The following is a 57,083-nucleotide window of genomic DNA, read 5'->3' on the forward strand; positions in this document are numbered from 1 at the left end:
AGCACGCCCTGCGCCGACCAGGGCATTACGACTGAACAGCAATGGCTAGCGCATTTTAATGCGCTGGCCAGCAAATTTACGTCCTGCAGCTTCACAGGCGAAACACTGCCCTTTGCTGTGAGCCTCAAGGCCAGGGCATTACTGGATATTGCGGTGCAAAGGGGGCAACACAATGAACTCATCATTGCCAATTGGCCCCAGAACATTGGTGAACAACTGCCGCTTGAAGCCTTCTTTTACGTCGCTGAAGTGGCCAAGCCCAACGCAGTGTTCTTTCAGCGCGATTACTTCCAGCAGACCGGGCGCTACCTGCCGATCATGCAGGTGGATCTTGCCGCAACGGATGGCAAGGTCTTCACCTTCGATCCGCAGGATCTGGTGCTTCCCAAGCCGAAAATCCTGAAAGCCGCCCACAATGGCGAAGGACCTGAGTTGGACCTGAATCAGGTAACAGGTGGCGCCAGGCTGAACATCGACGGCTGGCCGCACATGGCGATAGATCAGTATGTATGGCTGCGCCTGAAGGGGGAAAAGACAGACGGTTCGCAACATGACTATCAAGTATGGGTAGCCCCGTCGCGGGTCACGCCGGTGGAGTACGATCGCGGCTATCTGTATACCGATATCCCCTACAGTTACCTGCAGGCGCTACGCGACGGCAGTACGCTCACGGTAGAGTTCAAGGTTGCGTTCACTTCGAGCACCGACGAGAACCTGGCTTTTCCTTTCCCGCTGCGCACCTATACCGTCAACGGGCAGGTCGTACCGCTGGCCCCTTCGGTGAAAGAAGCCGATGGCACGACCCTGAACCCGATCAATGCCACGGACTCGCTGAACATCGTGGTACCCGCCGACATCGCGCTGCTTCCCGATGACAAACTGAAGGTCACCTGGACCGGTGCGCCGGGAACACCTGCGGGTGGCTCCTATACCTCGGGCGAATCGTTGGTCAGCGCCGGGTTGGAGATTCCGATCCCTAACCGGGTGGTGGCCTTTAACCTGGGCAAATCGGTGAAGGTGTCCTATGAGGTCATTCGGGGCAACGAAGATCCCATCCCTTCGCCCGAACTCTCCCTGGCGGTGCAGCCCATCGCCCAGGCCGATCTGCAGGTGGCCAAGCCAAAGATATTGCAGGCGGCCAACGGTGGCGAGGGATCGGAGCTGGACATGAACACGTTGACCGGCAATGCCACCGTGCGTATCGACAGCTGGCCGCACATCGCGACAGGCCAGTACGTGTGGCTGCGCCTGACGGGCACGAAAACCGATGGTTCGGCCTATGAACGCACGCTCTGGGGGCAAGCCAATGGGAGCCGGGTTTCCGAGCAATGGGTCTTGGCTGGCTTCGCAACCAACACCGCATTGATTGGTGAACTGCGGGAGTTGCGCGACGGCAGTACCCTGACAGTGGAGTTCAAAGTCACCTTTGACCAAAGCACCGCCGAAGCCGAGGCGGTGACGTTCCCGTCGCGATCGTACACGGTCCGTGGGCAGCGGCTGCAGGATCACTACACCTCTTTTGAAGGTGGCAATACCCATGGTTGGTACGCGGGACAACTGTTTGAGGTCGTGCACGAGGCCGGCAACGACTTCGGGCGACTGGGATCGGGTCCGGGGGGCAGCGGAGCCGCTGGGATTGCACGCCTGCAACTGCCGTTGCAACCCGGAGTGCGCTATGAGATCAGCTTCGTTGGCCGTACGCCGTCGGGTGCCAATCCCTTGGTTTTCGCATCGAATTATTCAGCGGGGGAGACCATGCTCTATTTCAATCTTTCCAGTGATTGGGCGCCCTATTCAAAAGACTTCACCTTCAGTCAATTACCCGACTACGTGTTGTTTAGTTCGGGCTACAGCCAAGGAGGCATAGTAGACCTGGACAACATTCGTATACGCCAACCATAAGGTCCCGGGCGCCATGTGGTTCGTTGTCTGCCCTGACCATTCATCAACTATCTGCCCGTACCTGTAAGTTTTGACAGTAGACGGCCTCCCTAAAGCACGCGTTAATTCCCTTTCCATCGCGCCACCCGTTGTATCGGCACGCCCCTCGAACGCTGAGCCCAGGTGTCCCATGAACAAGCGATTTCCAGCACGTTATTCGCCTGAAAACCGTCCACTGGAAGGTCTTGATCCTCCATGGTTTCCCGGTTGGACCCAGCCTGTCGAGGACTACGATGGCGGTGTCCCGGCTCGGCTGGCGGAGGGTGGATTGCTCTGTGTCGTCGATCCCTGGACACAGATGGAAGTGGGCGACTCTTTCAAGTTCTACTGGAATGACACGACCACCCCCGTCTGGAGCACCGAAATCGACCTTGCTCAAAAAAATCAGCAACTGGTGTTCCGCATTGAGGAGGGGCATATCGTTCGAGGCGACGCTTTTCCGGTGTTCTACAGTGTGCTGCGAGTAGGCGCCGCGCAGCCCGTGGAATCCCAGCCGCAGTGGAAACTGCTGGTCAAACTGGACCCGCCTGGTGGTTTCGATGAAGAGCAGGGCACCCCGGGACATTCGGGGCTGCGCTATTCGATTCCCCAGGACATCATCGATGACGGTGTTGGGCCGGGTGACACCGGCGGTGTACCGATTACCATCAAGCCTTACCGGTTCATGCGTCGTAACGACCGGATCAACGTGGCTTGGGGTTCAAAGAACGTCTATCACACGGTGGCCGATGGTGAGGTGGAGCAGGAGATTACGATTACCGTGCCCCTGGATGTCATCGAGCAGAACGGTGACAGCGACGCTGTTGCTGTTGCCTACCAGGTGGTGGATGAGTGCGGCAACTACCCTGGCGGGTACTGGCGTTGGTCGGCGGCGACCCAGATTCTGGTCGATTTGAACAACAACCGGCTCGATCCGCCGATGGTGCTGGTCAACGATATGCCTGTCGAGGAAGTTGACCTTGAAGTGTTGGCTGGAAATCCCGTCATCGTTCGTGTGAATACCAACCGCTATGAACATGCCGTTGGCGATATTTTGCGCTTGACCTGGCGCGGCACTTCCGCCGACGGTTTCCCGGTGGACGTTGGGCCTCTCGAGGAAACGGTCGAGGCCATTCCCTATTCCTACAACTTCACCATTCCTTATGAAGATGTGGCCGCCATCGCTCGAGGCCGGGCTTCGGTGGAGTATGTGCGGATCAGAAGCGGTGAAGACGATCGTCCTTCGAAGAGCAAGGCCGTGACCGTGGTCGGCGATTATCGTCGTTATGGCCCACCCGGTATTGTCGAGGCCACTGGTAATACACTTGATCCGGACCTGAACTTCTATACCTTGTCCGTCCCTGACTATGCGGGGCGCAGCCCCGGCGATCGGATCATCATCGTGTGCGAAGGCCTCACTGCCTCCGATCATCCGACTTACTACGACGTTCCTGTCATCGTGGCCGGGGAGGTGGCAGGCGAACCGGTGCTGGGAAACTTGCCCAAGGCACAGGTCAAGCGCCTGGATGGCGGTTCGCTCAAGGTTTATTACAGCGTGAACGGTCAACCCGATTCGGATGTCTTGGAACTGACCGTGGGTGTCGCGGCGCCTTCGCTGCCCATCCCGACCGTCGTTGAAGCCCCGGACGATATGCTGGACCCGGACGAGGTCAACCCGGCCATCGGGGCCAATGTTATCGTGCCTTATACCGTCACCGTGCGCGATGATGTAGTCGTGCTGCGTTGGCGGGGCTCGTCCAGCAATGCCCCGGACGCTTCAAGAACCTTGAACGCGAACACGGCAGGCAAGCCAGTGCCTTTTACCGTGCCGTTCACCTATGTGAGCGGCAACCTGAACGGGACGGTGGATGTCAGCTATTCCATTACCCGGGGCACCTCCTTGCTGGGCAATTCTATCGTCCGACACCTGAGGGTCGGCTCGGCTCAACTGATCGATCCAACCATCGACTCGGCCAAGGACCCGCATCAAGCCTCAATCGCCAATGGCGGGTATACCGTCGAGACCAGCGTCACCCTCAGTGGCAAGGCGGCGAAGGCCCAGAGGGTGGAGATTTACGAAGGCGACAACTTGAAGGGCACCGCCGAGGCCAATGGCGATGAGGACTGGAGCTTGACTGTCAGCGGCTTGAGCGTGGCCCCCCATATCTTTGTCGCCAAGGCACTCTACGGCGACAATCCAATATCCGGTGCTTGGGGAATCAATGTGGTTGCCGTCACACCGCCGACGATCACGTCGATCAGGGATCCGCATCAGGCCCCAATCGCCAACGGCGGCTATACCCTCGCCACCAGTATCACCCTGAGCGGTAGGGCCTCCATGGGCATGCAGGTACAGATTTTCGACAACGCCGACCTGAAAGGCACTGCCGATGTCGATGGCTACGGTGATTGGAGTCTGTCACTGAGCGGGCTCGCCGAGGGTGCCCATATCCTCAACGCCAAGGCGCTGTATAGCGATCATCCAGAGTCCAATTATTGGGGAATCAATGTAGCGCAGGCACTGGTGATCGATACCAGCCCCGTGTACCTCAACGGGTTCTTCCTGTACATCGGACAACCACGAACCGCCACGCCCATGCCTGCTGGAACGACAGTGACTCGTACCCCCATAACGGGGAACCCCGGATACACGTACTACACGTCAAACGCTGATGTCGCCCGCGTGGATGGCTACGGTACGGTCGAGGGATGGGCTAACGGACAGGCGACGATTACGGTCGCCGATGCTTCTGGGCAAACAGCCGCCTATACGGTGATCCGATCGAACGCCTGGACGATGGCCATGATCGGAACCATTACAGGGGGTGAAGCGGCCAACTGGGCGAACTCCCAAGGGGCGGCGAATTCATTCGCCCAGCCGCCACGTCCGGACGGCGGCACCATGGAAGCCATTCGAACGTACTACGTCGTACCCACGGGTTTTAACTACAGGCATTGGACCGGCGCCTTCGAGAACGGTAATCCCCTATGGCCACTTTGGGCGAACCCCTACACGGGAGAGATCGGAACGCAGGCGATACAGGATTATCTGGGCGCCTACTGTCGGATACCCTATGGCTCGGGCCAGATAATGGCGAGTGCTCCGGAGTCATGACAGGCGCCTGCCTTTTGACCTACGCCAGTCGATACGGACCTCAATCTATGGTGTGGAAGTCAATGCAACCTCGGATGATCATAGCAACCGGCACTGCATCGAAAACCCCAGCGCCACCGATTGCCCTTGCTCCAGCAGGCGCAACCCTGGCCGCCCAGGCAGGTGGTGGGCGTTGACCGGGTGACTGACCGGTTCAATGCAAAAGAAATCCAGGCCCACGGGGCAGTACAGCAGGAAGTAATCGCAGCCGCTGGCCTGGCACGCCAGCTCGTAACCCAGGTCCGGCTGTTGGATCAGGCAATGCCCGTTCCAGCCACCGAAGCCGTTGTCCACGAGGGTGTCCGGCAGTAAGCGGGCCTCCTGGAAGTTCCAGTGTTCGGGCAGGTCGATCCGTTCCGTCGGCAGTTTCGTGGCGTCGCACAGCCAGGCTTCGCTCGCCCGGGTTTGCAGGCGCGTGCCGGCGGTGCGCGGGAAGTATGGGTGCAGGCCGAGGCCATGCCACGCCGGCTGTTTCGCCGTGTGGGTGACGAGCATCGCGATTTGCAACTGGCCGCCGCGCAAGCGGACACGCAAACTGGCGCAATAACCGAACGGGTGCTGACTGTCGAGTTGCAGCAGCGCTTCCTGGGCATTCTGTTCGGTCACTTGCCACGGTTGCTGCCAGGCGCTGCCATGGATGGGGAACGGGTCGTTGGGGCTGTTGGCCTCCAGGGCCAGCCAGCCGCCAGGGCAATCGAAACCGCCGTGGGCGATCCGGTTCGACCAGGGGATCAATGGGAAGCCACCGAGCTTGCCGGGCAGGCCGTTTTCCAGGGCTTGCGGCGCGGGCGGGCGTAGCAGCGGAGCGCCGCTGCTGCGCAAGGTCCAGTCCACCAGGCTGGCACCCAGATGCGGGGCCAGCGTGAGGCGGGTCAGTTCGTCTTCGAGATGCAGAAGAGGTGGGGTCATGGTGGTTGTCTGCTGGATTGAAAAGCAGTGAGGAAATGCAGATTTTGTGTGGACGCTGTTGTGGCGAGGGAGCTTGCTCCCGCTGGGTGGCGAAGCCGCCCCAAAAATTTGTGCTGAAACAAATAACTTGGGCCTGCTTCGCAGTCCAGCGGGAGCAAGCTCCCTCGCCACAAGGGTGCTTGCTTGCTGATGGAATGGTTACAACACCAGGTGCGGCAACCACAGCGACAGGGCTGGCACGTAGGTCACGAGCATCAGCACCAGGAACAATACGGCGTAGAACGGCAGCAGTGCCTTGACCGTGCTTTCGATACTGACCTTGCCGATGGCGGAGCCGACGAACAGCACCGCCCCCACGGGTGGCGTTATCAGCCCGATGCCCAGGTTCACCAGCATGATCATGCCGAACTGCACCGGGTCCACGCCGATGCCGACGATAACCGGCATCAGGATCGGCGTGAGGATCAGGATCAGCGGCGCCATATCCATCACGGTGCCCAACAGCAGCAACATCACGTTGATGCACATCAGGATCACGTAGCGGTTGTCCGACAGGGTCAGGAACATCGTGGTGATCTTCGCCGGGATCTGCATCAGCGTCATGATGTAGCCGAAGCTGGCGGCGAAGCCGATCAGGATCATCACGATGGAGATGGTGCGCACGGTGCGGTGCATCAGCTTCGGCAGTTCACGCCACTTGTAGTCGCGGTAGATGAACATGGTCACGAAGAACGACCACAGCACCGCGATGGCCGCCGATTCGGTGGCGGTGAAGATGCCCGACAGGATGCCGCCGAGGATGATCACCATCGCCATCAGGCCCCACAGGGCTTCGCCGACGATTTTCAACGCCTGGCGCATCGGGATCACTTCGCCCTTGGGGTAGTTGCGCTTTTTCGCGAAGATCAGGCACAACACCATCAGGCACGCGCTCATCAGCAAGCCTGGCACGATGCCCGCCATGAACAGCGAGGCAATCGAGACCGTACCGCCGGCAGCCAGGGAGTAGAGCACCGAGTTATGGCTTGGCGGGGTGAGCAGGGCTTGCACCGAACCGCTGACGGTCACGGCGGTGGAAAAGTCCCGTGGATAGCCCTTGCGTTCCATTTCCGGGATCAGCACCGAGCCCACCGACGCGGTGTCGGCCACTGACGAACCGGAGATCGCGCCGAAGAAGGTCGAGGCGACGATGTTGACCAGTGACAGGCCACCACGCACAAAACCCACCAGCACCCCGGCACACGCCACCAAGCGGCGGGACATGCCGCCCTCGGCCATGATCGCACCGGCCAGCACGAAGAACGGAATGGCCAACAGGGAGAACTTGTTCACCCCGCCCGCCACCTGGATCATCACGGCCTGGAACGGGATGTCGATCCACCACGCCCCGATCAGGGCGGCAGCGCCCAAGGCGTAGGCGACCGGCATGCCGATCAGGATCAACACGATAAAACTGCCCAGCAGTATCAGAGCGTCCATTAAGCGGCACCTTCACTTTCTTCAACCAGGTCGAACTGCACGACCCGCCGTTTGCTCTGGTCACCGAGCAAGAGTTTTTCCAGGACGAAAACCAGCGTCAGCAAGCCGCCCAGGGGAATCGGCAAATAGGTCACGCCAACTCGCAGGCCGGGCAGGGAAGCCATGAACTGGTTCCAGGTGGACATGCACAGCTTGAAGCCCCAGACCGTCATGAAGATGCAGATCAGGGCCATGAGCAATTGGGAAAAGATCGACGCCGCGGATTTCAGGTGCGGTGGCATGCGGTCGGTGAGCATGGCCACGGCCATGTGCGCACCGGCACGGTAACTGGCGGCGGCACCAATGAAGGTGAACACCATCATCAGCAGGATCGCCGTGGGCTCGGGCCAGCTCGAGCCGGAGCCCAGCACGTAGCGGGCGAACACGCCCCAGGGAATCATCAGGGAAATCGCCAGGACGGAAAGGCCGGCAACCCAGATGCACGTCATGTAGATCTTATCGTTGATACGCAGCAGCAAATTCTTCATCGGGTTCCACCGTAACCGGGCACGCCTTGGGCATCAGGCGTGCCGGGCCTTTTCATGAGTACAGAACGGGAGGCGTTACTGAACGGCTTCGATACGCTTGATCAGGTCGGCATAGGGCGCGCCGTACTTGGCCCGTACCGGTGCGGTGGCGTCGTAGAAGGGTTTTTTGTCGACCGTGATGAACTCGACACCCGCAGCCTTGAGTTTTTCTTCGCTGGCGGTGGACTTCTGGTCCCACAGCGCACGCTCTTCGGCCTGGGCAGCCTTGGCGGCTTTCCTGACCATCGTCTGTTGATCCGGGGTCAGTTTTTCCCAAGTGATTTTCGACATCACGATCGGCTCTGGCAGGATCAGGTGTCCGGTGAGGCTGTAGTACTTGGCGTTTTGGTAGTGGTTGTGTTCGAGCAGGGTCGGCGGGTTGTTTTCCGCGCCGTCGATCACGCCGGTCTGCAGGGCGCTGAAGATTTCACCGGTGTCCATCGCGATACCGTTGGCGCCCATGGCGTTCATCATCTCGATGAACATCGGGTTGCCTTGCACGCGGATCTTCATGCCCTTGAGGTCTTCGAGCTTGCGCACCGGCTTCTTGGTGTAGATGTTGCGCGTGCCGCCGTCCATCCAGGCCAGGGCCACCAGGCCGAACTCGGAATTGGTGATCCGGTCGAGGATCGCATCGCCCACATCACCGTCGATGACGGCGCGCATGTGGGCCTGGTCGCGGAAGATGAACGGCATGTTGAACACGTTCACATCCGGCACCACAGGACCGACGATACCCAGGCTGACCCGGGACATCTGTATCGCGCCGACTTGCATCTGCTCGATGACTTCCTTTTCGGAACCCAATACACCGCCTGGGAAGTATTTGAAGGTCAGCTCGCCGTTGGTCTCTTTGGTCAGGGTCTTGCCCATGCTTTCTTCGGCCATCACGGTGGGGTAGCCCTTGGGATGGATGTCGGCGATCTTGAGTTCAAGGGCATGGGCCGCCTGGGCCAGGAAAGCCAGGGGGAGGGCTGCGATCAGAAGCGTGCGTTTGAAATTCATGGTCAATCTCCAGTTTGTTGTTTTTTTTATGGCTCATTCAGCAAAGCGGTGAAGCAGATCATTTCGCGGCGTGTTTCAGCCCTCCGAAAACCGGTTCAGCCAGGCCCTTGACGCCGGGCTTGAGGGCGAACACACCACCGGCCAGGGACTGTGGGTCGTTGTCGTCGCCGGGGCGGATCGAGGTGACGAAGAGGGTGTCCAGGCGGCTGCCGCCAAAGGCGCACATGGTGGGTTTTTTCACCGGCACTTCCAGCGAGCGGTCGAGACGTCCATCGGGGGTGAAACGGTGAATCAGCCCAGCGTCGTTGGCGCAGATCCAGTAGCAACCGTCGGCGTCGACTGCCGCGCCGTCCGGGCGACCGGCCAGGGGCAGCATGTCGACGAACAGCCGCCGGTTGGATGGGGTGCCGCTGTCGATGTCGTAATCGAAAGCCCAGATCTGCTGGCTCAACGGGTGTGAATCGGAGAGGTACATCGTCCGCCCGTCCGGGCTGAAGCCCAGGCCATTGGGCACGATGAAACCGCTCAGTTGCGCCTCGACCGGGCTGCGTTGCCCGGCTTCATACCGGTACATCCGGCCCTCGTCGACGTTGGCGGCCATGTTCAGCACCATGCTGCCGGCCCAGAAGCGGCCCTGGCGGTCGCAACGGCCATCGTTGAGGCGCATGTCGACGCGGCTGTGCTCGACGCTCCCACAGAGTTCGCTGTCGAGGCTGCCGTCGTCATGGGGGTGCAGGCGGAAGAAACCGCTTTCCATGCCCGCGACCCAGCCGCCGTCCTGGTGACGGGCAATGCAGGCAAGCATTTCGGGGGCTTCCCAGCCCTGGATTTTTCCGCTGCTGGCATTCCAGCGTTGCAGGCCACCGCTGGGGATGTTCACCCAATACAGGGCGTTTTCCTCGGGGACCCACACCGGGCTCTCCCCGACGGCGTTGCGTGCATCGACAATCAATTCGGCTTGCATGGTGATTCCTTTGTACGTTCGTATCCCATGGAAACAGGCCAATCAGTCGTCGAACGGGCCGGCTGCGACGAAGGCACCGCCCTGGTAGATCCTGGCCGGGTCGTCGGCGGCTGGCATTGGCTGGGCTTCGATCTTGTCGCGGAAAATCTCGGAAGTGTCCTTGGGTTGGTAACCCAGGTGCGCGGCGTGGCTGTTGTCCCACCAGACGTCGCGGTTGGCGGACACGCCATAGACCACGGTGTGGCCGACCTTGGGCGTGTAGAGCGAGCATTCGAGCAGTTGGGTGAGGTCGTCGAAGCTCAGCCAGGTGCTCATCATCCGGCGGTTCTGTGGCTCGGCGAACGACGAGCCGATGCGGATGCTCACGGTCTCGATGCCGTAGCGATCGAAGTAGAAACTGGCGACGTCTTCACCGTAGGACTTGGACAGGCCGTAGTAACCATCCGGGCGGCGCGGGGAGAGGGCATCGAGGGCCTCGTCCTGCTTGTAGAAGCCGATGACGTGGTTGGAACTGGCGAAGATCACGCGCTTGACGCCGTGCTTGCGGGCGGCTTCGTAGATGTGGAACACGCCACTGATGTTGGCGCCGAGGATCTCTTCGAACGGGCGCTCCACCGAAACACCCCCGAAATGCAGGATGGCATCGACACCTTCCACCAGTTGGTGCACGGCGTGCTTATCAGACAGGTCGCACGGCACCACTTCTTCGCTTTCATCGATGGCCGGGGCCATGTTGGCGATGTCCGACAGCCGGATGTGACGGGCGAAAGGCTTGAGGCGCTCGCGCAGGACTTTGCCCAGGCCGCCGGCGGCGCCGGTCAGCAGCAGGCGATTGAGGGGTTGGCGAATCGGTGTCGTCGTCATGGCATTACCTGAGCAAACAGTGAGTGATATCCGTTGTATAGGCCATATGACCGCGGGCAAAGGGTGACCTTTCCTTGTGGGAGCGAGCCTGCTCGCGAAGGCGCCAGCCCAGCCGCCCCCTCACCAGCAGACCCACCCAACCGCCTTACAACAAACTGATCGGATAGCTGATGAAAATACGGTTCTCATCGAATTCGTTGGTGCTGTAGTCCCGGCGCATCGTCGAGTTACGCCATTTCACGTTGAGGCTCTTCAACGCACCGCTCTGCACGGTGTAGGCCAGTTCGGTTTCGCGGCCCCATTCCTTGCCGTCGTCGACTGTGGCGGTGTGCACGTTGTCACCGCTGATGTAGCGGTTCATCAGGGTCAGGCCCGGCACGCCGACGGCGGCGAAGTTGAAGTCGTGGCGCAGTTGCCAGGATTTTTCCTTGGCGTTGTCATAGCTGGAGTTGTAGCTGTCGTTGGCCAGGGTGCCGCCGCTGGTGCCGTTGACGCGCATCCAGGCATCGTCGCCGCCGACTTTCTGCAGGCCGACGTAGAAGGTGTTGCCGCCGTATTTGGCCGAGAGCATGGCGAACGCGGTTTTGTTGTCCAAGTCGCCGGCCAAGGCGCTGCCGTCTTCCTTACCGATGAAGTAGCCAAGGTTGGCGCCCAGGGTCCAGTCGCCGATGGGCTGGCTGTGGGTCAGGTTGAAATATTGCTGCTGGTAGATGTCGGACAGTTCCGCGTACCACACGCCAACCTGGGTGCGTTTTTCGTTGAAGGCGTATTCGCCACCGCCGAAGTTGAAACGGTCGGAGGTGAACGCACCGCGACCGTTCATGGACATGTCTTCCATGCTCGCGTCGTTGCGCGGGCTGTTGCCACGGAACTGGCCGCCGTAGAGGCTCAGGCCATTGATTTCGGTGGAGGTCACCTGGCCGCCACGGAAGGTTTGCGGCAGGGAGCGGCCGTCGTCGGAACGCAGGATCGGCAGCACCGGCATCCACTCGCCGACCTTCAGCTCGGTCTTCGACACCTTGGCCTTCAGGGCTACGCCCAGGCGCCCAAAGTCATCGGCCGGGCGACCGTCGTCATGCACCGGCAGCAATTGCGTACCCGCCGTGCCGCGACCGCCGTCGAGCTTGACCGAGTACATCCCCAGTATGTCCACGCCGAAACCGACCGTGCCCTGGGTGAACCCGGACTTGGCGTCGAGGATGAAACTCTGGGTCCATTCCTCGGCCTTGCCCTGGGCGTTGTTCGGGTTGGTGAAGTTGCGGTTGAAATAGGCGTTGCGCAGGTTCAGCGTGGCCTTGGCGTCATCGACGAAGCCTTCGGCACTGGCGGCGGTTGGCAGAAACGCGGCAAGGCTGCTGCAACCGAGCAGGATCAGGGCGGGGCTGGCGTTGAGAAGGGTACGGCGGTTTGGACGGTGGTCGGGCGAAAAACGGACACGTGTGCTCACTATGACGCTCCCTACTTTTTTGTTGTTTTTATTTTTGTCATACGTCGTCGTACAACATTGAGGGGATTATTTGGAAGCGGCTGCTCATTGTCAACTGGCCATTATCGGAATTATCCAACTCGGTTGTGCTTCAAAATGAGGCGCTTCAATGGCTGTTGCTGGACGAGGTCAAGATCGCAGGCCGTGGCGCCGGGCAGATTTGTGGTTTTAAGATAGCGGGGAGGGTGCTTGGTTGTGCGATGACTGGTCTAAGACATTAGTCGAATGCCCGCGCGCTCATGGACGGTGAGGTCTCTTGTGGCGAGGGAGCTTGCTCCCGCTGGGCTGCGCAGCAGCCCCAAGTGCTTTGTTTCAGCACAATTTTTGGGGGCGGCTTCGCCACCCAGCGGGAGCAAGCTCCCTCGCCACAGGTGTTTTGTTAACCCAGGCTCCCAGTCCATCAGGGAAACCGTGTTTATTCAGATGTAGGAGCGTTCGGGATCGGGCTACGTTGTCTTGCGCCATTGCCTACACCTGCGCCAGAATCCGCCGGCTTGTGCGCCTTGCGGTCGGGTTTTATCGTTTCCGGGTCGCTGAGGAATCAGCGATCGGGTTTGGTAGCCCGGGCTGTCGGTGCATAGCGTCATCGCTTGCGAGTGCAATCATGCACTTCGCTTTTTGGTGGCCATGCGCAGGGCCTCTTCGGAGGCGCCGGCTCCGATGCCCGGTCTACCAACCTTCGTATGGCCGCCACCCTAATTCGTTTGGTAGCGAGAGGGTGTTGGCTCCCTTCTACAGCATCGGAGCTTCAACTATGTTCAAAGTAACCCCCAACCCACCCGATACAGATCCATCCAACGCCAAGGCATTCGACAAAGCCGCCGACCGCATCCTCGACTCCTACCTCAAGCCCAAACCCGGCAAACCCGAGGCCGATCCCGGCCAATTGTTCACCGTCGCCCATGGCGTCGACACCGAAACCCTGCTCGCCAACCTCAGCGAAAACCTGGCCTCGGCCAATGCCATGGTCAATGACCTGGCCTTCGACCTGGAAGGTCCCAGGCGTCACATCGCCTTGGGCATCCAACAATTGATCGAACTGAGCGGATTATTGGCGAACCGCGCGCTGGATAACGTCGAAGCACGCTAGCCGACTCACCACAACCCCCTGTGGCGAGGGAGCTTGCTCCCGCTGGGCTGCGCAGCAGCCCCAAAATGGACTGACGCGGTTCTTCCAGGAACATCGCTCCAGCCGGTTTTACGACTGCTGCGCAGCCGAGCGGGAGCAAGCTCCCTCGCCGCAAGGGCACTGTGTACATCCGCCTGAACGTGCACGGTCAATGGGAAGCGAGCCCCCAGTGTTTTCGAAAGTGGGCGGATGCTAGTCTTGAGCAACGCTGTCGTCAGGGAGCCCTCATGGGCAATCACAAGATCGAGATTCGTCGCAGTAACGTCGAGAAAATCCTGCTGGCCGCCGAGAAGGTCTTTGCCGAGAAAGGCTTCGGCAGCACCGCCATGGCCGACATCGCCGCCGAAGTGCAATTGCCTCGTTCCAACCTGCATTACTACTTCAGCACCAAGAGTGAACTGTACAGCGCCGTGCTGTTCGATCTGCTGGAGGTGTGGAAACAGGATGCCTTGTGCTTCGAAATGTTCGACGACCCGCGGGTAGTGCTCAGCAGCTACATCCGCGCCAAGATGAACCACTCCCGCAGCCGGCCCTACGGCTCCAAGGTCTGGGCCAACGAAATCATCCACGGTGCCCCGACCCTGGGCCAGGCGCTGGACGCCAGTCTCTATGACTGGGCCAAGATGAAGGAGGCGAAAATCCGCCAGTGGGTGGAGGACAAACGCATCCTCCCGGTGGAGCCCTCGAGCCTGCTCTACATGATCTGGGCCTCGACCCAGCACTACGCCGACTTCGACCACCAGATCAATATCCTCAACGACCACCAGCCGCTGTCCGACATGCAATTCGAACGGGCGGTGCAGACGGTGACCGGGGTGATTTTGCGGGGGATCGGGTTGGAGCCTTGAGGTTTTGTGGTGAGGCTGATGGCCTCATCGCGAGCAGGCTCGCTCCCACATTGGATCTCTGCTGTACACAACATTTGTGAACGACACGATCCACTGTGGGAGCGAGCTTGCTCGCGATGGCGCCAGTTCAGACACGCCTACCTTCAAGCTGTTACATGATAGGGATTGCGCGGATCATGGTTCCAATCCAGAAACGGCTTGCCGGTGTCCACTGTCACCATCTCGATGCAGTCCTGCACCGGGCAGGTGATCTGGCACAGGTTGCAGCCCACGCATTCTTCATCGATCACCTCGTACACATGGGTACCGTCCGCCTGCTTGAGACTGGCGATGGCCTGGTGTGAGGTGTCTTCGCAGGCGATGTGGCAGCGCCCGCAACCGATGCACGCCTCCTGGTCGATCTTGGCGATGACCTGGTAATTGATGTCCAGGTACTTCCAGTCGGTGGTGTTGCCCACCGCGCGACCGGAGAACGCCTGGAGGTTGGCGTGGCCGTGCTCATCCATCCACCGCGACAAGCCGTCCTTCATCTCGTCGACGATGCGAAAACCATGCAGCATCGCCGCCGTGCAGACCTGCACCGCGCCGCTGCCCAGGGCGATGAATTCCGCCGCGTCGCGCCAACTGCCGATGCCGCCGATGCCGCAGATCGGCAAGCCTTGGGTCTGCGGGTCGCGGGCGATTTCGGCGACCATGTTCAGGGCGATGGGCTTGACCGCCGAACCGCAGTAACCGCCATGGGTGCTTTGGCTGCCGACGCTGGGCAGGGCGACCATGCGGTCCAGGTCGACGCTGGTGATGGAGTTGATGGTGTTGATCAACGACACCGCGTCCGCACCGCCCCGATGGGCCGCCCGGGCGGCGACGCGGATGTCGGTGATGTTCGGCGTGAGCTTGACGATCACCGGCAGCGAGCAATAGGTCTTGCACCAGCGAGTCACTTGTTCGACGTACTCCGGCACCTGGCCGACCGCCGCGCCCATGCCCCGTTCCGGCATGCCGTGGGGGCAGCCGAAGTTCAGCTCGATGCCGTCGGCGCCGGTGGCTTCCACCAGGGGCAGGATGCGTTTCCAGGATTCTTCGACGCAGGGCACCATCAGTGACACGATCAACGCCCGGTCCGGCCAGTCCTTTTTCACCTGGGTGATTTCCCGCAGGTTGATCTCCAGGGAACGGTCGGTGATCAGCTCGATGTTGTTGATGCCCAAGACCTCGCGATTGACACCGTAGTGGGCCGAATAACGCGAGGACACATTCACCGCCGCTGGATCCTCTCCGAGGGTTTTCCAGACCACGCCCCCCCAGCCGGCCTCGAAGGCGCGGACCACGTTGTAGGCCTTGTCGGTGGGTGGCGCGGAGGCCAGCCAGAACGGGTTGGGGGCTTTGATGCCGGCGAAGACAATCGACAGATCGGCCATTTACGCAGCCTCCACGTTAAGCATCAGTTGAGCGTTGATCGCCTCGGCGGCGAGCTTGCCGTGCTGCACGGCCTGCACGGTGAGGTCCTGGTCCAGGCTGGTGCAATCGCCGCCGGCGTAGACACCGGGAATGCTGGTGCGCAGGTGTTCGTCCACCAGAATTCGCCCGTCCTGGCGCTTGAGCTCCCGGGCCAGCGGGTCTACCAGTGCGTGGTCATCGAAGGCTTGGCCGATGGCTTTGAAAACGGCGTCGGCGGCCAGGTCGAAGGTCTCGGCACCGATGACCAGTCGACCGTTTTCCAGATGGGTACGGGAAAAGCGCATGCCGCGCACATGCCCGGCGTCATCGAGCAACACCTGTTGCGGTTGGGCCCAGGTCAGCAGACGCACCTGATTAGCCTTGGCGATGTCTTGCTCATGCAAGGTGGCACCCATGTCTTCAAGGCCACGACGGTAGACCAGGCTGACGTCCCGGGCGCCGAGGCGAGCCATCTGCACGGCCATGTCGATGGCGGTGTTGCCGGCACCGAGCACGATGCAACGGTCGGCCAGCGGCAACTGGCTGAGGTCGTCGGCCTGTCGCAGTTCGCGGATGTACTCGGTGGCGGCCAGCACCCCCGGGGCCTGTTCGTCGCTCAGGCCCAGTTGTTTGCTGGCGGCCAGGCCGAGGCCGAGGAACACCGCGTCGAACTGTTGGTGCAGGTCGCTCAGGCTGAGGTTCTCGCCGAGTTTCTGGCCGTGACGGATTTCGATGCCGCCGATGTCCAGCAGGAAGTCCAGCTCGCGTTGGGCGTAATCGTCCACCAGTTTGTACTTGGCGATCCCGTATTCGTTGAGGCCGCCGGCCTTGTCCCGGGCTTCGAAAATCACCACGTCATGGCCATGCATCGCACTGCGGTGCGCACACGCCAACCCCGCCGGCCCGGCCCCGACCACGGCGATGCGCTTGCCGGTGGTGGCGGCACGCTTGAACGGGTGTTCGCTGAAGTGGGCGTTGTCCACCGCGTAGCGTTGCAACGAGCCGATCAACACCGGCGCGCACTCATGGGCGTTGTTGCGCACGCAGGCTTGCTGGCACAGGACCTCCGTGGGGCAGACCCGGGCGCAACTGCCGCCGAGGATGTTGGCCGAGAGGATTTTCTGCGCCGCGCCTTGGACGTTGTCCTGGTGGATGTTGCGAATGAACGACGGAATGTCGATCTCGCTCGGACAGGCGTTCACGCAGGGCGCGTCGTAGCAGTACAGGCAGCGGGACGCTTCCAGGTGGGCCTGGCGCGCGTTGAGCGGCGGCGCCAGGTCGCTGAAACGGGCGGCGAGGGTGGCCGGGTCTTCCTGGGAGTGGGGGAGGTGGCTCAAGGGCTGGATCATGGAGTGGGCCTCACGGTGTTTGAGGTGCTGCCTCTGGTGGGCAGTGGTTTTTTCGGTGTCTGGACTGGCCTCATCGCGAGCAAGCTCGCTCCCACAGGGGATCTGCAGTGCCCATGGCTTTCGCATCCACCCAAATCCAGTGTGGGAGCGAGCTTGCTCGCGATAGGCCGAAGGCCTGGGTTCAGCGCTTCACGGCAACCGGCCTGTGCAACTCCGCCCGCTTGCTCAGCAAATCGAACACCGCCGGGTACGCCGGCCGTTCGATGTAGCGCCCGGCGCCGCGCTCGGCCCGCAGGTCGCCGTCGGCCCACACCAGCCGACCCTGGCTGATGGTGTGGCTGGGCACGCCGCGCACGGTCTTGCCTTCGAAGATGTTGAAGTCCACTTGCTGGTGGTGGGTCTTGGCTGAGATCGTGCGGCTGCCCTGGGGATCCCAGAGCACCAGGTCCGCATCGGCGCCGACGCGGATCGCCCCCTTGCGTGGGTAGAGATTGAAAATCTTCGCGGCGTTGGTGGAGGTGAGGGCGACGAAGTCCTGCATCGACAATTTGCCGCTGTTGACCCCCTCGTCCCAAAGCACCGCCATGCGGTCTTCGATCCCGGCGGTGCCGTTGGGGATCTTGCTGAAGTCGTCACGCCCGGCAGCCTTCTGTTCGGCGCAGAAGCAGCAGTGGTCGGTGGCGGTGGTGTGCAGGTTGCCGGACTGCAAGCCGTGCCAGAGTGCCTCTTGATGCCCGCGTGGGCGGAAGGGCGGGCTCATCACGTAGCCGGCGGCGGTCTGCCAGTCGGGATCGCGATAGACACTGTCGTCCAGCAACAGATGCCCGGCCAGTACTTCACCGTAGACCGGTTGGCCCTTGCTGCGGGCGTAGGTGATTTCGTCCAGGGCTTCCTTGGTGGACACGTGCACCAGGTACAGCGGCGTGCCCAGGGTTTCGGCGATGCGGATGGCGCGGCTCGCGGCTTCGCCTTCCACTTGCGAAGGGCGTGACAACGGATGGGCTTCGGGGCCGGTGATGCCCTGGGCCAGCAGCTTGCGTTGCAGGTGGTAGACCAGTTCGCCATTCTCGGCATGCACGGTGGGCACCGCGCCCAATTCCAGGCAGCGCTCGAAACTCGCGACCAAGGTGTCGTCAGCGGCCATGATTGCATTCTTGTAGGCCATGAAATGCTTGAAACTGTTCACGCCGTGATGGCTGACCAACTCGGCCATTTCTTCGCGGACCTGTTCGCTCCACCAGGTAATCGCCACGTGGAAACCGTAGTCACTGGCGCTTTTCTCGGCCCAGCCCCGCCATTGATGAAAGGCTTCCATCAGCGACTGTTGGGGGTTGGGAATCACGAAGTCGATGATCGACGTGGTGCCACCGGCGAGACCCGCCGCCGTGCCGCTGAAGAAGTCTTCACTGGCGACCGTGCCCATGAACGGCAACTGCATATGCGTATGGGGGTCGATGCCGCCGGGCATCAGGTATTGACCGCTGCCATCGAGCACTTCGACAGCGGCCGGAACATCCAGGTTGTCACCGATGGCCTTGATCACGCCGTCGGCGCAAAACACATCGGCGCGATAACTTTCATCATGGGTAATAACGGTGGCGCCACGGATCAACAGAGACATTCCGAGTTCCTCGCAGGCATGACCGACTGTTGCCGGTTCTTTATGTTTTATCGATCACGGTAGGTAAAGTCGTGCCGGTTTATGTTCTTGTCACAACTGTCAGGATTAGACGCTAGCTGGAGTTTTTGAAATGAGCAAGATTATTTTTTATAAGCTTATTCGCTAATTAACTTATTGAAATTAAAGGATTAATTTATTAATTCACCAAAATGGTGAGCCTGCTCACCATTTTGACGCACTTGACAGGATCATTATTTGAGCGAGATTTGTCATGGTAAATCAGCGGCTTGAAAGCGTTGCAAGTGCGGTCTAGACACCTCGCGTCGATCCGGGGTGCACCACTTTGAATCCCCCCTCTCGACAGGGCGTGAAGGTCATCTAGCCTCAAGGGCGGTAAGCAGGGAGTGACACAAGGCAATAATGTGGCGTTAAAACGTTAAACATCAAAAGGTTGAAAGGGTTATATCGATCATCCGGTCAGCTCGGCGCATTATCCGGCACGGTTATTGAGTGCTGTCGTGGGTCTGGCGGGGTGGTCGGTAGCACGCGTGCAAGTACTCCGGCCATCGCCCGTCGATGAGCAAAAATAATGAAAACAGTGGAGCGGACATGACCAGATCAACAGTGACCGAGCGCGACGGATTGTTCGAGCTTGAAGCCGGCAGCGACGTCCTCGACAGCCCCCGTTATAACCACGATATCGCGCCGACCAAGGTGCACGAGCGAACCTGGAACAAATGGCACATCACCGCACTGTGGGTGGGCATGGCGATCTGCGTGCCGACCTACACCCTCGGCGGCGTGCTCACCGCCTATTTTGGCCTGACGGTGGGCGAGGCGCTGCTGGCGATCCTGTTTGCCAACATCATCGTGCTGATCCCCCTGACCCTGAACGCCTTCGCCGGGACCAAGTACGGCATTCCGTTTCCGGTGCTGTTGCGCTCGTCCTTTGGCGTCATCGGTTCCAACGTGCCGTGCCTGATCCGCGCCCTGGTGGCGTGCGGCTGGTTCGGCATCCAGACGATGTTCGGCGGGCTGGCGATCCACCTGTTTCTCGGCTCGGTGTTCGACGGCTGGAAGAGCCTGGGCGGCACCGGCGAAGTGATCGGCTTCATGGTGTTCTGGGTCATCAACCTGTGGGTGGTGTTGCGCGGCGCCGAGTCGATCAAGTGGCTGGAAACCTTATCTGCGCCGCTGCTGGTGCTGGTGGGCGTCGGTCTGTTGGTGTGGGCATTGCCCAACGTTTCATTGACTGAACTGATGGCGGTCCCGGCCAAGCGGCCCGAAGGCGCCGGGGTAACCGGCTATTTCCTTGCCGGGCTGACGGCCATGGTCGGTTTCTGGGCCACCCTGTCGTTGAACATTCCGGACTTCAGCCGGTATGCCAAGAGCCAGAAAGACCAAGTCGTGGGGCAGATCATCGGCCTGCCGCTGACCATGTTCCTGTTCGCCTCCCTCGGCGTGGTCATGACTGCCGCCTCGGAAAAACTGGTGGGGGTGACCGTCTCCGACCCAGTGACCTTGATCGGGCACATCCAGAGCCCGGTGTGGGTGGCGCTGGCCATGGTGCTGATCATCGTCGCCACGCTGTCGACCAACACCGCCGCCAACATCGTTTCGCCCACCAACGACTTCCAGAACCTGGCGCCGAAACTGATCGGCCGCACCAAGGCCGTGATGCTCACCGGGCTGGTGGGGCTGGCGCTGATGGCCCACGAACTGTTGAAGAAACTCGGCCTGATCGTCTCCGAGGTCAGCCTCGAGTCGGTCTATTCCAATTGGTTGCTGGGCTATTCAAGCCTGCTGGGGCCGATTGCCGGGATCATGGTGGTGGATTATTTCCTGATCAAGAAACAGCAACTGGACCTGGCCGGGTTGTACCGCGACGACATTTACCCGGCGTGGAACTGGAACGGCTTCATCGCCTTTGGCGTGCCGGTGGTGCTGACCTTGTTGTCCCTGGGCAGCGACGCGTTCAGCTGGTTCTACAGCTACGGCTGGTTCACCGGCTCGGCGCTGGGTGGGGTGATTTACTACGGGTTGTGCAGCATGCGAGCGAGCCCGTCCGTCGCTAAAACCGCGGTGTGAGGGAGGGCCTCATCGCGAGCGAGCTCGCTCCCACATTGGATTTGGGTGGATGCAAAGTCTGTGTTCACAGCAGATCCCCTGTGGGAGCGAGCTCGCTCGCGATAGCGGCCTCAAGTACACCGAAAACATGCCTGAAAAAATGGAGATCCCCATGAACGCAGCCATCGACGTCCTGCAATCCACCCAGCCGCACATCAACCGCGACCGCCTGTGGCAATCGCTCATGGACCTGGCCCAGCTCGGTGCCACGGTCAAAGGCGGTGTGTGCCGGCTGGCGCTGACCGACCTCGACCGCCAGGCCCGCGACCTGTTCGTGCAATGGACCCAGGCGGCGGGCTGCACCGTCAGCATCGATGGGGTGGGCAATATCTTCGCCCGTCGCCCGGGGCGCAATCCGAACCTGCCACCGGTCATGACCGGCAGCCACATCGACACCCAACCCACCGGCGGCAAGTTCGACGGCTGCTTTGGCGTACTGTCCGGGCTGGAGGTGCTGCGCACCCTCAATGACCTGAACATCGAGACCGAAGCGCCGTTGGAGGTGGTGGTCTGGACCAACGAAGAAGGCTCGCGCTTCGCCCCGTGCATGATGGGCTCCGGGGTGTTCGCCGAGAAATTCACCCTCGAAGAAACCCTCGCCAAGACCGACGCCGAGGGCATCAGCGTGGGCCAGGCGCTCAATGCCATCGGCTATGCCGGCCCGCGCCCGGTCAGTGGGCATCCGGTGGGGGCGTATTTCGAGGCGCACATCGAACAGGGGCCGATCCTCGAAGACGAGGGCAAGACCATCGGCGTGGTGATGGGCGCCCTGGGGCAGAAGTGGTTCGACCTGACCTTGCGGGGTGTCGAGGCTCACGCTGGTCCGACCCCGATGCACCTGCGCAAGGACGCCCTGGTGGGCGCATCGGTCATCGTCGGCGCCGTCAACCGCGCCGCCCTCGGTCATCAGCCCCATGCCTGCGGCACGGTCGGTTGCCTGCAGGCCTATCCGGGCTCGCGCAACGTGATTCCCGGCGAGGTGCGCATGACCCTGGATTTCCGTCATCTGGAACCGGCGCGCCTGGACTCGATGATCGCCGAGGTCAAGCAAGTGATCGAAGACACCTGCCGGCAGCACGGCCTGACCTTCGATTTGAAACCCACCGCCGACTTCCCGCCGCTGTATTTCGACCAGGGCTGCGTCGACGCCGTGCGCGGCGCCGCACAAGGGCTGGGCCTGTCTCACCTGGACATCGTCAGTGGTGCCGGCCATGACGCGATCTTCCTCGCCGAACTGGGCCCGGCCGGGATGATCTTCGTGCCCTGCGAAGGCGGCATCAGCCACAACGAAATCGAAAACGCCGCCCCGGATGACCTCGCCGCCGGCTGCGCGGTGTTGCTGCGAGCGATGCTGGCGGCCTCCCAGGCGATTGCCGAGGGGCGCATGGCGGCGTGAAGGGTAGAAGATCGCAGCCTCGTTGCATTCGACAGCTCCTACACCGCTGTTACGGGGAACGTGTCATCACTGGGGGTGGTCGTAACTTCCATGCGCGCCTGAATCACATGGAGACCCAATGAATCAGCAAGTCCCGACCACCGATACCAACCGTCGTCAATTGCTGCAGATCATTGCCGGACTGTCCGACGGGGTGATGTTGATCGAGGTTGACCAGACCATTGCCTGGGCCAACGCAGCGGCCTTGACCATGCATGGGGTCCAGGACCTCTCTGAACTGGGCACCACGGCCCGGCAATACGCCCGGCGGTTCAACTTGCGTTACCGCAACAACCATCCGTTGACGGAAGACAATTACCCTATCGCCCGGGTTGCCCGTGGCGATGAGTTCAGCGATGTGTTGGTGGAGGTCACGCCCAAGGCTGACCCGGATCGCACCTGGGTGCATCGGATCCGCAGCATGGTCCTGGCCGACCGCAACGGCGAGCCGGAGCTGCTCGTGTTGATCCTCAGCGATGCCACCGAATGGGCCAGCGCCGAGCAGCGCTTCGAGAAAACCTTTGGGGCCAACCCGGCGCCGGCGGTGATCTGTCGCCTCAGCGACCTGCGCTACATCAAGGTCAACCCGGGGTTCCTGGAGATGACCGGCTACAGCCGCGAGCAGGTGATCGGGCGTTCGGTGTATGAACTGGATGTGCTCGAAGCCGCCGAAAAACGCGACCTGGCCGTCGAGCGCCTGGGGCAGGGCGCGACGATTCCGCAAATGCAGGCCGAGTTGAAATTGCCCGATGGCACCACCAAGCAGGTGATCGTCGCCGGCCAGCCCCTGGACCTGCACGACGAAGACTGCATGCTGTTTTCCTTCATGGACATGGAGCCGCGCCGCAAGGCAGAAACGGCGCTGCGCCAGAGCGAGGAGCGTTTTGCCAAGTCGTTCCGCCTGTCGCCCGTGCCCACCCTGGTGTGCAGCGCCGAACAGCAATTGCTGGAAATCAACGAGGCGTTTCTCCAGACCACCGGTTACGCCAGCGAAGAGTTGCTGGGTAAAACCGTGGAGGAGATCGGTTTTCTCGACAAGGACGCCGGCGCCGCGCTGTTTGCCCGGCTGGAAAAGGCTGCCGCGGTCTCCAGTATCGACGTCAAGGTGCACAAGAAAGGCGGTGAACTCATCGATTGCGAGGTCGCCGCCGACACGGTGCTCATCCAGGACAAGCCCTGTTACCTGTTGGTGCTGATGAACATCACTGAACGCAAGCGCTCGGAACTGGAGCTGGTGGCGGCCATCGAGGAGGTGATGAAAGACGCGTCCTGGTTCAGCCGGACCCTGATTGAAAAACTGGCCAACGTGAAGAGCATCAATGCCCAGGTGCCCAGCGCATCATTTACCGAGCTGACGGCCCGGGAGCGTGATGTGCTGGGGCTGATTTGCGAGGGGCTGGCAGACAAGGAAATCGCCGCGCGGCTGAAGCTGGCGCCCAACACCGTGCGCAATCACGTGGCGACACTGTATTCGAAACTGGATGTCCACAGCCGCAGCGAGGCGATTGTCTGGGCGCGAGAGCGGGGTTTGTTCGCCAGCGAATGGCGAATGAAGGCACCATGATAGCCAGTGCAAATGCACCGGGTGTGCTGGTGCAAATTCGGGTTTTGCACGGGGGGGCGGTTCCTTAGGCTATGGGTGTGCGACATCGTTTGTGATGTCGCGTCCCCCACGAAACACACAAGGAATACGCCACGATGTGCAGTGAACGAACCCGATACGAGCGTGACAGGATATCTATTCGGACCAGGAGGTCGGCGCTGTCCCCCGTTCATTTGTCCCCTCAGGGCTGAGGTGCATCCCATGACCCATCTGGCCCCCTTGCGTGCCCGCCTCGAAGAAAGCTTTACGCCGCTGGCCTGCGAATGCAGCCTCAATGGCGACGGCACCCTCACCGTGCGTCTGTATCACCGTGAAAGCGGCGAGGTGGACTTGGTAGTGAGCGGCATGAGTGTCGACAGCGTCCGCTCGGAAGAAAGTATCGCGAAGCTGATCGATGAGCTGCGCTATGAACTGCAAAACACCCCGCTGCATCGCAGTGAGTCCTGATAGATAAAGCTCGAGCACGCCACGCCCTACGGCTGCAACAATGTCCCCCGGCAATCGAGCACCAACCGTGCGCCGCCGTGTTCGCTGCTGCCCACCTCCAACGTAAACCCGTGCAGGTTGACGATCGCTGCGACGATCGACAGGCCCAGGCCGAATCCGCCGTGCTGGCTGCTGCCCTCGGCGCGGTAGAAACGGCGGAACACCGCCTTGCGCTCCGCCTCGGGGATGCCCGGGCCGGAGTCGAGCACTTCGATGCGCGTGCTGTCGCCCTGGTCGACCCCACGCAGGATCACGGTGCCCCCCGGCGGGGTGAACTTGATGGAGTTGCTCAGCAGGTTCGACACGGCCTCGAACAGCAAGGCCCGGTCGCCGTTGAGCAGGGGCAGGGCGTCGGGCGCCTCCAGGATGAAGGTCAGTTCGCCTTCCTCGGCCAGGGGCAGGTAAAAATCATGCAGCTCCTGCAATAACTGCAACGGATCGAGGCGTACGAAGCCCGAGCGCCGTTGCTGGTCTTCCAGTTCGGAAATCCGCAACAAACCACGAAACCGCGCCATCAGGGTGTCGGTCTCGGCGATCACCTGGTCCATCTGCAAGGCCTCGGGGGAACCGTCCGGCGCTTGCTGCTGGATGCGATAAAGTTGGGCACGCAGGCGCGTCAACGGGGTGCGCAGGTCGTGGGCAATGTTGTCGCACACGCCCTTGACCTCGTTCATCAAGCGCTCGATGCGCTCGAGCATGGCATTGACGATTGCCGCCAGCATGTCCAGTTCATCGCGTCGGCTCGACAGCGGCAGGCGATGGGTCAGGTCGCCGGCGACGATGGCTTCGGCGCTGGCCTGCAACTGGCGAATCCGGCGTAGCGGTCGGCGGCGCAGCAGGTGCCAGCCAGCGATGCCCGGCAGGATGGTCAGCGATACGCCCCAGAACAGCGCGTGCAAGATGATCCGTGTCACCGCGAACAGCGAGCCGTTGTCCCGGGCCAGGACCAGCCAGCGGCCGTCCTGGGTACGGGTCGCCACCGCGTCGCAGCTGTCGGAAGGCACGCCCGGGTCATCGGAGTCGACGCAGCCGCCGAGCATGTGGATCTTGCCGTCAAGGGGCAGGTCGGCGGGCACCCGCAGGATCGGCCCGCTCAAATGGCGCAGTTGCGGATCGAACAGCCCGTAGGCGTCGACGCCGCGCTCGTCGAGCGTCAGGCTGGCCATGAGCGCATCTTCCAGTTGGTCGCCGTGGATCCGGGCGAACAGGTGCTGGCGCTGCATCAGGGAGTGTTTGGCCAGGCTGTCGAGGTAGCCAAACACTTCGTAATACATCACCCCCATCAGGATCGCGCTCCAGATCACGAACAGCGAACTGTACAGCGCCAGCAGGCGGCTGCTGGAGGAGCGCCAGCCCTTAGCGGGGTTCAGCAATGACATAGCCGGAACCCCGTACCGTGCGAATCAGCGGTTCCAGGCCCGGCGGGTCGATTTTCTTGCGCAGGCGGCCGATGTGGACGTCGATCAGGTTGGTGCCGGGGTCGAAGTGATAGCCCCAGACTTCCTCGAAAATCATCATGCGCGAGAGGATTTGCCCACTGTTGCGCATCAGGAATTCCAGCAACTTGTATTCGGTGGGCAACAGGCTCAGCAGTTGCCCGTTGCGGCTGGCTTCGCGGCTGATCAGGTTCAGTTCCAGGTCGGCCACCCGCAGCGCAGTCTCCGGCTCGCGGGTGCCATTGTTGCGCCGCAGCAGCACTTCGACCCGGGCGGCCATTTCGTCGGTGGCGAACGGCTTGGTCAGGTAATCGTCGCCGCCGGCCCGCAGGCCACGCACGCGTTCATCCACATCGGAAAGGGCGCTGATCATCAGGATCGGTGTGGCCACGCCCATGGTGCGCAGCGTGGTGACGATCACCAGGCCGTCGAGCTCAGGCAGCATGCGGTCCAGTGTGATCAAGTCATAGTCGCCGCTGACCGCCCGTTCCAGGCCTTCGCGGCCGTTGTCGACCCAATCGACGTCCAGGCCGTTGCGGGTCAGCTCGGCAACGATTTCACGGGCGGTCACGGCGTCGTCTTCGATGGTCAGGATGCGGTTCATGGGCGGTACCGTGTGGGGAAGTTGGAGCGATTGCGCAGCATTCTGCCAAAAATTACCTGTCGGCTTTCTGAAAAAAAGTTCATGGACCGGCACGCCGATTCGCTGGCCTGGATCAACACTTGGTCACAAATTATCCCTAACATGAATTTCGTGCGCACTATCATGTTGCGTCTGTTGCCCCGCTTCGGTGCGCTGTTGCCGGGTACCGACGCGAACCGGTGGATGTGTGCCGCAAGGAGCCGAAACTTCACTGAACCTTCAAGGAAGAGCAGCATGATGCAACCTCAAGACGTTCTACGCCGAACATTCGATATCCAGCCGTTGACCCGCGCCGATATGACGGTGCGCCTGGACGGGCAAGCCGTCAACGCCGCCCACGGGGAAACCGTCCTCACCGTCATCCAGTCCCTGGGGCAACGCCAGGTCGCCCGCAACGACCACGACCAGATCAGTGGCGCCTACTGCGGCATGGGCGTGTGCCAGTGCTGCCTGGTCAAGATCGACGGCCGCCACAAGCGCCGCGCCTGCCAGACCCTGGTGCGCCCTGGCATGCAGATCGAAACCCGGACCAACCGCATGACCGAAACGGAGGCGCCATGAGCCTCGATCCGGTGATTGTCGGCGGTGGGCCGGCGGGCATGGCTGCGGCCATCGAGCTGGCCACCCACGGGGTGCGTTGCACCTTGCTCGAAGAGGCGCCGCGCCTCGGCGGCGTCGTGTACCGCGGGCCGCTGCGCGATGGCGTCAGCCTGGATTACCTGGGGCCGCGCTACAGCGAAGCCCTGGAAAAACTCCACGGAGAATACCAGCGCCATGCCGGGTTGATCGAGGTGCGATTGGGCAACCGTGTCATCGGTGCCGAAGGCTTCAGGGCGTTGATGCTGCTGGATGCCGACGAGCGCCTGGGCGAGGTCGCCTATTCCCATCTGGTCCTGGCGGCCGGTTGTCACGAACGCAGCGTGCCGTTTCCTGGCTGGACGCTGCCGGGGGTGATGATGCTCGGGGGCCTGCAATTGCAGATCAAGAGCGGCGTGGTCCGGCCGCCGAGCCCGGTGGTGATCGCCGGCACGGGGCCGTTGCTGCCACTGGTGGCCTGCCAGCTGCACGCTTCAGGCGTGGCGGTGGCGGGTGTCTTCGAAGCCTGTGGGTTCGGCCGGATCGCCAAGGAAAGCCTGGCGTTGCTGAACAAGCCGCAGTTGTTCCTCGACGGCCTGAGCATGCTGGCCTACCTCAAGCTCAATCGCATTCCCGTGCGCTATGGCTGGGGCGTGGTGCAGGCTGATGGCGAGGGTGAGTTGAGCCACGTCACCGTCGCGCCGTACTCCACGACCTGGGAGCCGGACCTCAAACGCGCCGAACAGGTGCCGGCCCAGACCCTGGCAGTGGGCTACGGGTTTATCCCGCGGACTCAATTGAGCCAGCAGATGGGCCTGGAGCACGGTTTCAGCGATGACGGCTATTTGCGGGCCGTATCCGATGCCTGGCAACAAAGCAGCGAAGCGCACATTCACCTGGCCGGCGACATGGGCGGGATCCGTGGCGGTGAAGCGGCCATGCTCAGCGGGCGCATCGCGGCGTTGTCGATCCTCATGCAACGCAACGTACTGGATCCGTCCACGGCCCTGGCCCACCGGGAGCGTTACCAGGCGCAACTGGCGCGGATCATTCGCTTTCGCGCCGCCGTGGATCGCTACACCCAGCGTGGTGCCGGGCAAACCGCGTTGCCTGCCGCCGACACGGTGATCTGCCGCTGCGAGCACGCCACCCGCGCCGACATCGACCGGGCGCTGGAGCAAGGCGTGCAAGACATGGCCAGCCTGAAGATGCGCACTCGCGTGAGCATGGGCGATTGCCAGGGGCGGATGTGCGTCGGCTACTGCAGCGACCGCTTGCGCGAAGCCACCGGGCGCGCCGACGTGGGTTGGCTGCGGCCGCGTTTCCCCATCGATCCGATTCCCTTTTCAGCGTTCCAGAATGCCGGCACGGAGGCGGTTTCCCATGATTAAGGACTACGACGTGGTCATCGCCGGGGGCGGTGTGATCGGGGCCTCGTGTGCCTATCAACTGTCCAAGCGCAAACACCTGAAGATCGCCCTGATCGACGCCAAGCGCCCCGGCAACGCGACCCGCGCCTCGGCGGGTGGGCTGTGGGCCATCGGTGAGTCGGTGGGCCTGGGTTGCGGGGTGATCTTCTTTCGCATGATGTCGGCCAACCGCAAGCGCCAGACCCAGGGCGCCGCCGTGGCGGTGGATGCCAGCACGCCGCACATCCTGCCGCAGTCGTTCTTCGAGTTCGCCTTGCAGTCCAATGCGATGTACCCGCAGTTGCACCGCGAATTGATCGACCGCCATGGTATGGATTTCAAGTTCGAGGAGACCGGGCTCAAGTTCGTGATCTACGACGACGAAGACCGTTTGTACGCCGAGCACATCGTCGCCTGCATTCCCCACCTGGCAGACCAGGTACGCTGGCTCGACCAGGCGGCCTTGCGCGAGGCAGAGCCGAATGTGAGCCATGAGGCCCAGGGCGCCCTGGAGTTTCTCTGCGATCACCAGCTCAGCCCGTTCCGCCTGGCCGACGCCTACACTGAAGGCGCCCGGCAGAACGGTGTCGACCTGTTCTTCAACACCAACGTGACCGAGGTGTTGCGCAGCGGCACGCGGGTGACCGGGGTGCAAACCGCCGAGGCGGGGACCTTCCACTGCCGGACCCTGATCAACGCGGCCGGCGCCTGGGCGGCGGACCTGAGCGAGCAGGCCACCGGCGTGCGAATTCCGGTCAAGCCGGTCAAGGGCCAGATCCTGCTGACCGAGCGCATGCCGAAAATCCTCAATGGCTGCCTGACCACCAGCGACTGCTATGTGGCGCAGAAAGACAACGGTGAAATCCTCATCGGCAGCACCACCGAAGACAAAGGTTTCGACGTGACCACGACTTATCCGGAGATCGAAGGGCTGGTGCAAGGTGCGGTGCGCTGCATTCCGCAGTTGGTCGACATCAACCTGAAACGAACCTGGGCCGGCCTGCGCCCGGGTTCGCCTGATGAACTACCGATCCTGGGACCGATGCGCGGGGTGGAAGGCTATCTCAACGCGTGCGGGCATTTCCGCACCGGTATCCTGACCTCGGCCATCACCGGCGTGTTGCTGGACAAACTGGTGAACAACGAGCCCTTGCCGCTGGACATCACGCCATTCCTGGCGGACCGCTTCGAGGTGGCACCGGTGGTAGAGCCCAAGGAAATGGAGCTGGCCTGAGCAAATCCTGCGTGGGGGCTGTGCTGAATACATATCCCGCAGTCACCCCGAAACAAACTGTGGGAGTTGTGGTGAGTGCCTATCCAGCAGGCATCCGGGAACAAACTGTGGGAGCGAGCTTGCTCGCGATGGCGTCAGGTCAGGCAGTATCCCTGTTGACTGGTACACCGCTATCGCGAGCAAGCTCGCTCCCACAGGGATCCAGGGTGAATCGGAATCCTGCGCCTATTCCATCGGAGTGCTGACAAACGCCTCCAACCCTTCGGCATAGGCGGTGAACGCGCTGATCGATGGGAATGACTTGCCCTGCACCTGGTCCGGCACCACCAGGTGGGTGAAGCTCCAGGCCACTGCCACGGTGATGCCCGCCTGATCGAGTGTGCCATCGGTGGCCAGGGGCTGTTTCACCAGTTCCTGTTCGAGCATGCCATAGGCCGCCGCCAGCTGGCCCTCCACGCGTTCGACCCAAGGGGCGTGTTGGATTTCTGTCGGCCGCAGGTTGCGTTCGTAGTAGATCTGCACCGACTTCTCGCACGCCGCCAGGGCCAGGCCGATCAGGCGCAGGGCGCGCAGCCGTTGCCCACTGTCCACCGGCATCAGGCTTTTGCCCGGCCCGGCCAAGGCCTCGAGGTAGTCGATGATCAACGTGGAGTCCATCAGCACGTTGCCATCGTCCAGCACCAGGGTCGGGGCCTTGACCACCGGGTTGATGCGCTGGAATTGTTCGAAATGCCTGAACACCGAAACGGACTTGTGTTCCAGGGCAACCCCCAGGCACTTGGCGGAAATGGCGACGCGTCGCACGTAGGGCGAGTCCAGCATGCCGATCAGTTTCATGACGTCTCCTTCAGAAAATTCTGTGGGCGTTAGTCCTCGAACCCGACCTGTTCATGGATTTCATCGACCTTGAGTTCCAGCCGGTAAGCCACGGCGATGAACAACGCCTGGCACAGGCACAACGTGGCGCTCAACGAACGAAAGGCGAACGAACTCCCTTCGTTCACCAGCAACACGGCGTTGGCCCGCTTGGCCAGGGGCGAGAGGTTGCTGTCGGTGATGATCAGGGTCTTGGCCTGGTGATGCTGGGCAATGCGCAGGCAGTGCTGGGTTTCCTTGCCGTAGGGCGTAAAGCTGATGGCGATGACCAGGTCGTTGGCCCGCACACTGCGCATCTGCTCGCGGTAGCTGCCCCCCAGGCCGGACACCAGGTGAATGCGTTTGTTGGTGTGTTGCAGGTTGTAGACCAGGTAATCGGCGACCGCGAACGAGCGGCGTACGCCCACCACATAGATGTTGTCGGCGTTGACCACAAGGTCCACGGCCTTTTCGAACGCCTGGTCGTCCAGCTCCAACCCCAGGCGCTCGATGCCCGACAGGGTCGCATTGACGCACTCGCGGGCCAGGTCGCCGCCGCTGGCTTTCTGCGACTTGTTGGCGATCATGCTGCGGATGCGCTGCTGGTAGTTCTGCACCGGCGTGGTCTTGTGGGTGTAGGCCTCGCGGAACAACGCCTGCATTTCGCTGAACCCGCTGAAGCCGAAGCGCTGGGAAAACCTGACGATGGCCGAGGGGTGCACTTCGCATTCCCGGGCGATGTCGCTGATGCGGTCGACCATGATCCGGTCGCTCTGCTGGCTCATGTAGCTGGCGATGCGTTTGAGCTGGCGCGGCAGGCTTTCGTATTCGTCGGTGATCAGTTGCAGCAGGCGCTCGGCATTGATCGGAGGGCTCGGGAGGGCGGGTTCGGACGCGCTCTCGGACGGCGCCGGCAGATCATCGGGGCGGGTCATAGAAAATCCTTCTGGCTTGTTCTTATAGGGCGGCCCGAAAAAAGGCCGGCCCTCGACAATAGGTTGGCTGGTCGCAGTCTACAGCGTAGGCGCAGGGAAAATCATGGGCGGACAAATGTTGCAGCAGGTGCTGAAACGATGCACTGCGTCTGGTTCGCTTTGGTCATAGCGTATTGGAAAAAATATTCCACGTAAAAAATTTATAGAATAATTATTGATTATTGCGCGCTGCTCGTTTTAGTCTGCACTCACCAACAGCGTTGTCGCCGGTGTCGGCGACAAGCGCAGGCTGATAAAAATAACAGGAGCCAGCATGGGCCAGACTCGTTTTGCCAGTGGGCGTCAATTGGATGTGATCTGCCTGGGACGCCTGGGCGTCGACCTCTACGCGCAGCAAGTCGGCGCGCGCCTGGAAGATGTTTCGAGCTTCGCCAAGTACCTTGGCGGTTCCTCGGCCAACATCGCGTTCGGCACGGCGCGCCTGGGCCTCAGGTCGGCGATGTTGAGCCGGGTAGGCGATGACCACATGGGCCGCTTCCTGGTGGAGTCCCTGGCCCGCGAAGGCTGCGATGTCAGCGGCATCAAGGTCGATCCCGAACGTCTGACGGCCATGGTGCTGCTGGGGATCAAGGACCGGGAAACCTTTCCCCTGGTGTTCTACCGGGAGAACTGCGCCGACATGGCGCTGCGCGCCGAAGACATCGACGAAACCTTCATTGCTTCCAGCAAGGCTTTGCTGATCACCGGCACGCATTTCTCCACCGATGGCGTCTACAAGGCCAGTATCCAGGCGCTGGACTATGCGCAAAAACATCAGGTCAAGCGGGTCCTCGACATCGATTACCGGCCTGTGCTTTGGGGCCTGGCGAGCAAGGCCGATGGCGAAACGCGGTTTGTGGCCGACCAGAAAGTCAGCCAGCACGTGCAGAGCATCCTGCCGCGTTTCGATCTGATCGTCGGCACCGAAGAAGAGTTTCTCATCGCCGGCGGCAGTGAAGACCTGCTGACCGCGCTGCGTACCGTGCGCTCGCTGACGGCGGCGACCCTGGTGGTCAAGCTCGGCCCCCAGGGCTGCACAGTGATCCATGGTGCCATTCCGGCCCGGCTCGAAGACGGCGCCATTTACCCTGGCGTGCGGGTCGAAGTCTTGAATGTACTGGGCGCCGGCGATGCGTTCATGTCCGGATTTCTTGCCGGCTGGCTGGAGGACGCCAGCGATGAACGCTGCTGCCAGTTGGCCAATGCTTGCGGTGGGCTGGTGGTGTCGCGCCATGCCTGCGCCCCGGCAATGCCGACCCGGGCCGAACTCGACTATTTGTTCGACAGCCCGGTGCCCATCACCCGGCCGGACCAAGATGTCGTGCTGCAACGCCTGCATCAGGTCAGCGTGCCCCGCAAGACCTGGAAACAGCTGTTCATCTTCGCCTTCGACCATCGTGGACAACTGGTGGAACTGGCCCAGAAGGGCGGCCGCGAGTTGAGCAGCATCGGCGAACTCAAGCAACTGTTCATCCAGGCGGTGGCACGGGTCGAAGCCGACCTGCGCCACCAGGGCATCGAGGCCGACGTCGGTCTGCTGGCCGACCAGCGCTTCGGCCAGGATTCGCTGAACGCTGCCACCGGCCGCGGCTGGTGGGTGGCGCGGCCGGTGGAAGTGCAGGGTTCGCGGCCACTGGCCTTCGAGCATGGGCGCTCCATTGGCAGCAACCTGATCGCCTGGCCACAGGAGCAGATCATCAAGTGCCTGGTGCAATTTCACCCGGACGACGAACCGCTGCTGCGCCTGGAGCAAGAGGCGCAATTGATGGGGTTGTACAAGGCCTCCGAGGCCAGCGGCCATGAATTGCTGCTGGAAGTCATTCCGCCCAAGGATCATCCATCGCCGCACCCGGACGTGCTCTATCGCGCCCTCAAGCGCCTCTACAACCTGGGCATCTTCCCGGCGTGGTGGAAGATCGAAGCCCAGGGCGCGGATGAATGGCAGCAGCTCGATGAGCTGATCCAACAGCGCGACCCGTATTGCCGTGGCGTGGTCCTGCTGGGCCTCAACGCCCCGGCCGCCGCGTTGGCCGAAGGGTTTCGCCAGGCCAGCCAGAGCAGCACCTGCCGCGGTTTCGCCGTGGGCCGCACGATCTTCCAGGAACCGAGCCGGGCCTGGCTGGCCGGGGAAATCGATGATGAAACGCTGATCCAACAGGTGCAGGGCCGGTTTGTGGAATTGATCGAGGCCTGGCGTGCTGCGCGAAGTTAGACATTGTGAATACTGAACCTGTGGGAGCGAGCTTGCTCGCGATAGCGGACTGACAGTTGACAATCAGTCGCCTGACCCACCGCTATCGCGAGCAAGCTCGCTCCCACAGGGTTCATTGCCGCCTTCAATGGTTATGAAAAAACAATAAAAGGTGCAGCCATGCCCGCTATTCGAATTGGCATCAACCCGATTTCCTGGAGCAACGACGACTTGCCATCGTTGGGCGGCGAGACGCCGTTGAGTACCGCGCTGAGTGAAGGCAAAGCCATCGGCTACGAAGGCTTCGAGCTCAACGGCAAGTTCCCCAAGGACGCCAAGGGCGTCGGCGATGTGCTGCGGCCGTACGACCTGGCGCTGGTCTCCGGCTGGTATTCCAGTCGCCTGGCCCGGCGCTCGGCGGCCGAGGAAATCGACGCCATCGCCAGTCACGTCGAGCTGTTGGCGCAGAACGGCGCCAACGTGCTGGTGTACGGCGAGGTCGCCGATTCCATTCAAGGCCAACGCATTCCATTGGTTGAGCGGCCGCGTTTTCACACCGACGAAGCCTGGCAAGCCTACGCTGACAAACTCACCGAACTGGCGCGCTTCACCTTGTCCCAAGGCGTGCGCCTGGCCTACCACCACCACATGGGCGCCTATGTCGAGTCGCCCGCGGACATCGACAAATTGATGGCCCTGACCGGCAGCGAAGTGGGCCTGTTGTTCGATTCGGGTCACTGCTACATGGGCGGTGGTGAACCGTTGCAGGTGCTGCGCAAACACATCGAACGGGTCTGCCATGTGCACTTCAAGGACGTGCGCAAGCCGGTGGTGCAACTGGCGCGCAATAACCTCTGGAGCTTCCCCGACTGCATCATCAACGGCACCTTCACCGTGCCGGGGGATGGCGATATCGATTTCGCCGCGTTGCTCGATGTGCTGCTGGCCGCTGACTACCAAGGTTGGCTGGTGGTGGAAGCCGAGCAGGATCCCGCCGTAGCGCCGAGTTATGCCTACGCCAAGAAGGGCTACGACACTCTGCGCGCCTTGCTGCAAGAAAGGAGTGCGTCATGAGCCTGTTGATCAAGAGCCATTCCAGCGGCCGAACCATGGTCCAGTTACCAGCGGGTGAGCTGGAATACGTCGGGTTCGCCGCCTACCGCCTGAGCCTCGGTGAAACCCTACCGGTGGCCGCCGGTGACCAGGAATTGTGCCTGGTGCTGCTCAGCGGGCGCATCAGCCTCAAGGGCGAAGCGCCGGGGCAGGGCGCCTTCGATTGGGACAACCTGGGTGATCGCCAGTCGGTGTTCGAGGACAAGTCACCCTATGCCGCTTACCTGCCACCGGGCAGCCAGGCCCAGGTCACCGCCCTGAGCGATGTGCAGGTGGCGGTGTGTGCCGCGCCGGGTTCGGCGCGTAACGAATACGGCCCACGACTGATCCGTCCGGAGAGCATGAAGCGCAGCGTGCGCGGCAAGGGCGCCAACACCCGTTATGTCTGCGACATTCTGCCGGACAGCGAACCGGCCCACTCGCTGCTGGTGGTGGAAGTGCGCACGCCGTCGGGACACTCCTCGAGTTACCCGCCGCACAAGCACGACACCGACGACCTGCCACACCAGAGCTTCCTCGAAGAGACCTATTACCACCAGGTCAACCCGTCCCAAGGCTTCGTGTTCCAGCGGGTCTACACCGACGACCGCAGCATCGACCAGGCCATGGCGGTGGAAAACAGTGACCTGGTGGTGGTGCCCAAGGGTTATCACCCGGTCAGTGTGCCCTACGGGTACGAGTCGTATTACCTGAACGTCATGGCCGGCCCGAAGCGGGTCTGGCAATTCCATAACGATCCGCAGCACAGCTGGCTGCTGGATCTCTGACCCCACACATACGCAGGGAGAACAAGCAATGAGCGACGCCCCGGTAGTAGGCCATTACATCGACGGTCGAATTCAGGCCAGCGACAACGCGCGCCTGAGCAATGTCTTCAACCCGGCCACCGGTGCGGTGCAGGCCCGGGTGGCCCTCGCCGAACCGAGTACCGTTGACGCAGCGGTGGCTTCGGCGCTGGCGGCGTTCCCGGCCTGGTCCGAGCAGTCGTCCCTGCGCCGTTCGCGGGTGATGTTCAAGTTCAAGGAATTGCTCGATCGGCATCACGACGAACTGGCGCAGATCATCAGCCGTGAACACGGCAAGGTGCTGTCCGACGCCCACGGTGAAGTCACCCGGGGCATCGAGATCGTCGAGTACGCCTGCGGTGCGCCGAACCTGCTCAAGACCGATTTCAGCGACAACATCGGCGGTGGCATCGACAACTGGAACCTGCGCCAGCCCCTGGGTGTTTGCGCCGGGGTCACGCCGTTCAATTTCCCGGTGATGGTGCCCTTGTGGATGATTCCCCTGGCGCTGGTCGCCGGCAACTGCTTCATCCTCAAGCCTTCGGAGCGCGACCCGTCCGCCAGTTTGCTGATGGCCCGCTTGCTGACGGAAGCCGGCCTGCCGGATGGCGTGTTCAACGTTGTCCAAGGCGACAAGGTGGCGGTGGATGCGCTGTTGCAGCACCCGGACATCGAAGCGATTTCCTTTGTCGGCTCCACACCGATCGCTGAGTACATCCACCAGCAAGGCACGGCGCAGGGCAAGCGCGTCCAGGCCCTGGGCGGGGCGAAGAACCACATGATCGTCATGCCCGATGCCGACCTCGACCAGGCGGCAGACGCGTTGATCGGTGCGGCCTACGGCTCGGCCGGCGAACGCTGCATGGCGATTTCCATCGCCGTGGCGGTGGGTGATGTGGGGGATGAATTGATTGCCAAACTGTTGCCCCGTATTGATCAACTGAAGATCGGCAACGGCCAGCAGCCCGGCACCGACATGGGGCCGCTGGTCACCGCCGAGCACAAGGCCAAGGTGGAAGGTTTCATCGACGCCGGCGTGGCCGAGGGCGCGCGTCTGATCGTCGATGGCCGTGGTTTCAAGGTGCCGGGGGCCGAGCAGGGGTTCTTTGTCGGGGCGACGCTGTTCGACCAGGTTACCGCCGAGATGAGCATCTACCAGCAAGAGATTTTCGGGCCGGTGCTGGGGATTGTCCGTGTACCGGATTTCGCCACGGCGGTGGCGCTGATCAACGCCCATGAGTTCGGCAACGGCGTGTCGTGCTTCACCCGTGACGGCGGCATCGCCCGGGCGTTCGCCCGCAGCATCAAGGTCGGCATGGTGGGCATCAACGTGCCGATCCCGGTGCCCATGGCCTGGCATTCCTTTGGTGGCTGGAAGCGTTCGCTGTTCGGCGATCACCATGCCTACGGCGAAGAAGGGCTGCGCTTCTACAGCCGCTACAAAAGCGTGATGCAGCGCTGGCCCGACAGCATCGCCAAGGGTCCTGAATTCAGCATGCCGACTGCCCAATAACCCGTTTTTTACAGTGCCGGAGGGAGAACAACAATGAATAAGCCCCTGCGTTTTGCCTTGAATCGAATGGTTGCCCCGCGCCTGTCACTGCCCGAATTCATTGACCTGGCGCTGGCGTTGAGAACCGATGCCATCGAGATCCGCAACGATCTGAAGGGTGTCGAGATTGAAGACGGCATGCCGCCCGGTCGGGTGCGCGAGTTATGTGAGGAAAGGGGCATCAAGGTGCTGTCGATCAATGCCCTGTACCCCTTCGACGTGTGGAACGAGGAGCGTCGGACCCAAGCGGTGAGGTTGGCCGACTACGCCCGCGAATGCGGCGCCGAAGGGCTGGTGATGTGCCCGCTCAATGACCGCGCCGACCCGCGCAGCGAAGCCGAGCGCGCCGCAGGGCTGCGTACGGCCCTTAGCGAACTGGCGCCGATCCTGCGCGCCTTTGGCATCTACGGTTTCATCGAGCCTCTGGGGTTCGAAGAGTGCTCGCTGCGGCGCAAGCGCACGGCAGTGGACGCGATCCAGGCCATCGGCGGGCTGGATGTGTTCCGCCTGGTGCACGACACCTTTCACCATCATCTGGCGGGGGAGCAGGCGTTTTTTCCCGAACTGACCGGGTTGGTGCACATCTCCGGGGTCGAGGATGCCCAGGCGCCCTTGGCGACGATTCGGGACGGTCACCGGGTGCTGGTGGGCGCGGCTGACATTCTTGGCAATGCCGCGCAGATCGAGGCGCTGCGGGCTGGGGGCTACGAGGGCTACCTGTCCTTCGAACCGTTTGCCGAGAGCGTCCATGAACTGGCCGATATTCGCCAGGCGTTGGGGGCGAGCATGAATCACCTGCAAAGCTCACAGGCCTGACCCGACTTCCTGAATGATGGAGAACCCCTTGTGGGAGCGAGCTTGCTCGCGATGACGGCGCCCCAATCAATGCATGCGTCGCCTGACACACCGCTATCGCGAGCAAGCTCGCTCCCACACTTGACCGAGTTGCGTTTGAAAAGGTGCAAGCATGACCACAACACGACTGACCATGGCCCAGGCCCTGGTGAAATTCCTCGATAATCAGTACGTCGAGGTCGATGGCGTCCAGAGTAAGTTCGTCGCCGGGGTGTTTACCATTTTTGGCCACGGCAACGTGCTGGGCCTGGGCCAGGCGCTGGAGCAGGACAGCGGCGACCTGGTGGTCCATCAGGGCCGCAACGAGCAGGGCATGGCCCATGCCGCCATCGGGTTCGCCAAGCAGCACCTGCGGCGCAAGATCTACGCCTGTAGCTCGTCGGTGGGCCCTGGTGCGGCGAATATGCTGACCGCCGCGGCCACCGCCACGGCCAATCGCATTCCGTTGCTGTTATTGCCCGGCGATGTCTATGCCAGTCGCCAGCCGGACCCGGTGTTGCAGCAGATCGAACAGTTCCACGACCTGAGCATCAGCACCAACGACGCCTTCAAGGCTGTGAGCAAATACTGGGACCGCATCAACCGCCCCGAGCAGTTGATGACCGCGGCGATCCAGGCCATGCGCGTGCTCACCGACCCGGCTGAAACCGGCGCGGTGACTCTAGCGCTGCCCCAGGACGTACAGGCCGAAGCCTACGATTATCCGGACTACTTCCTGCAAAAACGCGTGCACCGCATCGACCGTCGCCCGGCCACCGAGGCAATGCTCGGCGACGCCCGGGCGCTGCTCAAGGGCAAGCGCCGACCGTTGATCATCTGTGGCGGCGGGGTGCGCTACTCCGGGGCCAATGCGGCGTTGCAGGCCTTTGCCGAGCGCTTCGACATTCCCTTCGCCGAGACCCAGGCTGGCAAGAGCGCCGTGGTGTCCAGCCACCCGCTGAACGTCGGCGGCGTCGGCGAGACCGGTTGCCTGGCGGCGAACCTGCTGGCCAAGAAAGCCGACCTGATCATCGGCATCGGCACGCGCTACAGCGATTTCACCACCGGCTCCAAATGGTTGTTCCAGCACCCGGACGTGCAGTTCCTCAACCTCAACATCAGCCCCTGCGACGCCTTGAAGCTCGACGGCGTGCAGCTGCTGGCCGACGCCCGCTCGGGCCTGGAGTCACTGTCCGCCGCGCTGGGCGACTATCGCGCTGAATGGGGCGGGCAGATCGCCGACGCCAAGGCCCAGTTGGACGCCGAGGTCGATCGGATCTACCAGGCCGATTATCAAGCCGAGGAGTTCCTCCCGGAAATCGATGACCACATGGACCCGGCGGTGTTTCGCGAATTCATCGAACTCACCGGTTCCTGCCTGACCCAGAGCCGCGTGCTGGGCACCCTCAACGAAACCCTGGCCGACGATGCGATTATCGTCGCCGCCGCCGGCAGCTTGCCCGGCGACTTGCAGCGCGCCTGGCGCAGCAAGGGCGTGAACACCTATCACGTCGAGTACGGCTATTCGTGCATGGGTTATGAGGTGAACGCGGCCTTGGGCGTGAAACTCGCCGAGCCCGATAAAGAGGTGTACGCCCTGGTGGGCGATGGCTCCTACATGATGCTGCACTCGGAACTGGCGACTTCGATCCAGGAGCGCCGCAAGATCAACGTGGTGCTGCTGGATAACATGGCCTTCGGCTGCATCAACAATCTGCAGATGGGAAATGGCATGGACAGCTTCGGCACCGAGTTCCGTTTCCGCAACCCGGACACCGGCAAGCTCGACGGTGACTTCGTGCCGGTGGACTTCGCCATGAGTGCCGCGGCCTACGGCTGCAAGACCTACAAGGCGACGACCCTGGAGGAGCTGCGCGCGGCCCTGGCGGATGCGCGGCGCCAGACGGTCTCCACCTTGATCGACATCAAGGTCCTGCCCAAGACCATGATTCACAGCTACCTGTCGTGGTGGCGTGTGGGCGTGGCGCAAGTCTCCACCAGCGCCCGCACCGATGCCGTCGCCAAGACCCTCAATGAACGACTGGCCAAGGCCCGTCAATACTGATTGCCCCAACCCTACGAAAGGAGTTCTACATGTCTTTGAAGCTGGGCGTCATCGGCACCGGGGCCATCGGCCAGGACCATATCCGTCGTTGCAGCCAGACCTTGCTCAACAGCCAGGTGGTGGCGGTGACCGACATCAACCTGCAACAAGCGGCCAAGGTCGTGGCCGATCTCAAGCTGACCGCCGAGGTCTACCCTGACGGCCATGCGTTGATCAAGGCGCCGGACGTGGAGGCGATCCTTGTCACCTCCTGGGGCCCGAGCCATGAAGAATTCGTGCTGGCGGCGATTGCGGCGGGAAAACCGGTGTTCTGTGAAAAACCCCTGGCGGTCACGGCCGAAGGTTGCCGCAAGATCGTCGAGGCCGAAGTGGCCCATGGCAAGCGCCTGGTGCAAGTCGGTTTCATGCGCCCCTACGATGAAGGCTATCGGGCGCTCAAGGCGGTGATCGACAGCGGCCAGATCGGTGAGCCGCTGATGCTGCACTGCGCCCACCGCAACCCGAGCGTGGGCGAGAACTACAAGACCGACATGGCGATCACCGACACCTTGATCCACGAGCTGGATGTGTTGCGCTGGTTGTTGGCCGATGACTACGTGTCGGTGCAGGTGGTATTCCCACGCAAGACCAGCAAGGCCCTGGCTCACTTGCGGGACCCGCAGATCGTCCTGTTGGAAACCGCCCGGGGCACGCGCATCGACGTCGAGGTGTTCGTCAATTGCCAGTACGGCTATGACATCCAGTGCGAAGTGGTGGGGGAGACCGGCATCGCCAAGCTGCCGGAACCGTCCCAGGTGCAACTGCGCAGCGGCGCCAAGCTGTCCAATGCGATCCTGATGGATTGGAAGGACCGCTTCATCGCCGCTTATGACGTCGAGTTGCAGGCCTTCATCGACGGTGTGCGTGCCGGGCAAGTGGGTGGGCCATCGGCCTGGGATGGGTTTGCGGCGGCGGTGGCGGCGGATGCCTGTGTCGAAGCGCAGCAGAGCGGGCAGATCGTCAAGGTCGAGCTGCCCGAGCGCCCGCGTTTCTACGGCTAACCCCAATCCCCCTGTGGGTGTGCAGTCAAATGGTGGGGGCGAGCTTGCTCGCGATAGCGGTGGGTCAGTCAACCTGATGAAGGCTGGTCCGCCGTCTTCGCGAGCAAGCCCGCTCCCACAGTCGACTGCGTTCCCTCAAAGGTACTCGGTCAAATGGTGGGAGCTGAGCTTGCTCGCGATGGCGTAGTGTCAGTCGACATCAATGTTGAATGTATCGCCGTCTTCGCGAGCAAGCTCAGCTCCCACAGGGATTGCATTCATTCAGTGATTAACAAGGAGCTTTCATGCGAATCGGACTAGTCGGCTACGGCAAGGGTGGGCGGTTCTTTCATGCGCCGCTGATCAGCAGTCTGCCGGGGGCTACGTTCGTCGGCGTGGTGACCCGGTCCGCCGAGCGCCGCCAACAATTGGCCAGCGATCACCCGCAGGCCCAGGCCTTCGACACCCTCGAACAATTGGTAGCGGCCGGTGTCGATGCGGTGGTGGTGTCCACGCCTTTGGACGGTCGCCCGGCCATTGTGATGCAGGCCATCGAACTCGGCGTGGCGGTGGTCAGCGACAAACCGTTCGCCCCTGACGCCGCGCAGGCCGAGACGATGGTGTTGGCCGCCGAACGTCGCAACGTGCCCTTGAGCGTGTACCAGAACCGCCGCTGGGATTCGGATTTCCTGACCCTGCGCAAACTGTTGGCCTCCGGGGCGCTCGGGCAAGTCATTCGTTTCGAGTCGAGTGTCGAACGTTATTCGCCAACCTCGGTAGGCAAAGGCAGCGGTGGTGGGTTCCTGCGCGATTTGGGCAGCCACTTGGTGGACCAGGCGCTGCAACTGTTCGGGCCGGTGGTGCGGGTCTACGCCGAGCTGGACTACCGACAGCCGGACCAGGTGTTCGACAACGGTTTCTTCATGTCCTTGACTCATGCCAGCGGCGTAGTCTCCCACTTGAGCGGCAATTGCGTGCAAAACGCACCGCGTCCGCGCTTTCGGGTCAACGGCACCCAGGGCTGCTACACCGTCGACGGCTTGGACGGGCAGGAGGCTCAGGCATTGGCCGGCCTGAGCCCAGCGACCGAGGGCGAGCGCTGGGGGGCTGAAGAACATCGGCGCTGGGGCTGGTTCGAACACGGCACCGAGCGCGAGCGGGTGACCTCGGAGCGTGGCTGCTGGCTGACGTTCTACCAACACTTGCAAAGCGCGTTGCAGGGCACTGGCCCGCTGCCGGTGGAGGCCCGTGATGCGTTGGCGACCACCCGCATCCTCGACGCCGCCAGGCAGAGTGCCGGGCAGGGCGAAGTGGTGCGGTTGTCCACTCCAGTGGGTCATGGAATAAAAAACGAATAAAATTCTAAAATCAGTTGATATGGAAAATATTTTCCAATAAAGTCGATTCCAGGTTACCGACAACCCTGTTTGTCTTCCGCCAAGCCAGCCTTGAACGGATGACAGACGAAACAAAAACAAGAAACACAGCTAGGTACCGTCGATGAAAACCTTCAGCCGCTCTGCGTTTCACCTGCCACGTCTGCTGCGCCTGTCCGCAGCCTTTCCTCTGTTCGAATCCCTGTGTATCCAGCGCAACGGCGCCGTGGTCTGTTGCATGCCCGGCGCGCCCATCGTGCGCTTGCCCCGTTCCTGATCCGCTACGCCTTATCCATAAAACCAACAAAAAAGTGGAGAAAGACCGTTCATGAAGACCAAGACCCGTATCGCCTCGCTGGCCCTGTCGTTGATGCTCACCAGCGGCGCTGCCCTGGCGGACCTGAAGATCGGCGTCAGCATGTCCCAGTTTGATGACACCTGGTTGACCTACCTGCGCGAATCCATGGACAAGAAAGCCAAGTCCCTGCCGGACGGCGTCACCCTGCAGTTCGAAGATGCCCGCAGCGACGTGGTCAAGCAGCTGAGCCAGGTGGAAAGCTTCATCAGCCAGAAGGTCGATGCGCTCATCGTCAACCCGGTGGACACCGCCGCGACCCAGCGCATCACCAAGGCCGCCGTGGCGGCCGGCATCCCGCTGGTGTACGTCAACCGCCGCCCGGACGATCCGAAGTTACCGGAAGGCGTGGTCACCGTGGCCTCCGACGACCTGGAAGCCGGTCGCATGCAGATGCAATACCTGGCTGAAAAAATGGGCGGCAAGGGCAACATCGTGATCCTCTTGGGTGACCTGGCCAACAACTCCACCGCCAACCGCACCAAGGGCGTCAAGGACGTGCTGGCCAAGTACCCGGGCATCAAGATCGAACAGGAACAGACCGGCATCTGGTTGCGCGACAAGGGCATGACCCTGGTCAACGACTGGCTGACCCAGGGACGCGAGTTCCAGGCGGTGGTGGCCAACAACGACGAGATGGCCATTGGCGCCGCGATGGCACTCAAGCAAGCGGGCACCGAGAAAGGAAGCGTGTTGATTGCCGGGGTCGATGGCACGCCGGACGGTTTGAACGCGATCAAGAAAGGCGAAATGGCGGTCTCGGTGTTCCAGGACGCCAAGGGCCAGGCCGATGGTTCGATCGACACGGCGGTGAAAATGGTCAAGAAGCAGCCGGTCGAGCAGGCTGTCTGGGTGCCGTACCGCCTGATCACGCCGGAAAACGTCGATCAGTTCAAGTGACGTTCAACCCGGTCCCACCACAACAATAAGCAGGCAAGGTTGCAACGCCGACCTTGCCGAGGGAGTACCTGATCATGTTCGCTTCAGCGACTGCTTCGAGCGCCCCGGCCATGACTTTCCAGCCGGATGTATCACTTGATGAGCCGTACCTGCTGGAAGTCGTCAATGTCAGCAAGGGCTTTCCCGGTGTGGTGGCCCTGTCCGATGTTCAATTGCGGGTACGCCCCGGTTCCGTGCTGGCCCTGATGGGCGAGAACGGTGCGGGCAAATCGACCTTGATGAAGATCATCGCCGGCATCTATCAGCCCGACGCCGGTGAACTGCGCCTGCGCGGCAAGCCGGTGACGTTCGACACGCCGCTGGCGGCGTTGCAGGCCGGCATCGCGATGATCCATCAGGAACTGAACCTGATGCCCCACATGAGCATCGCCGAAAACATCTGGATCGGCCGCGAGCAGCTCAACGGCCTGCACATGGTCGACCATGGCGAGATGCACCGTTGCACCGCCCGGCTGCTGGAGCGCCTGCGCATCAAGCTCGATCCCGAGGAGCAGGTGGGCAACCTGAGCATCGCCGAGCGGCAGATGGTGGAGATTGCCAAGGCCGTTTCGTATGACTCCGACATCCTGATCATGGACGAGCCGACCTCGGCCATCACCGAGACCGAAGTCGCCCACCTGTTCTCGATCATTGCCGACCTCAAGTCCCAGGGTAAGGGCATCATCTACATCACCCACAAGATGAACGAAGTGTTCGCCATCGCCGATGAAGTGGCGGTGTTTCGCGACGGCGCCTACATCGGCCTGCAACGGGCCGACAGCATGGATGGCGACAGCCTGATTTCGATGATGGTCGGGCGCGAACTGAGCCAGTTGTTCCCGGTGCGGGAGCAACCCATCGGTGAGTTGGTGCTGTCGGTGCGCGACCTGAGCCTGGACGGCATTTTCAAAGGCGTGTCCTTCGACCTGCATGCCGGGGAGATCCTGGGCATCGCCGGGTTGATGGGCTCGGGCCGGACCAACGTGGCCGAGGCGATTTTCGGCGTGACCCCGAGCACTGGCGGCGAGATCCGGCTGGACGGCCAACCCGTGCGCATCAGCGACCCCCACATGGCCATCGAGAAGGGCTTCGCGCTGTTGACCGAGGACCGCAAGCTCAGCGGCCTGTTCCCGTGCCTGTCGGTGCTGGAGAACATGGAGATGGCGGTGCTGCCCCATTACGTCGGCAACGGTTTCATCCAGCAGAAAGCCCTGCGCGCCTTGTGTGAGGACATGTGCAAGAAGCTGCGGGTCAAGACCCCGTCGCTGGAACAGTGCATCGATACCTTGTCCGGCGGCAACCAGCAGAAAGCGCTGCTGGCGCGCTGGCTGATGACCAACCCGCGCATCCTGATTCTCGACGAGCCGACCCGCGGCATCGATGTGGGCGCCAAGGCCGAGATCTATCGGCTGATTTCCTACCTCGCCAGCGAAGGCATGGCGGTGATCATGATTTCCTCGGAACTGCCGGAAGTATTGGGCATGAGCGACCGGGTGATGGTGATGCACGAAGGTGACCTGATGGGCACCCTCGACCGCAGCGAAGCGACCCAGGAACGAGTGATGCAACTGGCTTCGGGCTTGTCCTGATTGCCTGCTGGTAGAGAAGTGACATCGAGCAATATTCCCGTGGCGAGGGAGCTTGCTCCCGCTGGGGCGCGAAGCGGCCCTGTTCAAGAGCAACGGCGGCGCCCAGCGGCGACGAGCGCCCTGGACAAAGAATAAAAAGGTGAATGGCTATGAACGCGATACTGGAAAATAAACCCGCGGCAGCACCGACCCGGTCCCGGCGGCGCCTGCCGACGGAACTGAGCATCTTCCTGGTGCTGATCGGCATCGGCCTGGTGTTCGAAATGTTCGGCTGGATCATGCGTGACCAGAGTTTCCTGATGAACTCCCAGCGCCTGGTGTTGATGATCCTGCAAGTGTCGATCATCGGCCTGCTGGCCATCGGCGTGACCCAGGTGATCATCACCACCGGTATCGACTTGTCGTCCGGCTCGGTGCTGGCGCTGTCGGCGATGATCGCCGCCAGCCTGGCCCAGACCTCGGACTTCGCCCGGGCGGTGTTTCCCTCACTGACGGATTTGCCGGTGTGGATCCCGGTGGTGGCGGGGCTCGGGGTGGGGCTGTTGGCCGGGGCGATCAACGGCAGCATCATTGCCATTACCGGCATCCCGCCATTCATCGCCACCCTCGGCATGATGGTCTCGGCCCGTGGCCTGGCGCGCTACTACACCGAAGGCCAGCCGGTGAGCATGTTGTCCGATTCCTACACCGCGATCGGCCATGGTGCCATGCCGGTGATCATCTTCCTGGTGGTGGCGGTGATCTTCCACATTGCCCTGCGCTACACCAAGTATGGCAAGTACACCTACGCCATTGGCGGCAACATGCAGGCGGCGCGGACCTCGGGCATCAACGTCAAGCGCCACCTGGTGATCGTCTACAGCATTGCCGGGTTGCTGGCGGGCTTGGCCGGCGTGGTGGCTTCGGCGCGAGCGGCGACCGGGCAGGCGGGCATGGGCATGTCCTACGAACTGGACGCGATTGCGGCGGCGGTGATCGGCGGCACCAGCCTGGCGGGCGGGGTGGGGCGCATCACCGGGACCGTGATCGGGGCGCTGATCCTGGGGGTGATGGCCAGCGGCTTTACCTTCGTCGGTGTCGATGCCTATATCCAGGACATCATCAAGGGCTTGATCATCGTCGTGGCAGTGGTCATCGACCAGTACCGGAACAAGCGCAAACTCAAGCGTTGATCCCCTGAGGTTGCGACAAAGCGCCACGCCTGACCCGCGTGGCGTTGCCATTTGTCTTCTTAATACAGCCATTGCACCGAATTTCTTGTTATAAACGCACTCCGATGACTGCCAAAAGCCTGTCAGAGAACATTTGAGGGGGTTGTCGGACATTTTCCCTATGTTTTCAGTTGCTGAGGCCTCGACTCGGCCTTAGACTGCCGCCCCTCGTAAATTGAGTGCCGGGTGGCGCTTGGAATAGACGGCGCCTTTCCCGATGAGCGTGGCAGCTGCGCTGCGGGACGCTCCATAATTCGCCTTAATGCACGTTTTTTTATAGAGAAATCAATGACAAAGGAAAAGTTGCTGGCCATGCCGGCGGATGACTACATGAATGCCGAGCAGCTGGCTTTCTTCACCAAGCTGTTGCAGAACATGAAGGTCGAAACCCACGAGCGCATCGAACAGAACCGAATCGCCATTGAAAGCCTGGACACCCCGGCCGACCCGGCGGACGCTGCTTCCGTAGAAGAAGAGCGTACCTGGCTGGTCAACGCCATCGATCGCGACCAGCGCATGCTGCCTCAACTGGAGCAGGCCCTGGACCGCATCAACGACGACAGCTTCGGCTGGTGCGACGACAGCGGCGAGCCGATCGGCCTCAAGCGCCTGCTGATCAGTCCGACCACCAAGTACTGCATCGAAGCCCAGGAACGTCACGAACAGATCGACAAGCACCAGCGTCAGGCCTGATTCGCGTTTTCCGAAAAAAGATCGCGACCTTTTGACGAAGGCCGCGATCTTTTGCTTTCGCCCGTGGCTGTTCGTCTACTTCCGTTGACCTGCTGCAAGAACACGACTAATGGACCATGGATAATGGCTCGGTAGTGGCGTTTAATGCGGTCATAACAACGAGAGTGTGGGTGACGAACATGGCGACAGACGGAACGCTGGCGGGTGCGGTGCCGGCCTCGGAACCTGTGACAAAAGGCGCGGCGCGCTGGCTGACGCCGACCTTGCAGAGCCTCGCCCTGGCCTTGCTGCTGTGCGGCATGGCCCTGGGCGGCTGGTCGCTGTACCTGGGCCTGCCGCTGGTCATGCTCATCGTCTGGTTGCCGCGCCTGCGTTCGCGCGTGGCCGCGGCACCCGCAGCCACGACCGACACATTGGCCGAGTTGACCCGCGACCTGTCCTACACCACCAGCCATAACGCGCTGTCGGCGGCCGGCGTCGCCTATTCGGTCAAGCAACTGGCCGGCAAGGTCCAGTCCCAACTCGATGCGGCGGCGCAGATCGTCAGCAATGCCGAATCGATGATCGCCACTGAACAGGCCACTTCGCAACTCAGCCAGCAGGCCTTGGGCGCTGCCAGCGAGGCCCATCGCAGCAGCGTGGCCGGGCGTAGCGAACTGGTGGAGTCCATCAGCCGCATGCACCAGCTCAGCCAGCGCGCCAATGACAGCCGTGAGTTGATCGAAGCCTTGAGCGTACGCAGCGATGAAATCCAGCGAGTCAGCCTGGTGATCCAATCGATTGCCAGCCAGACCAACCTGCTGGCGTTGAACGCGGCCATCGAGGCGGCCCGGGCCGGTGAGCATGGCCGTGGGTTCGCGGTGGTGGCCGATGAGGTCCGCGGCCTGGCCGGGCGCACCGCCGCGGCGACCGGCGAAGTCGGGGTGATGGTGGCCGACATCCAGCAGCGCACGACCCAGGTGGTGGAGCAGATCCGTCAATTGGCCGCTGACCTGGACAGCGGCGTGCAGCAGGTGGAGCACACCGGCCAGCACCTGGAAAACATTGCCAGGCTTGCAGAAGGGGTCGAGACCCAGGTCAGCGCCATCGCCCAGGGCACCGACACCAACCGCGAACAACTCGACAGCCTGTTCCACGCCATCGAGCAGATGCGCAGTGACCTGTCCATCAGCGACCAGCAGACCCAGCGCCTGGCCGAGGCGGCGGTGCAGATGGAAGGCCAGGCCGAAACCATCAGCGAACGCCTGGCCGAGGTGGGGCTCGACGATTATCACCAACGGGTCTACGACCTGGCGCGGGAAGGGGCGAGCCAGATCGCCGCGCAGTTCGAGGCCGACATCGACCAGGGCCGTGTCAGCCTGGAGGACTTGTTCGACCGTAATTACCAGCCGATTCCCAATACCCAACCGGCCAAATTCCAGACCCGTTTCGACCGTTACACCGACCAGGTCCTGCCGGCGATCCAGGAACCGTTGCTGACCCGCCACGAGGGGCTGGTGTTTGCGATTGCCTGCACCCAACAGGGCTACGTACCGACCCACAACAAGGCGTTCAGCCAGCCACTGACCGGCGATCCCCAGGTGGACACGCTGAATAATCGCACCAAGCGCAAATTCTCCGATCGCACCGGGATTCGTTGCGGCAGCCACCAGCAACCCGTATTGCTCCAGACTTACACCCGGGACACGGGGGAGTTGATGCACGATCTTTCCGTACCGATCATGCTCAAGGGCCGTCATTGGGGAGGCTTGCGGTTGGGCTACAAACCCGAGAAGCCGCGTTAGGCCTGATTGCAGGTGGTGGGATTCCTGCCACCGCAATCCAGTGGCGAGGGAGCTTGCTCCCGCTGGGCTTGTGTAGGAGCTGCCGAAGGCTGCGATCTTTTGAGCTTTCGCTTGGGATCCAAGTGTCTGGGGAAAGATCGCAGCCTCGTTGCACTCGACAGCTCCTACGCAGCTCCTACGGGGCGCAGTCGAGCGGGAGCAAGCTCCCTCGCCACAAGAGCAGCCTTGCACTCAGTCAAAGGTCCTGGCTGCTATAGCTGTCTTGTCCCTGGCCAAAGGTCTGGCTGCTATTTACCGTCGTGCAGCCGCACGTTCAGTTGATCCACCAGCACCGCCTCTTCGCCGTCGGCCAGCAGCCATTCGCGCAGCAGGTCTTTTTGCTGGTCCGACCAGAAGTCGGCTTCCACCAGCTTGATCTCCGGCGCCAATGGGTGTGCGACGATGAAATCGTCGATGGCGTTGCCGTCCGAGGGCAGGCCGAGTTGGTCGAACAAGGTGCTGAGTTCGTGAGAAGGTTGTTCCATGGAAGTCTCCTTTGGGTGGGGGCGCCGTCGTGGCGCCTCGGGGCTTACCTTTATCTGAGGCAAGCGGTCACCAGGAGTTCGATTGGAATCAGGCTTTCAAGGCCCCTTCATCCACGGCGGCCTTCAACGCCCTGGCTGCTTCCCTGGCCGCCTCGGCCGCGAGCTGCGAAGTCTTGAACCAGCGATCCTTTTCCACCTGGTGGCAACTGACGGTGGTCAACGGTGGCTTGGCACGCATCACGATGACGGCCTGGAACTCGCCTTCGACTTCTCTGGCTTCGCCCCGGATAAAAAACTCGCCAATATCAAATTCCGTCACGTCGCGCCTTCTCCTCGAAACCATTATGGGTGCGCGAACCGCCGATTCACGACGGTCTTCGCTGGGCGGGCAGTATGGCAGCAGTTGCCTGTCGGCGGCTGAGTTAAGTCATGGACGGGCACATATGCGTTTCAGGCGCTGTTTTCGAGGCGCCTGGCCAGGTAGCAGGCCTCGTTATGGTCGGTGCGGAATCCTCTTACACGTCCAGTCGATGTTTCTTCAATGTGAAAAAAACACTTGCCGGCCAAGACGACCCGATAACGCGGTTGAATCAACGAAATTGGCAGGCAATCGGCTCCGTCAGGGCTGTTGGCTGGTTCAACGATGCATGGGACGTGGGTGGTGAAAGTGGCCATTGTGAATTCCTTTTCATGGTTTACCGACGAATTGCCGGGTACTTCGAGTAGTCTCCACGCCTTCGGCTACTCTAGAATCGGCAGCGTCGTGTGGACGGTTGCGCCTATCTAAAGCAATTTTTTTTGGGCTCGATGTCAGAAAAATGCTTTTTTAAGTGAGAAATTTCCCTAAAGTTAGTAGTCCCATCTTTTCCGATGCTCAGAGTGGCGTTTTCCTTCAGCCTCTGGCGACCCCCCGGGAAAGACGGCGAGAGCGGCAACCTTTAGTCTGCTCTCGGCCCGGGACAGGGGCGCGCCGTTCATTTCGAATTTCAGTGACAGGTCCATTACGACACTACAGTCGGTACGGGTTCTCGTGGTCCGTCCTTTGCGCAGGGCGGGTCTTTTTCAAAAATGGGGATGTTTCCTTGGCAGTAAGTAATCTCGACATGCATGCGTTATTTGTACTTGGTGACCTGCGGGCAAAACTGGTCAAACAATTCCAGTCACGTTTCGTCTACATCACCGAGCAGACCGCCGAAGGTATTTATGTCGCCGAAATCGACACCGAGTCGGCCCTGGTGGTCGATGACAAGCCCAGGCTCGAGCTCAAGGTCGGCGATCATTTTCGTGCGGCGGTATTGCCCAGTCGCGAAGGTGGCAAGTTTGAAATCCGCTTTCGCGAAATCAAGCTGACGGTCTATGGCCTTGGCGATTACGCCTTCGTCACGACCCCTGGTGGTCATGCCATCCTGTTCAAGGAAGGCCACAGCGTGGTGACCGTGTTTGCGGCCAACGAACAGTTGCAGGAAGGCTTGACCAAGACCTTGAAGGCGGTGACCGCCAAGGCCGCCAAGTGGCGCAAGGGCGAGCTGGTGACTTTCAAGGCCAGTGAGTGACCGTTTCTGGGCCTGTGCGCCCACACCACTGACAGTTTCGCAAGAACTCGCTGGAACCTCGGCTACAGTCAATTGACTGAACTATTCAGGGACTTGCGTTCGGTTACGCAGGGCCGTTCAGCTATTGCGGTATCTGGCATGAGGTGCAAAGCATGAAACGAGTTCGACAGTGGCTGGCTGCCTGGGCCACCTTCGCTGTGTTGGTTTCACCCCTTCCGGTGTCAGCCGCCACCGCGCCGATCCACTTTGCCGACTTGAACTGGGAAAGTGGCAGCCTGATCACCGATATCCTGCGAGTCATCGTGGAAAAGGGCTATGGATTGCAGACCGATACATTGCCCGGCACCACCATTACCCTGGAAACCGCCCTGGCCAATAACGACATACAGGTGATCGGCGAAGAATGGGCCGGCCGCAGCCCCGTGTGGGTCAAGGCCGAGGCCGAGGGGAAGGTGGTCGCCTTGGGCGATACGGTCAAAGGCGCGACCGAAGGTTGGTGGGTGCCCGAGTACGTCATCAAGGGCGACCCGGCCAAGGGCATCAAGCCCCTGGCGCCGGACCTGCGCAGCGTCGAAGACCTGGCGCGCTACAAGCACGTGTTCAAGGACCCGGAGAGCCCCGACAAGGGCCGCTTCCTCAACAGCCCCATCGGTTGGACCTCCGAGGTGGTCAACAAACAGAAGCTCAAGGCGTATGGCTTGTCTGACAGCTACGTGAATTTTCGCAGCGGTTCGGGGGCGGCGCTGGATGCGGAAATCAGCTCGACGATCCGCCGGGGCAAACCGATCCTGTTCTACTACTGGTCGCCCACGCCGCTGCTTGGGCGCTTCAAGCTGGTGCAGCTGCAAGAACCGCCGTTCGATGCCGAGGCCTGGAAGACCCTGACCGACGCCGATAACCCCAACCCGAAACCGACCCGCTCCCTGGCCTCGAAACTGTCGATCGGTGTCTCGGCGCCATTCCAGAAGCAATACCCGGAGATTGCCGAGTTCTTCAGCAAGGTCGACTTGCCCATCGAGCCGTTGAACAAGACCCTGGCCGACATGAGCGAGAAGCGCACGCCACCCCGTGAAGCCGCCGAGGCGTTCCTCAAGGCCCACCCTGAGGTCTGGCAGGCCTGGTTGCCCAAGGAGGTCGCCGACAAGGTCTCTGCCGGTCTGTAGGGCGCGCGCGTGCCAGCGGGCTGAACGCTTGATCCTGGGCAATGAATCATTCACTGGAAACTGGCAACCTGCGCCCGTCCAGCGAAATGCCAAATTCGAGCTAGGATGATTGTTCAACCTTTTTCAGGAGGCTGGCGAATGACGCTTTTATTGGCTCGGTCGCTGGTCGCGGTGTTTGCGACCATCAGCTTGATTCATTTGTATTGGGCCCTGGGTGGGCGGTGGGCGGCCCTGGCGGTGGTACCCCAGGTGCCGGTGAGGCAGGGGGACGCGCTGCGACCGGCGTTCGACCCTTCGGGCTGGCTGACGTTGCTGGTCGCCCTGGCACTGCTGATGATTGCGCTGCTGGTGTGCCTGCGGGGCGGTCTGCTGGCGCAGCCAGTCACCCATCGGGCGTTGCAGTGGCTGATCAGTGCGATCGCCTTGCTGATGTTCGCACGGGCGATTGGCGAGTCGAACCTGGTGGGCTTCTTCAAGGAGGTCAAGGGCTCGACATTCGCCAGGCTCGACACCTGGGTCTACTCGCCGTTGTGCGTGGTGCTCGGGGCCGGGTTGTTGACGGTGGCGTGGGCTTGAACGGCAGTGCAAGGGTGGGAGGGACTTACACAAGACGACCCGCTTTTGTGGCGAGGGAGCTTGCTCCCGCTGGAGGGCGCAGCCCTCCCAAAAGCTGAACACAAACAGCCTGACACTCCGAGGTGACAGGTCTCGGGGCTGCTGCGCAGCCCAGCGGGAGCAAGCTCCCTCGCCACAAGGGTGTTCGCCGCAAGGTAGCGGTCAGCCGTCCTGTCCGGTTCGGCGACTGCTCACTTCCGCCGGCACATCATCCCCAGCCATGCGTTTGCGGAACAACGCTGCCCGAGCCAGCAGCAGGGTGGTCACCGGTACGGTGATGGACAGCAGGATCGGGATCAGCCAGGCGTGCAACACCGGCCCGGACTTGAGCGCCGAAAAATACACGATCGAGGCCAGCGCCACGCACCAGGCCCCCAGCGTGGAGGCCAGGGCCGGCGGGTGCATGCGCTGGAAATAATCCTTCAAGCGCACCAGGCCGATCGCCCCGGCCAGGGCGAAGAGGCTGCTGAGTACCAGCAGGATCGCCACCGGAATTTCAACCCACATCGACAGTTCGCCGTTCATTCGATCACCTCGCCACGCAGCAGGAACTTGGCCAGGGCGAACGAGCCGACAAAGCCGAACAGGGCGATCAGCAGCGCCGCCTCGAAATAGGTGTCACTGGCATAGCGGATGCCCAGCACCAGCATCATCAGCATCGCCACGATGTACAGGTAGTCCAGGGCCAGTACCCGATCCTGGGCCGAAGGGCCCTTGAACAGCCGCCACAGGGTCAACACCATCGCCAGGGAGAACAGGAACAGGCTCAACAGGATCGCATTGGACAGCAACGGGCTCATTCGAAAATCTCCATCAACGGGCGCTCGTAGGTGGCCTTGAAATGCGCGATGAATGACGCCTCGTCGGCCAGGTCGAACACGTGCATCAACAGGATGCTGCGATCCAGGGCCAGTTCCGACCAGACGGTCCCGGGAATCACCGTGGTGATCATCGACAGCGCAGCCAGGCCGTTGGCATCGCGCAGGTCCAGCGGCACCTTGATGAACCGCGAGCGAGGTGGCCGGCGGCCGGCGTTCAGTACACCCCAGGCCACCACCAAGTTGGACACCAGCACGTCGCGGCCCACCAGCAGGAACAAGCGCACCACCACCCACGGCTGGCGGATACGGATGGGCCGCGGTCGCAACGGGCGCATCATCAACGGGGCCAGGAACCCCAGTGCAGCGCCCAGCAGCAGATGGCCGGCGCTGAGGGATACGTTCAACACCAGCCACAACAAGCACAGCGCCAGGGACAACCACGGGGCGGGAAACAGGCGCTTCATGGCTGCACCTCCCGCAACACGGCGCGGGTTTCGGGGTTGGGCACGGCGCGGGTGGCAAGTACCGACATCACGTAATGTTCCGGGTTGTTCAGCGCATCGGCGGCGGATTGGGTATAGCGCAGCAACGGCTCGGCCTTGAAGGTCAGGGCGATGCCCAGGCCCAGCAGCACGACGATCGGCAGGCATTCGAACGGTCGCAGCAACGGCGAGGGTCGCTCCTGCGGCGTCCAGAAGCGCTGGATGCCCAGGCGCGAGAAGGCGATCAACGAGGCCAGCCCCGACAGGATCAACAACGCCAGCAAGCCCCAGGCCTGGTTCGACACCGGCGTTCCGGCGCTGGCCTCGAGCCCCTGGGGATTGAGCAGGGCACTGAGCAGGCTCAGCTTGCCGATGAACCCCGACAGCGGCGGCATGCCGATGATCAACAGCGCACAGAAGATAAAGCTCAAGCCAAGGAAGGCCATGGTCCAGGGAATCACCTGCCCGACCACGGCTTTTTGCTCGTCATCGAGGTTGATGCCCTTGGGCGGCTGCAAGGATTCCAGCGGTCGCGGCAAGGTATCGAAGTCGTCGTCCAGGGACAGTTCATTGGCCGAGCGCGAACGTTCGATCAGTTCTGCCAGCAAGAACAGCGCACAGAGCGCCAGGGTCGAACTCACCAGATAGAACAGCGCCGCACCCACCAGGTTCGGTTGGGCGAAGCCGATGGCCGACAACAGGATCCCGGCCGAGACCAGGATGCTCAGGCTCGCCATGCGCTCCAGGCGCTGGGCGGCGAGAATGGCGATGGCGGCGCAGACGATGGTCGCCATGCCGCCGTAGACCAGCCAGTCGGCGCCGAAATACGCCGAGGCGCCGGCCTGGCCGGAGAACAGCAGCGTCCACAGGCGCAGGAGCGTGTAGACGCCGACCTTGGTCATGATCGCAAACAGTGCCGCCACCGGTGCGCTGGCGGCGCTATAGGCCGGCACCAGCCAGAAGTTCAGCGGCCACATGCCGGCCTTGGCCAGGAACGCCACCGCGAGAATGCCTGCCCCGGCGTGCAGCAGGCCGCGGTCGGCCTCCGGCACCAGCGGGATTTTCAGGGCCAGGTCGGCCATGTTCAACGTGCCGGTGACGCCATAGATCAGCGCCGCGCCGATCAGGAACAACGACGAGGCCAGCAGGTTGATGGAGATGTAATGCAGGCCCGCCGACACTCGCGCCCGGCCCGAACCGTGCAGCATCAGGCCGTAGGAAGCCGCCAGCAGCACTTCGAAGAACACGAACAGGTTGAACAGGTCCGCCGTCAGGAAGGCACCGTAGAGGCCCATCAACTGGATCTGGAACAGCGCATGGAAACTGGCACCGGCGCGGTCCCAGCGGGCCGTGGCGAAGAGCAGGGCGCTGACGCCGATGATGCCGGTCAGTACCAGCATCAGCGCCGACAGGCGATCGACCACCAGGACGATACCGAACGGCGCCTGCCAATTGCCGGGCAGGTACACGCCAATGGAGGCGGGCAAGGCCTGGTCCTGGGTCCAGTAGAGCAACAGCACGGCGATGCCCAGGCCCAGCAGGCTGGAAAACAGGTTGATCCGGGCCTTGAGCGGGCGGTGCTTCTCGCCCAGCATCAGCATCACCGCGGCGGTCAGCAGCGGCAGCAGGATGGGGGCGGCGATCAGGTGGGGTGTCACGATCATTCCTTGGGCTCCCGACCGTCCACATGGTCGGTACCGGTCAGGCCCCGGGACGCCAGCAGTACCACCAGGAACAGCGCGGTCATGGCGAAGCTGATCACGATGGCGGTCAGCACCAGGGCCTGGGGCAGCGGGTCGGTGTAGTGCAGCAAGTCCTGGGGCACGCCGTCCTTGATGATCGGTTCCTTGCCGATGAACAGGCTGCCCATGCTGAAGATGAACAGGTTGACGCCATAGGACAGCAGGCACAGGCCCATGACCACCTGGAAGGTCCGAGGCCGCAGCACCAGCCAGACGCCGGAGGCGGCCAGTACGCCGATTGCGATTGCGATGACTTCTTCCATCAGACGGTGGCTCCTTTGGCGGGGGCGATGGGTTTGGCTTGCAGGCCCGGCTTATGGGCCCGCACCGACTGGTGAGCCAGGGCGGTGAGGATCAACAGGGTGGAACCGACCACCACGGCGTACACGCCAATGTCGAAGAACAGCGCGCTGGCCAGGTGAATGTCACCCAGCAGCGGCAATTCGAAGTGCCACGTGTGGGTGGTCAGGAACGGATAACCCACGGCCATCGCCCCCAGGCCGGTGGCGGTGGCGAACAACAGCCCGGTGCCCATCCAGCGCAGCGGTCGCAGGCTCATTTGCGCCTCGACCCACTGGGTGCCGGCGACCATGTATTGCAGGATGAACGCCACCGACATCACCAGCCCGGCCACGAAGCCGCCACCGGGTTGGTTGTGGCCGCGCATGAACAGGTAGAACGACACCACCAGGGCGATCGGCAGCAGCAGGCGCACCAGCACCGACGGCACCATCATGAAACCCAAGGCGGTATCGCTGGCATGGCGCGGGTTGACCAGGTCGGTGACCACGTCCGGTGCCAGCAGGCGCTGCTGCGCCGGCAGTTGCATGCTTTCCTTCGGTGGTCGGAAACGCCGCAACAGGGCGAACACCGCCAGGGCCACCGCCACCAGCACGGTGATTTCCCCCAAGGTGTCGAAGCCACGGAAGTCCACCAGCATCACGTTCACCACGTTGCTGCCGCCGCCTTCGGGCAGGGCGCGGCTTAGGTAGAACGACGAAATGTCGTTGGGCGTCTGCCGCGTCAGCATCGCATAGGACAACAGCGCCATGCCGCCGCCCACCGCGATGGACAGCAGCAAGTCCCGCAGGCGCCGGATGCGCGCGCGCCGCTCGCTGTTGGGCAGTGGCGAGACGTCCTCGATCCGCCGGGGCAGCCAGCGCAGGCC

51 protein-coding genes (2 of these 51 cut by a window edge) are annotated in these 57,083 nt (G+C 62.1%); 28 read left to right on the forward strand and 23 right to left on the reverse strand.

The genetic code is table 11. From position 1 onward, the window contains the following. A protein-coding gene (locus AO356_RS32190) for a hypothetical protein (protein WP_152032442.1) crosses the window boundary here: on the forward strand, nt 1–1,902 show its 3' portion. It extends 1,242 nt beyond the left edge of the window; the window shows 1,902 of its 3,144 coding nt (coding positions 1,243–3,144); its start codon lies off the left edge, out of view; the stop codon is at nt 1,900–1,902. A gap of 169 nt (nt 1,903–2,071) precedes the next feature. Continuing rightward, nucleotides 2,072–5,035, forward strand: a complete 2,964-nt coding sequence (locus AO356_RS23060) for an Ig-like domain-containing protein (RefSeq protein ID WP_109791097.1) — start codon at nt 2,072–2,074, stop codon at nt 5,033–5,035. Between the two features lie 78 nt (nt 5,036–5,113). On the opposite strand, the gene AO356_RS23065 is transcribed toward AO356_RS23060, so the two are convergent. The 7 genes from AO356_RS23065 to AO356_RS23095 form a co-directional block, all read right to left on the reverse strand. Then, nucleotides 5,114–5,983: an aldose 1-epimerase gene (locus tag AO356_RS23065; RefSeq protein WP_060741711.1), complete on the reverse strand. Its 870-nt coding sequence runs from the start codon at nt 5,981–5,983 to the stop codon at nt 5,114–5,116. A 198-nt stretch (nt 5,984–6,181) separates the two neighbouring features. Continuing rightward, nucleotides 6,182–7,462, reverse strand: coding sequence for a TRAP transporter large permease (locus AO356_RS23070; RefSeq protein WP_060741712.1), 1,281 nt, complete (start codon nt 7,460–7,462; stop codon nt 6,182–6,184). Next, the gene (locus tag AO356_RS23075; RefSeq protein WP_060741713.1) at nt 7,462–7,989 is read right to left on the reverse strand and encodes a TRAP transporter small permease; all 528 of its coding nucleotides are present in this window, start codon (nt 7,987–7,989) and stop codon (nt 7,462–7,464) included. Before AO356_RS23075 ends, AO356_RS23070 begins: the two co-directional genes overlap by 1 nt. Before the next feature lie 75 nt (nt 7,990–8,064). Next, on the reverse strand, nt 8,065–9,033 hold the full coding sequence (locus tag AO356_RS23080) for a TRAP transporter substrate-binding protein (protein ID WP_060741714.1): 969 nt from the start codon (nt 9,031–9,033) through the stop codon (nt 8,065–8,067). Between the two features lie 58 nt (nt 9,034–9,091). Then, a complete protein-coding gene (locus AO356_RS23085; RefSeq protein WP_060741715.1) occupies nt 9,092–9,997 on the reverse strand; it encodes an SMP-30/gluconolactonase/LRE family protein in 906 nt (301 codons plus the stop codon). Nucleotides 9,998–10,039: 42 nt separating this feature from the next. After that, complete coding sequence (locus tag AO356_RS23090; RefSeq protein ID WP_060741716.1) at nt 10,040–10,861, reverse strand: NAD-dependent epimerase/dehydratase family protein; 822 nt, start codon at nt 10,859–10,861, stop codon at nt 10,040–10,042. 145 nt (nt 10,862–11,006) lie between these two features. Then, nucleotides 11,007–12,236, reverse strand: coding sequence for an OprD family porin (locus AO356_RS23095; RefSeq protein WP_219739276.1), 1,230 nt, complete (start codon nt 12,234–12,236; stop codon nt 11,007–11,009). A gap of 865 nt (nt 12,237–13,101) precedes the next feature. On the opposite strand from AO356_RS23095, the gene AO356_RS23100 reads away from it, so the two are divergent. Further along, entirely contained in the window at nt 13,102–13,437 is a 336-nt protein-coding gene (locus AO356_RS23100; protein ID WP_060741718.1) for a DUF6124 family protein, read from the forward strand. Between the two features lie 266 nt (nt 13,438–13,703). Then, entirely contained in the window at nt 13,704–14,324 is a 621-nt protein-coding gene (locus AO356_RS23105) for a TetR/AcrR family transcriptional regulator (RefSeq protein WP_060741719.1), read from the forward strand. A 143-nt stretch (nt 14,325–14,467) separates the two neighbouring features. Here the strand turns inward: AO356_RS23105 and preA are convergent, their stop codons facing one another. The 3 genes from preA to hydA all read right to left on the reverse strand — a co-directional run bounded on the left by preA (nt 14,468) and on the right by hydA (nt 18,731). Continuing rightward, nucleotides 14,468–15,742 carry an NAD-dependent dihydropyrimidine dehydrogenase subunit PreA gene (preA, locus tag AO356_RS23110; RefSeq protein ID WP_060741720.1) on the reverse strand — a complete coding sequence of 425 codons (1,275 nt, stop codon included), beginning with the start codon at nt 15,740–15,742 and terminating at the stop codon, nt 14,468–14,470. Continuing rightward, nucleotides 15,743–17,110, reverse strand: a complete 1,368-nt coding sequence (locus AO356_RS23115; protein WP_060743176.1) for an NAD(P)-dependent oxidoreductase — start codon at nt 17,108–17,110, stop codon at nt 15,743–15,745. 181 nt (nt 17,111–17,291) lie between these two features. Continuing rightward, nucleotides 17,292–18,731 (reverse strand): dihydropyrimidinase, encoded by a 1,440-nt coding sequence (gene hydA, locus AO356_RS23120; RefSeq protein WP_060741721.1) that lies wholly within the window; start codon nt 18,729–18,731, stop codon nt 17,292–17,294. Between the two features lie 609 nt (nt 18,732–19,340). Here hydA and AO356_RS23125 point away from each other — a divergent pair. The 4 genes from AO356_RS23125 to AO356_RS23140 all read left to right on the forward strand — a co-directional run bounded on the left by AO356_RS23125 (nt 19,341) and on the right by AO356_RS23140 (nt 24,343). Further along, a complete protein-coding gene (locus AO356_RS23125; protein WP_060741722.1) occupies nt 19,341–20,819 on the forward strand; it encodes an NCS1 family nucleobase:cation symporter-1 in 1,479 nt (492 codons plus the stop codon). 151 nt (nt 20,820–20,970) lie between these two features. Beyond that, complete coding sequence (locus tag AO356_RS23130; RefSeq protein WP_060741723.1) at nt 20,971–22,254, forward strand: Zn-dependent hydrolase; 1,284 nt, start codon at nt 20,971–20,973, stop codon at nt 22,252–22,254. Between the two features lie 118 nt (nt 22,255–22,372). Next, a complete protein-coding gene (locus AO356_RS23135) occupies nt 22,373–23,857 on the forward strand; it encodes a PAS domain S-box protein (RefSeq protein ID WP_060741724.1) in 1,485 nt (494 codons plus the stop codon). Nucleotides 23,858–24,097: 240 nt separating this feature from the next. Next, the gene (locus AO356_RS23140; protein ID WP_060741725.1) at nt 24,098–24,343 is read left to right on the forward strand and encodes a DUF1652 domain-containing protein; all 246 of its coding nucleotides are present in this window, start codon (nt 24,098–24,100) and stop codon (nt 24,341–24,343) included. Between the two features lie 26 nt (nt 24,344–24,369). Here AO356_RS23140 and AO356_RS23145 read toward each other — a convergent pair whose 3' ends face one another. Together AO356_RS23145 and AO356_RS23150 are read right to left on the reverse strand one after the other, a co-directional pair. Next, entirely contained in the window at nt 24,370–25,761 is a 1,392-nt protein-coding gene (locus AO356_RS23145; protein ID WP_060741726.1) for a sensor histidine kinase, read from the reverse strand. Continuing rightward, nucleotides 25,739–26,422: a response regulator transcription factor gene (locus tag AO356_RS23150; protein WP_053122824.1), complete on the reverse strand. Its 684-nt coding sequence runs from the start codon at nt 26,420–26,422 to the stop codon at nt 25,739–25,741. The genes AO356_RS23145 and AO356_RS23150 overlap by 23 nt, the downstream gene beginning before the upstream one ends. Before the next feature lie 276 nt (nt 26,423–26,698). On the opposite strand from AO356_RS23150, the gene hcnA reads away from it, so the two are divergent. Genes hcnA through hcnC form a run of 3 tightly spaced genes read left to right on the forward strand, consistent with a single transcriptional unit; the run spans nt 26,699 to nt 29,680 of the window. Then, nucleotides 26,699–27,022, forward strand: coding sequence for a cyanide-forming glycine dehydrogenase subunit HcnA (hcnA, locus tag AO356_RS23160; RefSeq protein WP_060743177.1), 324 nt, complete (start codon nt 26,699–26,701; stop codon nt 27,020–27,022). Further along, nucleotides 27,019–28,428 (forward strand): cyanide-forming glycine dehydrogenase subunit HcnB, encoded by a 1,410-nt coding sequence (gene hcnB, locus AO356_RS23165; RefSeq protein ID WP_060741728.1) that lies wholly within the window; start codon nt 27,019–27,021, stop codon nt 28,426–28,428. Before hcnA ends, hcnB begins: the two co-directional genes overlap by 4 nt. After that, nucleotides 28,421–29,680: a cyanide-forming glycine dehydrogenase subunit HcnC gene (gene hcnC / locus AO356_RS23170; RefSeq protein WP_060741729.1), complete on the forward strand. Its 1,260-nt coding sequence runs from the start codon at nt 28,421–28,423 to the stop codon at nt 29,678–29,680. The genes hcnB and hcnC overlap by 8 nt, the downstream gene beginning before the upstream one ends. Before the next feature lie 225 nt (nt 29,681–29,905). Here the strand turns inward: hcnC and AO356_RS23175 are convergent, their stop codons facing one another. Together AO356_RS23175 and AO356_RS23180 are read right to left on the reverse strand one after the other, a co-directional pair. Next, entirely contained in the window at nt 29,906–30,517 is a 612-nt protein-coding gene (locus tag AO356_RS23175) for a glutathione S-transferase (RefSeq protein ID WP_060741730.1), read from the reverse strand. A gap of 29 nt (nt 30,518–30,546) precedes the next feature. Then, nucleotides 30,547–31,470 (reverse strand): MurR/RpiR family transcriptional regulator, encoded by a 924-nt coding sequence (locus tag AO356_RS23180; protein WP_003202885.1) that lies wholly within the window; start codon nt 31,468–31,470, stop codon nt 30,547–30,549. Between the two features lie 313 nt (nt 31,471–31,783). Here AO356_RS23180 and AO356_RS23185 point away from each other — a divergent pair, with 313 nt between their 5' ends. The 14 genes from AO356_RS23185 to AO356_RS23245 all read left to right on the forward strand — a co-directional run bounded on the left by AO356_RS23185 (nt 31,784) and on the right by AO356_RS23245 (nt 49,015). Beyond that, nucleotides 31,784–33,721, forward strand: a complete 1,938-nt coding sequence (locus tag AO356_RS23185) for a bifunctional 5-dehydro-2-deoxygluconokinase/5-dehydro-2-deoxyphosphogluconate aldolase (RefSeq protein ID WP_060741731.1) — start codon at nt 31,784–31,786, stop codon at nt 33,719–33,721. A 159-nt stretch (nt 33,722–33,880) separates the two neighbouring features. Beyond that, nucleotides 33,881–34,774, forward strand: coding sequence for a myo-inosose-2 dehydratase (gene iolE, locus AO356_RS23190; protein WP_060741732.1), 894 nt, complete (start codon nt 33,881–33,883; stop codon nt 34,772–34,774). Continuing rightward, nucleotides 34,771–35,580 carry a 5-deoxy-glucuronate isomerase gene (gene iolB, locus AO356_RS23195; protein WP_060741733.1) on the forward strand — a complete coding sequence of 270 codons (810 nt, stop codon included), beginning with the start codon at nt 34,771–34,773 and terminating at the stop codon, nt 35,578–35,580. Before iolE ends, iolB begins: the two co-directional genes overlap by 4 nt. 28 nt (nt 35,581–35,608) lie before the next feature. Then, the gene (locus tag AO356_RS23200) at nt 35,609–37,111 is read left to right on the forward strand and encodes a CoA-acylating methylmalonate-semialdehyde dehydrogenase (RefSeq protein WP_060741734.1); all 1,503 of its coding nucleotides are present in this window, start codon (nt 35,609–35,611) and stop codon (nt 37,109–37,111) included. Nucleotides 37,112–37,144: 33 nt separating this feature from the next. Then, nucleotides 37,145–37,966 (forward strand): TIM barrel protein, encoded by an 822-nt coding sequence (locus AO356_RS23205; protein ID WP_060741735.1) that lies wholly within the window; start codon nt 37,145–37,147, stop codon nt 37,964–37,966. Nucleotides 37,967–38,117: 151 nt separating this feature from the next. Further along, on the forward strand, nt 38,118–40,049 hold the full coding sequence (gene iolD / locus AO356_RS23210; RefSeq protein WP_060741736.1) for a 3D-(3,5/4)-trihydroxycyclohexane-1,2-dione acylhydrolase (decyclizing): 1,932 nt from the start codon (nt 38,118–38,120) through the stop codon (nt 40,047–40,049). A gap of 29 nt (nt 40,050–40,078) precedes the next feature. Next, nucleotides 40,079–41,089: a Gfo/Idh/MocA family protein gene (locus AO356_RS23215; RefSeq protein ID WP_060741737.1), complete on the forward strand. Its 1,011-nt coding sequence runs from the start codon at nt 40,079–40,081 to the stop codon at nt 41,087–41,089. Nucleotides 41,090–41,373: 284 nt separating this feature from the next. Then, a complete protein-coding gene (locus AO356_RS23220; protein WP_060741738.1) occupies nt 41,374–42,426 on the forward strand; it encodes a Gfo/Idh/MocA family oxidoreductase in 1,053 nt (350 codons plus the stop codon). A gap of 142 nt (nt 42,427–42,568) precedes the next feature. Next, nucleotides 42,569–42,721, forward strand: coding sequence for a hypothetical protein (locus tag AO356_RS32880; RefSeq protein WP_177431741.1), 153 nt, complete (start codon nt 42,569–42,571; stop codon nt 42,719–42,721). A gap of 51 nt (nt 42,722–42,772) precedes the next feature. Next, nucleotides 42,773–43,699 carry a sugar ABC transporter substrate-binding protein gene (locus tag AO356_RS23225; protein WP_060741739.1) on the forward strand — a complete coding sequence of 309 codons (927 nt, stop codon included), beginning with the start codon at nt 42,773–42,775 and terminating at the stop codon, nt 43,697–43,699. Nucleotides 43,700–43,773: 74 nt separating this feature from the next. After that, on the forward strand, nt 43,774–45,327 hold the full coding sequence (locus AO356_RS23230) for a sugar ABC transporter ATP-binding protein (RefSeq protein ID WP_060741740.1): 1,554 nt from the start codon (nt 43,774–43,776) through the stop codon (nt 45,325–45,327). 149 nt (nt 45,328–45,476) lie between these two features. Then, entirely contained in the window at nt 45,477–46,499 is a 1,023-nt protein-coding gene (locus AO356_RS23235) for an ABC transporter permease (protein ID WP_060741741.1), read from the forward strand. Between the two features lie 327 nt (nt 46,500–46,826). Further along, nucleotides 46,827–47,231, forward strand: coding sequence for a TraR/DksA family transcriptional regulator (locus AO356_RS23240; RefSeq protein WP_003202859.1), 405 nt, complete (start codon nt 46,827–46,829; stop codon nt 47,229–47,231). A gap of 179 nt (nt 47,232–47,410) precedes the next feature. Further along, nucleotides 47,411–49,015 carry a methyl-accepting chemotaxis protein gene (locus AO356_RS23245; protein ID WP_060741742.1) on the forward strand — a complete coding sequence of 535 codons (1,605 nt, stop codon included), beginning with the start codon at nt 47,411–47,413 and terminating at the stop codon, nt 49,013–49,015. Nucleotides 49,016–49,302: 287 nt separating this feature from the next. Here the strand turns inward: AO356_RS23245 and AO356_RS23250 are convergent, their stop codons facing one another. The 3 genes from AO356_RS23250 to AO356_RS23260 all read right to left on the reverse strand — a co-directional run bounded on the left by AO356_RS23250 (nt 49,303) and on the right by AO356_RS23260 (nt 50,214). Further along, nucleotides 49,303–49,539 carry a DUF2789 family protein gene (locus AO356_RS23250; protein WP_060741743.1) on the reverse strand — a complete coding sequence of 79 codons (237 nt, stop codon included), beginning with the start codon at nt 49,537–49,539 and terminating at the stop codon, nt 49,303–49,305. Between the two features lie 88 nt (nt 49,540–49,627). Further along, entirely contained in the window at nt 49,628–49,858 is a 231-nt protein-coding gene (locus AO356_RS23255; protein WP_060741744.1) for a hypothetical protein, read from the reverse strand. Between the two features lie 131 nt (nt 49,859–49,989). After that, nucleotides 49,990–50,214, reverse strand: a complete 225-nt coding sequence (locus AO356_RS23260) for a hypothetical protein (protein WP_109791099.1) — start codon at nt 50,212–50,214, stop codon at nt 49,990–49,992. A gap of 428 nt (nt 50,215–50,642) precedes the next feature. Between AO356_RS23260 and AO356_RS23265 the strand changes: the two genes are divergently transcribed. The 3 genes from AO356_RS23265 to AO356_RS23275 all read left to right on the forward strand — a co-directional run bounded on the left by AO356_RS23265 (nt 50,643) and on the right by AO356_RS23275 (nt 52,831). Continuing rightward, entirely contained in the window at nt 50,643–51,092 is a 450-nt protein-coding gene (locus AO356_RS23265) for a hypothetical protein (protein ID WP_060741745.1), read from the forward strand. A gap of 152 nt (nt 51,093–51,244) precedes the next feature. Beyond that, nucleotides 51,245–52,255, forward strand: a complete 1,011-nt coding sequence (locus AO356_RS23270; protein WP_060741746.1) for an ABC transporter substrate-binding protein — start codon at nt 51,245–51,247, stop codon at nt 52,253–52,255. A 138-nt stretch (nt 52,256–52,393) separates the two neighbouring features. Continuing rightward, a complete protein-coding gene (locus AO356_RS23275) occupies nt 52,394–52,831 on the forward strand; it encodes a DUF3995 domain-containing protein (RefSeq protein WP_060741747.1) in 438 nt (145 codons plus the stop codon). Nucleotides 52,832–53,032: 201 nt separating this feature from the next. Here AO356_RS23275 and AO356_RS23280 read toward each other — a convergent pair whose 3' ends face one another. The 6 genes in view from AO356_RS23280 to AO356_RS23305 are tightly spaced (each overlapping or abutting the next) and all read right to left on the reverse strand, a layout consistent with a single transcriptional unit that may run on beyond the window. Further along, a complete protein-coding gene (locus AO356_RS23280; RefSeq protein ID WP_060741748.1) occupies nt 53,033–53,395 on the reverse strand; it encodes a Na+/H+ antiporter subunit G in 363 nt (120 codons plus the stop codon). Then, nucleotides 53,392–53,670 (reverse strand): K+/H+ antiporter subunit F, encoded by a 279-nt coding sequence (locus tag AO356_RS23285; protein ID WP_003202841.1) that lies wholly within the window; start codon nt 53,668–53,670, stop codon nt 53,392–53,394. Before AO356_RS23285 ends, AO356_RS23280 begins: the two co-directional genes overlap by 4 nt. Continuing rightward, the gene (locus AO356_RS23290; protein ID WP_060741749.1) at nt 53,667–54,155 is read right to left on the reverse strand and encodes a Na+/H+ antiporter subunit E; all 489 of its coding nucleotides are present in this window, start codon (nt 54,153–54,155) and stop codon (nt 53,667–53,669) included. The genes AO356_RS23285 and AO356_RS23290 overlap by 4 nt, the downstream gene beginning before the upstream one ends. After that, the gene (locus tag AO356_RS23295) at nt 54,152–55,837 is read right to left on the reverse strand and encodes a monovalent cation/H+ antiporter subunit D (RefSeq protein ID WP_060741750.1); all 1,686 of its coding nucleotides are present in this window, start codon (nt 55,835–55,837) and stop codon (nt 54,152–54,154) included. Before AO356_RS23295 ends, AO356_RS23290 begins: the two co-directional genes overlap by 4 nt. Further along, entirely contained in the window at nt 55,834–56,178 is a 345-nt protein-coding gene (locus tag AO356_RS23300) for a Na+/H+ antiporter subunit C (RefSeq protein WP_003202835.1), read from the reverse strand. Before AO356_RS23300 ends, AO356_RS23295 begins: the two co-directional genes overlap by 4 nt. Continuing rightward, on the reverse strand, nt 56,178–57,083 hold the final stretch of the coding sequence (locus tag AO356_RS23305) for a monovalent cation/H+ antiporter subunit A (RefSeq protein ID WP_060741751.1). Its footprint extends 2,019 nt past the window's final position; the window shows 906 of its 2,925 coding nt (coding positions 2,020–2,925); its start codon lies off the right edge, out of view; the stop codon is at nt 56,178–56,180. Before AO356_RS23305 ends, AO356_RS23300 begins: the two co-directional genes overlap by 1 nt.

This window comes from Pseudomonas fluorescens, assembly GCF_001307275.1.
GTDB lineage: Bacteria > Pseudomonadota > Gammaproteobacteria > Pseudomonadales > Pseudomonadaceae > Aquipseudomonas > Aquipseudomonas fluorescens_AA.

Excerpts from the sequence above, each read along its gene's own strand:
- AO356_RS23060 (WP_109791097.1), top strand. The coding sequence starts at position 2,072 with ATGAACAAGCGATTTCCAGCACGTTATTCGCCTGAAAACCGTCCACTG.
- AO356_RS23065 (WP_060741711.1), bottom strand. The coding sequence starts at position 5,983 with ATGACCCCACCTCTTCTGCATCTCGAAGACGAACTGACCCGCCTCACG.
- AO356_RS23070 (WP_060741712.1), bottom strand. The coding sequence starts at position 7,462 with ATGGACGCTCTGATACTGCTGGGCAGTTTTATCGTGTTGATCCTGATC.
- AO356_RS23075 (WP_060741713.1), bottom strand. The coding sequence starts at position 7,989 with ATGAAGAATTTGCTGCTGCGTATCAACGATAAGATCTACATGACGTGC.
- AO356_RS23080 (WP_060741714.1), bottom strand. The coding sequence starts at position 9,033 with ATGAATTTCAAACGCACGCTTCTGATCGCAGCCCTCCCCCTGGCTTTC.
- AO356_RS23085 (WP_060741715.1), bottom strand. The coding sequence starts at position 9,997 with ATGCAAGCCGAATTGATTGTCGATGCACGCAACGCCGTCGGGGAGAGC.
- AO356_RS23090 (WP_060741716.1), bottom strand. The coding sequence starts at position 10,861 with ATGACGACGACACCGATTCGCCAACCCCTCAATCGCCTGCTGCTGACC.
- AO356_RS23100 (WP_060741718.1), top strand. The coding sequence starts at position 13,102 with ATGTTCAAAGTAACCCCCAACCCACCCGATACAGATCCATCCAACGCC.
- AO356_RS23105 (WP_060741719.1), top strand. The coding sequence starts at position 13,704 with ATGGGCAATCACAAGATCGAGATTCGTCGCAGTAACGTCGAGAAAATC.
- preA (WP_060741720.1), bottom strand. The coding sequence starts at position 15,742 with ATGGCCGATCTGTCGATTGTCTTCGCCGGCATCAAAGCCCCCAACCCG.
- AO356_RS23115 (WP_060743176.1), bottom strand. The coding sequence starts at position 17,110 with ATGATCCAGCCCTTGAGCCACCTCCCCCACTCCCAGGAAGACCCGGCC.
- hydA (WP_060741721.1), bottom strand. The coding sequence starts at position 18,731 with ATGTCTCTGTTGATCCGTGGCGCCACCGTTATTACCCATGATGAAAGT.
- AO356_RS23125 (WP_060741722.1), top strand. The coding sequence starts at position 19,341 with ATGACCAGATCAACAGTGACCGAGCGCGACGGATTGTTCGAGCTTGAA.
- AO356_RS23130 (WP_060741723.1), top strand. The coding sequence starts at position 20,971 with ATGAACGCAGCCATCGACGTCCTGCAATCCACCCAGCCGCACATCAAC.
- AO356_RS23135 (WP_060741724.1), top strand. The coding sequence starts at position 22,373 with ATGAATCAGCAAGTCCCGACCACCGATACCAACCGTCGTCAATTGCTG.
- AO356_RS23140 (WP_060741725.1), top strand. The coding sequence starts at position 24,098 with ATGACCCATCTGGCCCCCTTGCGTGCCCGCCTCGAAGAAAGCTTTACG.
- AO356_RS23145 (WP_060741726.1), bottom strand. The coding sequence starts at position 25,761 with ATGTCATTGCTGAACCCCGCTAAGGGCTGGCGCTCCTCCAGCAGCCGC.
- AO356_RS23150 (WP_053122824.1), bottom strand. The coding sequence starts at position 26,422 with ATGAACCGCATCCTGACCATCGAAGACGACGCCGTGACCGCCCGTGAA.
- hcnA (WP_060743177.1), top strand. The coding sequence starts at position 26,699 with ATGCAACCTCAAGACGTTCTACGCCGAACATTCGATATCCAGCCGTTG.
- hcnB (WP_060741728.1), top strand. The coding sequence starts at position 27,019 with ATGAGCCTCGATCCGGTGATTGTCGGCGGTGGGCCGGCGGGCATGGCT.
- hcnC (WP_060741729.1), top strand. The coding sequence starts at position 28,421 with ATGATTAAGGACTACGACGTGGTCATCGCCGGGGGCGGTGTGATCGGG.
- AO356_RS23175 (WP_060741730.1), bottom strand. The coding sequence starts at position 30,517 with ATGAAACTGATCGGCATGCTGGACTCGCCCTACGTGCGACGCGTCGCC.
- AO356_RS23180 (WP_003202885.1), bottom strand. The coding sequence starts at position 31,470 with ATGACCCGCCCCGATGATCTGCCGGCGCCGTCCGAGAGCGCGTCCGAA.
- AO356_RS23185 (WP_060741731.1), top strand. The coding sequence starts at position 31,784 with ATGGGCCAGACTCGTTTTGCCAGTGGGCGTCAATTGGATGTGATCTGC.
- iolE (WP_060741732.1), top strand. The coding sequence starts at position 33,881 with ATGCCCGCTATTCGAATTGGCATCAACCCGATTTCCTGGAGCAACGAC.
- iolB (WP_060741733.1), top strand. The coding sequence starts at position 34,771 with ATGAGCCTGTTGATCAAGAGCCATTCCAGCGGCCGAACCATGGTCCAG.
- AO356_RS23200 (WP_060741734.1), top strand. The coding sequence starts at position 35,609 with ATGAGCGACGCCCCGGTAGTAGGCCATTACATCGACGGTCGAATTCAG.
- AO356_RS23205 (WP_060741735.1), top strand. The coding sequence starts at position 37,145 with ATGAATAAGCCCCTGCGTTTTGCCTTGAATCGAATGGTTGCCCCGCGC.
- iolD (WP_060741736.1), top strand. The coding sequence starts at position 38,118 with ATGACCACAACACGACTGACCATGGCCCAGGCCCTGGTGAAATTCCTC.
- AO356_RS23215 (WP_060741737.1), top strand. The coding sequence starts at position 40,079 with ATGTCTTTGAAGCTGGGCGTCATCGGCACCGGGGCCATCGGCCAGGAC.
- AO356_RS23220 (WP_060741738.1), top strand. The coding sequence starts at position 41,374 with ATGCGAATCGGACTAGTCGGCTACGGCAAGGGTGGGCGGTTCTTTCAT.
- AO356_RS32880 (WP_177431741.1), top strand. The coding sequence starts at position 42,569 with ATGAAAACCTTCAGCCGCTCTGCGTTTCACCTGCCACGTCTGCTGCGC.
- AO356_RS23225 (WP_060741739.1), top strand. The coding sequence starts at position 42,773 with ATGAAGACCAAGACCCGTATCGCCTCGCTGGCCCTGTCGTTGATGCTC.
- AO356_RS23230 (WP_060741740.1), top strand. The coding sequence starts at position 43,774 with ATGTTCGCTTCAGCGACTGCTTCGAGCGCCCCGGCCATGACTTTCCAG.
- AO356_RS23235 (WP_060741741.1), top strand. The coding sequence starts at position 45,477 with ATGAACGCGATACTGGAAAATAAACCCGCGGCAGCACCGACCCGGTCC.
- AO356_RS23240 (WP_003202859.1), top strand. The coding sequence starts at position 46,827 with ATGACAAAGGAAAAGTTGCTGGCCATGCCGGCGGATGACTACATGAAT.
- AO356_RS23245 (WP_060741742.1), top strand. The coding sequence starts at position 47,411 with ATGGCGACAGACGGAACGCTGGCGGGTGCGGTGCCGGCCTCGGAACCT.
- AO356_RS23250 (WP_060741743.1), bottom strand. The coding sequence starts at position 49,539 with ATGGAACAACCTTCTCACGAACTCAGCACCTTGTTCGACCAACTCGGC.
- AO356_RS23260 (WP_109791099.1), bottom strand. The coding sequence starts at position 50,214 with ATGGCCACTTTCACCACCCACGTCCCATGCATCGTTGAACCAGCCAAC.
- AO356_RS23265 (WP_060741745.1), top strand. The coding sequence starts at position 50,643 with ATGCATGCGTTATTTGTACTTGGTGACCTGCGGGCAAAACTGGTCAAA.
- AO356_RS23270 (WP_060741746.1), top strand. The coding sequence starts at position 51,245 with ATGAAACGAGTTCGACAGTGGCTGGCTGCCTGGGCCACCTTCGCTGTG.
- AO356_RS23275 (WP_060741747.1), top strand. The coding sequence starts at position 52,394 with ATGACGCTTTTATTGGCTCGGTCGCTGGTCGCGGTGTTTGCGACCATC.
- AO356_RS23280 (WP_060741748.1), bottom strand. The coding sequence starts at position 53,395 with ATGAACGGCGAACTGTCGATGTGGGTTGAAATTCCGGTGGCGATCCTG.
- AO356_RS23285 (WP_003202841.1), bottom strand. The coding sequence starts at position 53,670 with ATGAGCCCGTTGCTGTCCAATGCGATCCTGTTGAGCCTGTTCCTGTTC.
- AO356_RS23290 (WP_060741749.1), bottom strand. The coding sequence starts at position 54,155 with ATGAAGCGCCTGTTTCCCGCCCCGTGGTTGTCCCTGGCGCTGTGCTTG.
- AO356_RS23295 (WP_060741750.1), bottom strand. The coding sequence starts at position 55,837 with ATGATCGTGACACCCCACCTGATCGCCGCCCCCATCCTGCTGCCGCTG.
- AO356_RS23300 (WP_003202835.1), bottom strand. The coding sequence starts at position 56,178 with ATGGAAGAAGTCATCGCAATCGCAATCGGCGTACTGGCCGCCTCCGGC.